The 57671-nt window shown below is 58.8% G+C and carries 47 protein-coding genes and 1 other RNA gene (1 of these 48 running past the window's edge); 25 read left to right on the top strand and 23 right to left on the bottom strand.

Annotated features, from left to right (window positions below):
• Together bmt and LC334_RS08535 are read right to left on the bottom strand one after the other, a co-directional pair.
• Positions 1–557 carry the 5' portion of a betaine--homocysteine S-methyltransferase gene (gene bmt / locus LC334_RS08540; RefSeq protein WP_085800183.1) on the bottom strand. Its footprint begins 454 nt before the window's first position, so only the first 557 of its 1011 coding nucleotides appear in the window; it begins with the start codon at positions 555–557; its stop codon lies beyond the left edge, outside the window.
• 198 nt (positions 558–755) lie between these two features.
• A complete protein-coding gene (locus LC334_RS08535) occupies positions 756–1070 on the bottom strand; it encodes a DUF1476 domain-containing protein (protein ID WP_085800184.1) in 315 nt (104 codons plus the stop codon).
• A 156-nt stretch (positions 1071–1226) separates the two neighbouring features.
• Here LC334_RS08535 and purC point away from each other — a divergent pair, with 156 nt between their 5' ends.
• The 5 genes from purC to LC334_RS08510 are packed head-to-tail and all read left to right on the top strand — an operon-like array spanning position 1227 to position 6094.
• Complete coding sequence (gene purC / locus LC334_RS08530) at positions 1227–1988, top strand: phosphoribosylaminoimidazolesuccinocarboxamide synthase (protein WP_085800185.1); 762 nt, start codon at positions 1227–1229, stop codon at positions 1986–1988.
• Between the two features lie 58 nt (positions 1989–2046).
• Entirely contained in the window at positions 2047–2286 is a 240-nt protein-coding gene (purS, locus tag LC334_RS08525) for a phosphoribosylformylglycinamidine synthase subunit PurS (RefSeq protein WP_085800186.1), read from the top strand.
• On the top strand, positions 2286–2954 hold the full coding sequence (gene purQ / locus LC334_RS08520) for a phosphoribosylformylglycinamidine synthase subunit PurQ (protein ID WP_085800187.1): 669 nt from the start codon (positions 2286–2288) through the stop codon (positions 2952–2954). Before purS ends, purQ begins: the two co-directional genes overlap by 1 nt.
• A gap of 39 nt (positions 2955–2993) precedes the next feature.
• The gene (locus LC334_RS08515; protein WP_085800188.1) at positions 2994–4754 is read left to right on the top strand and encodes a sensor histidine kinase; all 1761 of its coding nucleotides are present in this window, start codon (positions 2994–2996) and stop codon (positions 4752–4754) included.
• A 5-nt stretch (positions 4755–4759) separates the two neighbouring features.
• Positions 4760–6094 carry a sigma-54-dependent transcriptional regulator gene (locus LC334_RS08510; protein ID WP_085800189.1) on the top strand — a complete coding sequence of 445 codons (1335 nt, stop codon included), beginning with the start codon at positions 4760–4762 and terminating at the stop codon, positions 6092–6094.
• A 261-nt stretch (positions 6095–6355) separates the two neighbouring features.
• On the opposite strand, the gene LC334_RS08505 is transcribed toward LC334_RS08510, so the two are convergent.
• Positions 6356–6811, bottom strand: coding sequence for a DUF3617 domain-containing protein (locus LC334_RS08505; RefSeq protein WP_085800190.1), 456 nt, complete (start codon positions 6809–6811; stop codon positions 6356–6358).
• A gap of 839 nt (positions 6812–7650) precedes the next feature.
• Between LC334_RS08505 and LC334_RS08500 the strand changes: the two genes are divergently transcribed.
• On the top strand, positions 7651–10371 hold the full coding sequence (locus tag LC334_RS08500) for a ribonuclease E/G (protein WP_085800244.1): 2721 nt from the start codon (positions 7651–7653) through the stop codon (positions 10369–10371).
• A 149-nt stretch (positions 10372–10520) separates the two neighbouring features.
• Positions 10521–10940, top strand: a complete 420-nt coding sequence (locus LC334_RS08495; protein ID WP_176237678.1) for a RidA family protein — start codon at positions 10521–10523, stop codon at positions 10938–10940.
• A 32-nt stretch (positions 10941–10972) separates the two neighbouring features.
• Here the strand turns inward: LC334_RS08495 and LC334_RS08490 are convergent, their stop codons facing one another.
• The gene (locus LC334_RS08490) at positions 10973–11200 is read right to left on the bottom strand and encodes a sulfurtransferase TusA family protein (RefSeq protein WP_085800192.1); all 228 of its coding nucleotides are present in this window, start codon (positions 11198–11200) and stop codon (positions 10973–10975) included.
• A 92-nt stretch (positions 11201–11292) separates the two neighbouring features.
• Between LC334_RS08490 and LC334_RS08485 the strand changes: the two genes are divergently transcribed.
• The 4 genes from LC334_RS08485 (at position 11293) to LC334_RS08470 (ending at position 15071) form a co-directional block, all read left to right on the top strand.
• Positions 11293–12045 carry a cytochrome c biogenesis CcdA family protein gene (locus LC334_RS08485; protein ID WP_085800193.1) on the top strand — a complete coding sequence of 251 codons (753 nt, stop codon included), beginning with the start codon at positions 11293–11295 and terminating at the stop codon, positions 12043–12045.
• Between the two features lie 39 nt (positions 12046–12084).
• The gene (locus LC334_RS08480; protein WP_085800194.1) at positions 12085–13284 is read left to right on the top strand and encodes a hypothetical protein; all 1200 of its coding nucleotides are present in this window, start codon (positions 12085–12087) and stop codon (positions 13282–13284) included.
• Positions 13281–14648, top strand: coding sequence for a cytochrome P450 (locus tag LC334_RS08475; RefSeq protein WP_085800195.1), 1368 nt, complete (start codon positions 13281–13283; stop codon positions 14646–14648). Before LC334_RS08480 ends, LC334_RS08475 begins: the two co-directional genes overlap by 4 nt.
• A gap of 105 nt (positions 14649–14753) precedes the next feature.
• Positions 14754–15071, top strand: coding sequence for a hypothetical protein (locus tag LC334_RS08470; protein ID WP_085800196.1), 318 nt, complete (start codon positions 14754–14756; stop codon positions 15069–15071).
• A gap of 71 nt (positions 15072–15142) precedes the next feature.
• Here LC334_RS08470 and LC334_RS08465 read toward each other — a convergent pair whose 3' ends face one another.
• The 6 genes from LC334_RS08465 to LC334_RS08440 all read right to left on the bottom strand — a co-directional run bounded on the left by LC334_RS08465 (position 15143) and on the right by LC334_RS08440 (position 19660).
• On the bottom strand, positions 15143–15361 hold the full coding sequence (locus LC334_RS08465; protein ID WP_085800197.1) for a ribbon-helix-helix domain-containing protein: 219 nt from the start codon (positions 15359–15361) through the stop codon (positions 15143–15145).
• Entirely contained in the window at positions 15358–15534 is a 177-nt protein-coding gene (locus LC334_RS08460) for a DUF4169 family protein (protein WP_085800198.1), read from the bottom strand. The genes LC334_RS08465 and LC334_RS08460 overlap by 4 nt, the downstream gene beginning before the upstream one ends.
• Positions 15534–16925 (bottom strand): class II fumarate hydratase, encoded by a 1392-nt coding sequence (gene fumC / locus LC334_RS08455; RefSeq protein WP_085800199.1) that lies wholly within the window; start codon positions 16923–16925, stop codon positions 15534–15536. Before fumC ends, LC334_RS08460 begins: the two co-directional genes overlap by 1 nt.
• A 124-nt stretch (positions 16926–17049) precedes the next feature.
• The gene (locus LC334_RS08450; RefSeq protein WP_085800245.1) at positions 17050–17517 is read right to left on the bottom strand and encodes an SspB family protein; all 468 of its coding nucleotides are present in this window, start codon (positions 17515–17517) and stop codon (positions 17050–17052) included.
• 71 nt (positions 17518–17588) lie between these two features.
• On the bottom strand, positions 17589–18842 hold the full coding sequence (gene chrA, locus LC334_RS08445; protein WP_085800200.1) for a chromate efflux transporter: 1254 nt from the start codon (positions 18840–18842) through the stop codon (positions 17589–17591).
• A 5-nt stretch (positions 18843–18847) separates the two neighbouring features.
• Positions 18848–19660 carry a chromate resistance protein ChrB domain-containing protein gene (locus LC334_RS08440; protein ID WP_085800201.1) on the bottom strand — a complete coding sequence of 271 codons (813 nt, stop codon included), beginning with the start codon at positions 19658–19660 and terminating at the stop codon, positions 18848–18850.
• A gap of 293 nt (positions 19661–19953) precedes the next feature.
• Here LC334_RS08440 and LC334_RS08435 point away from each other — a divergent pair, with 293 nt between their 5' ends.
• Positions 19954–22002: a hypothetical protein gene (locus tag LC334_RS08435; protein WP_085800202.1), complete on the top strand. Its 2049-nt coding sequence runs from the start codon at positions 19954–19956 to the stop codon at positions 22000–22002.
• A gap of 99 nt (positions 22003–22101) precedes the next feature.
• Here the strand turns inward: LC334_RS08435 and ssrA are convergent.
• Positions 22102–22451, bottom strand: a transfer-messenger RNA (tmRNA) gene (ssrA, locus tag LC334_RS08430).
• A 172-nt stretch (positions 22452–22623) separates the two neighbouring features.
• Here ssrA and LC334_RS08425 point away from each other — a divergent pair.
• Together LC334_RS08425 and LC334_RS08420 are read left to right on the top strand one after the other, a co-directional pair.
• The gene (locus LC334_RS08425; RefSeq protein WP_085800203.1) at positions 22624–22872 is read left to right on the top strand and encodes a type II toxin-antitoxin system Phd/YefM family antitoxin; all 249 of its coding nucleotides are present in this window, start codon (positions 22624–22626) and stop codon (positions 22870–22872) included.
• A gap of 171 nt (positions 22873–23043) precedes the next feature.
• Complete coding sequence (locus tag LC334_RS08420; protein WP_223412920.1) at positions 23044–24639, top strand: hypothetical protein; 1596 nt, start codon at positions 23044–23046, stop codon at positions 24637–24639.
• Between the two features lie 385 nt (positions 24640–25024).
• Here LC334_RS08420 and LC334_RS08415 read toward each other — a convergent pair whose 3' ends face one another.
• The 3 genes from LC334_RS08415 to LC334_RS08405 all read right to left on the bottom strand — a co-directional run bounded on the left by LC334_RS08415 (position 25025) and on the right by LC334_RS08405 (position 27780).
• A complete protein-coding gene (locus LC334_RS08415) occupies positions 25025–25402 on the bottom strand; it encodes a response regulator (protein WP_176237679.1) in 378 nt (125 codons plus the stop codon).
• On the bottom strand, positions 25395–27302 hold the full coding sequence (locus tag LC334_RS08410) for a CHASE domain-containing protein (protein ID WP_085800206.1): 1908 nt from the start codon (positions 27300–27302) through the stop codon (positions 25395–25397). Before LC334_RS08410 ends, LC334_RS08415 begins: the two co-directional genes overlap by 8 nt.
• An 88-nt stretch (positions 27303–27390) precedes the next feature.
• Positions 27391–27780: a response regulator gene (locus tag LC334_RS08405; protein WP_085800207.1), complete on the bottom strand. Its 390-nt coding sequence runs from the start codon at positions 27778–27780 to the stop codon at positions 27391–27393.
• A gap of 262 nt (positions 27781–28042) precedes the next feature.
• Between LC334_RS08405 and LC334_RS08400 the strand changes: the two genes are divergently transcribed.
• Complete coding sequence (locus LC334_RS08400) at positions 28043–28441, top strand: response regulator (protein WP_085800208.1); 399 nt, start codon at positions 28043–28045, stop codon at positions 28439–28441.
• Positions 28442–28656: 215 nt separating this feature from the next.
• Positions 28657–30804: a hypothetical protein gene (locus LC334_RS08395; RefSeq protein WP_085800209.1), complete on the top strand. Its 2148-nt coding sequence runs from the start codon at positions 28657–28659 to the stop codon at positions 30802–30804.
• A 181-nt stretch (positions 30805–30985) separates the two neighbouring features.
• On the opposite strand, the gene LC334_RS08390 is transcribed toward LC334_RS08395, so the two are convergent.
• The 4 genes from LC334_RS08390 to LC334_RS08375 form a co-directional block, all read right to left on the bottom strand.
• Entirely contained in the window at positions 30986–32953 is a 1968-nt protein-coding gene (locus LC334_RS08390; protein ID WP_139836363.1) for a DNA/RNA non-specific endonuclease, read from the bottom strand.
• 34 nt (positions 32954–32987) lie between these two features.
• Positions 32988–36026 (bottom strand): ATP-binding protein, encoded by a 3039-nt coding sequence (locus tag LC334_RS08385; RefSeq protein ID WP_085800210.1) that lies wholly within the window; start codon positions 36024–36026, stop codon positions 32988–32990.
• Entirely contained in the window at positions 36023–37810 is a 1788-nt protein-coding gene (locus LC334_RS08380; protein ID WP_139836364.1) for a trypsin-like serine peptidase, read from the bottom strand. The genes LC334_RS08385 and LC334_RS08380 overlap by 4 nt, the downstream gene beginning before the upstream one ends.
• A gap of 227 nt (positions 37811–38037) precedes the next feature.
• Positions 38038–39213: a benzoate/H(+) symporter BenE family transporter gene (locus tag LC334_RS08375; RefSeq protein WP_223412919.1), complete on the bottom strand. Its 1176-nt coding sequence runs from the start codon at positions 39211–39213 to the stop codon at positions 38038–38040.
• Positions 39214–39439: 226 nt separating this feature from the next.
• Between LC334_RS08375 and LC334_RS08370 the strand changes: the two genes are divergently transcribed.
• The 4 genes from LC334_RS08370 to LC334_RS08355 all read left to right on the top strand — a co-directional run bounded on the left by LC334_RS08370 (position 39440) and on the right by LC334_RS08355 (position 45770).
• A complete protein-coding gene (locus LC334_RS08370) occupies positions 39440–40423 on the top strand; it encodes a carbon-nitrogen hydrolase family protein (RefSeq protein ID WP_085800247.1) in 984 nt (327 codons plus the stop codon).
• A 102-nt stretch (positions 40424–40525) separates the two neighbouring features.
• Positions 40526–43258 (top strand): aminotransferase class I/II-fold pyridoxal phosphate-dependent enzyme, encoded by a 2733-nt coding sequence (locus LC334_RS08365; protein WP_085800213.1) that lies wholly within the window; start codon positions 40526–40528, stop codon positions 43256–43258.
• A gap of 27 nt (positions 43259–43285) precedes the next feature.
• Complete coding sequence (locus tag LC334_RS08360) at positions 43286–44770, top strand: biotin carboxylase (RefSeq protein WP_085800214.1); 1485 nt, start codon at positions 43286–43288, stop codon at positions 44768–44770.
• A gap of 10 nt (positions 44771–44780) precedes the next feature.
• Positions 44781–45770: a C45 family autoproteolytic acyltransferase/hydolase gene (locus tag LC334_RS08355; protein WP_085800215.1), complete on the top strand. Its 990-nt coding sequence runs from the start codon at positions 44781–44783 to the stop codon at positions 45768–45770.
• Positions 45771–45823: 53 nt separating this feature from the next.
• On the opposite strand, the gene LC334_RS08350 is transcribed toward LC334_RS08355, so the two are convergent.
• Together LC334_RS08350 and LC334_RS08345 are read right to left on the bottom strand one after the other, a co-directional pair.
• Positions 45824–46444, bottom strand: coding sequence for a thiamine phosphate synthase (locus LC334_RS08350; protein WP_085800216.1), 621 nt, complete (start codon positions 46442–46444; stop codon positions 45824–45826).
• 70 nt (positions 46445–46514) lie between these two features.
• Complete coding sequence (locus LC334_RS08345; RefSeq protein WP_085800217.1) at positions 46515–46844, bottom strand: TfoX/Sxy family protein; 330 nt, start codon at positions 46842–46844, stop codon at positions 46515–46517.
• 132 nt (positions 46845–46976) lie between these two features.
• Here LC334_RS08345 and LC334_RS08340 point away from each other — a divergent pair, with 132 nt between their 5' ends.
• The 4 genes from LC334_RS08340 to LC334_RS08325 all read left to right on the top strand — a co-directional run bounded on the left by LC334_RS08340 (position 46977) and on the right by LC334_RS08325 (position 51331).
• Positions 46977–47717, top strand: coding sequence for an RNA methyltransferase (locus LC334_RS08340; protein ID WP_085800218.1), 741 nt, complete (start codon positions 46977–46979; stop codon positions 47715–47717).
• A 67-nt stretch (positions 47718–47784) separates the two neighbouring features.
• Positions 47785–48924: a heme A synthase gene (gene ctaA, locus LC334_RS08335; protein ID WP_085800219.1), complete on the top strand. Its 1140-nt coding sequence runs from the start codon at positions 47785–47787 to the stop codon at positions 48922–48924.
• A 1-nt stretch (position 48925) separates the two neighbouring features.
• Positions 48926–50395, top strand: coding sequence for a carboxypeptidase M32 (locus LC334_RS08330; RefSeq protein ID WP_085800220.1), 1470 nt, complete (start codon positions 48926–48928; stop codon positions 50393–50395).
• Between the two features lie 267 nt (positions 50396–50662).
• Complete coding sequence (locus LC334_RS08325; RefSeq protein WP_085800221.1) at positions 50663–51331, top strand: hypothetical protein; 669 nt, start codon at positions 50663–50665, stop codon at positions 51329–51331.
• Between the two features lie 15 nt (positions 51332–51346).
• On the opposite strand, the gene LC334_RS08320 is transcribed toward LC334_RS08325, so the two are convergent.
• The 3 genes from LC334_RS08320 to gyrA form a co-directional block, all read right to left on the bottom strand.
• Positions 51347–53140 carry a nucleoside-diphosphate sugar epimerase/dehydratase gene (locus LC334_RS08320; protein WP_085800222.1) on the bottom strand — a complete coding sequence of 598 codons (1794 nt, stop codon included), beginning with the start codon at positions 53138–53140 and terminating at the stop codon, positions 51347–51349.
• A 318-nt stretch (positions 53141–53458) separates the two neighbouring features.
• Positions 53459–54313: an NAD-dependent epimerase/dehydratase family protein gene (locus LC334_RS08315; RefSeq protein ID WP_176237680.1), complete on the bottom strand. Its 855-nt coding sequence runs from the start codon at positions 54311–54313 to the stop codon at positions 53459–53461.
• 45 nt (positions 54314–54358) lie between these two features.
• On the bottom strand, positions 54359–57088 hold the full coding sequence (gene gyrA / locus LC334_RS08310) for a DNA gyrase subunit A (RefSeq protein ID WP_176237682.1): 2730 nt from the start codon (positions 57086–57088) through the stop codon (positions 54359–54361).
• A 224-nt stretch (positions 57089–57312) separates the two neighbouring features.
• On the opposite strand from gyrA, the gene LC334_RS08305 reads away from it, so the two are divergent.
• Entirely contained in the window at positions 57313–57582 is a 270-nt protein-coding gene (locus LC334_RS08305; protein ID WP_085800225.1) for an usg protein, read from the top strand.
• Positions 57583–57671 lie beyond the last annotated feature (89 nt).

Here is a 57671-nt window from a genome sequence, read left to right as displayed (position 1 = left end):
ATCGTGCGCCCTGCGGTATCAAAGCTCATGGTGCCGCACCAGGGCATGTCTGCCAGTTTGAATGCCTCGGCGGCGGCGATGTATTCCTCGGGCGCGCTGATGGTTTCCAGCCAAAGCACGTCGGCACCGCCATCCTTCAGGCCCTCGGCCTGTTCGTGGAAAATCTCGACCGCCAGCGTGTGCGTCAGCGCGCCCATCGGGGCCATGATTTCGCCCGTGGGCCCGACTGACCCGGCGACGACCACAGTGCGGTCGACCTTATCGGCCACCTCGCGGCCGATCTCGGCGGAAATGCGTGATAGTTCATTGGCGCGCCTCTCGGTGCCGTGCAGTTTCAGCCGAGCCGCGTTACCGCCGAACGAGTTGGTCAGAAACAGATCGCTGCCCGCATCCACGGTGGATTTATAGAGCGAATGGATACGGTCGGGGTGCTGATCATTCCACATTTCGGGTGCTTCACCCGCTTCCAACCCCATGTTGAACAGGTTGGTCCCGGTCGCACCATCTGCCAATATCCAGGCGCGCGTGTCCATCAGCCGGCTCAGGGCATTTGTCATTTGTCAGCATTCCCACATGTGTTCTGCGATTTCGTGTGTCATGCTTGGGTCCGGCAGGCAAACTCATAATCTTCATCATCTATGTGAGGTGAGTTTGTATCCGGTGGCAGCTGCGCTTTGTCCACTCAGGACAAATTGACAAACAAACTGTAGAACGCGCCCCGAAAGGCGCGCCCTGTTACTAATCCGATCGCTGGATCAGGCTTCGTTCATGATCTGGCTCTTGGCAACGATCAGCAACTCACCCATTTTATTACGGATTGTGTCGGCATCGGCCAGATCGCCCAGATCGCCTGCGACCTTGCGCACGACATCTTCGATCCCGGCTTCCTCGAAATCCGATTTCACGACCTCTTTGGCATAATTATCCGCATCTTCACCGGTTTTACCAAGCAGTTCCGCTGCCCAGAGGCCCAGAAGCTTGTTGCGGCGCACCTCAGCTTTGAAATTCATCTGCTCGTCATGGGCATACTTGTTTTCAAAGGCGTTTTCGCGGTCGTCGAAGGTGGTCATGGTCAATTCCCTGCTAATGACTTGCTGTTCCCCTATGATATGCAACCCACAGCCTCCGTTCGCAAGGGCTCAACGTGATCTTGCGGCAATCGTGCCCATGGACTATGAGGACGCAACGACCAAGGGGATCATCCCCGGTCAAGCGACGAGGTGTGCATGGCACGGCGCAAGAAGATTTACGAAGGCAAGGCAAAAACCCTGTATGAGGGTCCCGAGCCGGGCACGATTGTCCAGTATTTCAAGGATGATGCAACCGCGTTCAACGCCGAGAAGAAGGCGGTGATTGAGGGCAAGGGTGTGCTCAACAACCTGCTCAGTGAATATTTCATGACCGGGCTGAATAATATCGGCGTGCCGACGCATTTCATGAAACGGCTGAACATGCGCGAACAACTGGTGCGATCCTGCGAAATCGTGCCACTGGAAGTCATCGTGCGCAACTATGCCGCCGGGACGATGGCCAAACGTCTGGGCATGGACGAGGGCACGCAATTGCCGCGCCCGATCGTCGAATATTGCCTGAAGGACGACGCACTTGGTGATCCGCTGGTGACCGAGGAACATATCGCCGCCTTCGGCTGGGCCAGCCAGCAGGACATGGACGATATCCTTTCCCTCGCTTTGCGGGTGAATGACTTCCTTGCGGGCGTCATGTATGGCGTCGGCATTCGTCTGGTGGATTTCAAGATCGAGATCGGGCGTGTCTTTGAAGGGGATTTCCAGCGTCTGATCGTGGCCGACGAGATAAGCCCCGATAGTTGCCGCCTGTGGGATATCGAAACCGGACAGAAGCTCGACAAGGACGTGTTCCGCCGCGATCTGGGCAACCTGACCGATGCCTATACCGAGGTTGCCACCCGCCTGGGCGTCATGCCCAAAGGCGCGACACCGATGATCCGGCCCACCCTGATCAACTGATCGGGGCAGGGTCACCAACCCGGCGCATCCTGCGCCAACGGAAAATGGGGTAAATCCGATGAAAGCACGCGTGCATGTCATGCTGAAAAACGGGGTTCTGGATCCGCAGGGCGAGGCGGTGCGCCATGCGCTTGGCTCGCTGGGGTTCGACGGGGTCGAAAAAGTGCGTCAGGGCAAGGTGATCGAACTCGAGCTGGCGGAAACCGATGAGGCGCAGGCCCGCGATACTGTCACTGCCATGTGTGAAAAGCTGCTGGCGAACACGGTGATCGAAAGCTACTCGGTGGAGCTGGTCTGATGCATGCAGCGGTCATTGTTTTCCCCGGATCGAACTGCGACCGTGACCTTGCCGTGGCGCTGGAGCGGGCAGGGGCCAGGGTCAGTATGGTCTGGCACAAGGACACCGAGATGCCGGCGGGCGTGGATTTCATCGGCGTTCCAGGCGGGTTTTCCTTTGGCGATTACCTGCGCTGCGGGGCGATTGCTGCCAATTCGCCGATCTGCCGCTCGGTCATCAGCCACGCCAACAAGGGCGGTTATGTCTTTGGCGTCTGCAACGGCTTTCAGATCCTGACCGAAACCGGATTGCTGCCGGGGGCGCTGTTGCGCAACGCCGCGCTGAAATACATCTGCAAACCGGTGGGGTTGAAGGTCGAAACCGCCGACAGCATCTATACCGGCGGTTACGACAAAGGGCAGGTGATCACTGTGCCGATTGCCCATCATGATGGCAATTACAATGTCGATGCGGATAATCTGGCTCGTCTTAAGGGCGAAGATCGCGTCGCGTTCACCTATACCGACAATCCCAACGGGTCGGTCGCCGACATCGCCGGGGTGCTGTCGGAAAATCGCCGCGTATTGGGGATGATGCCCCATCCCGAGCGTATGGCCGAGGCGCTGCACGGCAATGCCGAGGGGGCCGCGCTGTTTTCACATGTAGTTGAGCAACTCGTGCACGCCTAAGAGCTTGAGGCGCCGCCCCGTGCGTCGTATTCTTATGCCATGACAACGTCAACGCCCACCGAGACGGTCAATCGTCCAAGCACGTTCAGCTGGCGCGCACGGGGGGCTTTGCTGGTCTTGATGGCCGCGGCCATTGCCATCGTTTTCGTCACCAACCGTCTGCTGACCGACCGTTTTACCGAAACCACCCGTAACCGGGCGGAACTTCGGTTGGTGCTTTATAGCGGCAACCTGTTGTCGGAGCTTCGTCAGAACGCGATTGTTCCTCAGCTTCTGGCTCGCGACCCGGCGCTGATCATCGCGCTGAATTCGGGCGATTACACCCAGTCAACGGCGCGGCTGATCTCGTTCATCGATGAGATCGGCGCCAAGCACTTGACGCTTCTGGACAAAGACGGGCGCACGGTGGCCTCGAGTGATCGCAATTCACTGGGCGAAAGCCACCCGCAGGCGCCGTATTTCATTGATGCCCTGCGCTCGACCGATACGGTTTTCAAGGTGCTTGAAGGCGAGGCTGGCGATTACCGTTTTTTCTATTCCCGCCGTATCGAAAGCCAGAACCAGCTTATTGGTGTGATCGTGGTCGAGGTTGATCTGGCGAAATACGAACGCGCCTGGTCAGGGATTTCAGACGCGGTGCTGGTCAGCGATAGCGAAGGCAAGATCATCCTGTCGACAGAACCGCGCTGGCGCGGGTTGAGCGAGGAGGCAGCACTGACCCGTCAGCCGGTAACCAGTGCTATCGAACGCGCGATTCAGGCCACCCAGGATTGGACCACGCTGCCCGCAGACGCCTATCTGCAGGGCGAAGCGGTGATGAGGGTCGAGGGGCGCGTCGCGTTTCGCGGATGGCGGATTGCCAGTTTTACAACCTATAATAGCGTGCGGGAAAAGGTGAACGGCTTCCTGGCGCTCGAAATCATGGTGTTTGCGATTCTTCTGGCGCTGGCCTTCTATTTCCTGAACCGCAAAACAGCGTTGCGCATGGTGTTGTTCCAGCGCGAGTCGGCAGAGCTTCGCGCATTGAACGCCCGACTACAGCGGGAAATTGCCGAACGTGAACGGGTGCAGGAGAACCTTGCGGTGGCCGAACAGACGCTCGCGCAAAGCTCGAAACTGGCCGCCTTGGGCGAGATGTCGGCGGCAGTCAGTCACGAGCTCAACCAGCCGCTGGCCGCGATGAAAACCTACCTTGCGGGGGCGCGATTGCTGCTGCAACGCAACCGTCCTGAGGAATCACTTTCCTCGTTCCAGCGGATCGACGATCTGATCGAACGGATGGGCGCCATCACCAAGCAACTGAAATCATACGCGCGCCACAATGCGGATGCGATGGAGCCTGTAAATATGGGCGATGCGCTGTCATCAGCCTTGTCGCTGATGGAACCGCAACTGCGCCAGCGCCATGTGGTGATCAACCGTGCCTTGCCGGATCAGCCGGTGCTGGTGATGGGCGACCGGGTTCGGATTGAGCAGGTGATGATCAATCTTTTGCGCAACGCACTGGACGCAACCGAAAGTGTCGATGATCCCACGCTCGACATCATCCTGGCGGCGGGCGAGACCGCCAGCCTCACCGTGCGCGATAACGGCCCCGGCATCACCGACCACGACAACCTGTTCGAACCGTTCTATACTACCAAGCAGCCCGGCGATGGTGTCGGCTTGGGTCTTGCCATTTCGTCGGGTATCGTAAACGACCTTGGGGGACGTCTGACCGCCCATAACGGATCAGACGGGGGGGCTGTATTTGAAATGCAGTTGCCTATCTTACCCGAAGAGACCCGTGCAGCGGAGTAAACGATATGCCTAGCGCCATGAAAATCGCAATCGTCGATGATGAAAAGGACATGCGCCAATCCATCAGCCAATGGCTTGCGCTGTCCGGTTACGACACCGAGGCCTTTGCCAGCGCCGAAGACGCGCTGAAGAAGCTCGGGCCTGAATATCCCGGCATTGTCGTGACCGACATCAAGATGCCCGGCATGGACGGGATGCAGTTTCTGAAAAAGCTGATGGGCGCTGACAGCTCATTGCCAGTGATCATGATCACTGGCCACGGCGATGTACCGATGGCGGTCGAGGCAATGCGCATCGGCGCTTATGATTTCCTTGAAAAGCCGTTCAATCCAGACCGGATGAACGAGTTGGCCAAGAAGGCCGCCAATGCCCGTCGCCTGACGCTGGATAACCGCGCCCTGCGCCGTGAACTTTCCGATGGTGGGCAACTGATGAAGAAGCTCATCGGCGCCAGCCCGATCATGGAACGCCTCAAGGAAGATATCCTTGATCTGGGGCAAGCCGACGGTCATGTGCTGATCGAAGGCGAAACCGGCACTGGCAAGACGCTTGTGGCCCATGCGCTGCATGCGGTGGGTGCGCGCGCCGGCAAGAAATTCGTCCTCGTGCCGTGTTCGGCCTTCGAGGAAGACGCGCTGATGAAACGCCTTTTTGGCCCGATGAACCCCGAAGATACTCAGCTTCCGGCGGTGGAAGAGGCGCGTGGCGGTACACTTGTGCTGGAAGATATCGAGGCGCTTTCCGAGGCGGTGCAGGCCCGGCTGCTGACCTTCATGAACGAAGAGGGCACGCCGCCCGAAACCCGTATCGTTGCCATCTGCAACATGCAGGAACAGGACCGAACCTGCGAAGATGCCCTGCGCGCCGACCTGTTCTACCGTCTGGCCAGCCTGCGCATCACTGTGCCGCCGCTGCGTCAACGTGGTGAGGATATCCTGACGCTCTTCACCCGCTTCGGCGATCAGTTCGCCGATGATTATGGTTGCGAGCCGCCAAAAGTATCGGCCCAGGAGGCCGCGCAACTTTTGCAGGCGCCTTGGCCCGGCAATGTGCGGCAGCTATTCAACGTGGCCGAACGCGCCGTGCTGCAATCGCGCCGCGGATCGGGCACTATTGCATCGCTCCTGATGTCGGATCATCAAGAAATGCAACCGGTGATGACGACCGAGGGCAAACCGCTCAAGGAATATGTCGAGGCATTCGAACGTATGCTGATCGACAACACCATGCGCCGCCACAAGGGCTCGATCGCCGCGGTGATGGACGAGCTGTGCCTGCCGCGCCGGACGCTGAACGAAAAGATGGCCAAATACGGGTTGCAGCGCTCCGATTATCTCTGACGGCGCATCGATTGGGTTAGGTGATATGGCAACTGCCCGCACCACGCAGTTGCCTTCCCCTATTTCCGGAATGATAGTTGCCGCTGATAACGCGGGTCTTTGATCTGCTTGTGGTTGACGTTTCTCCTCGCGCCGACGACCTATCAGTCAAAACGGGTGACGGACGGCTACTTGTTTCCTGTGTGAAAGGCCAATTCCTTCCCAATCACGAATATTGCTATCGCCGAAATGCCAATGCGCGCGAAAGTGTTGGTCTGGATGTCAGTTCTTGCACCTGCCAATGTGACGGGCCATGCCAGTGGCCTGTACCGGTAATTCCACCCCGTTCAGGGAGATCGTACCATCAGCCGTGCCGGTAATTTCCTCGCGGCCATACCTGAACGCTAGGTGCCCGGTTGATTGCAGCGAAGCGCTCGCGACATCTCGCGTGCAGACCAGATCAAAATTGACGGTACTCAAAGACGATTTCAGGTTCGTAACTGTACATCCAGCATCTTTCGACAGCTTGCCAAGCAGGTCGGACAAATTGCGTTCGGATTCTTCCGCGTTGATACATTCGGTCTTGGGTTTTTCAAGAGGACTCACAAGACCCGGTATTTCAAGACTATGGGTATATTCCCACAGCCCTGGTTTGACCGAAATGGTCCGTTCGGCAATAGCAGGACTCACACACGCCACGGAGAAAGCCAGCATGACGCCGTAGATTAAGCGGCTCATCGTTGAATATTCCCTCTAAATTGCTCCTCAGACGTCAATTCGTAGCTAAGAAATCTGGTATATTTTAGGCGCATATCCAACGGTATTTGGGGTCGCTTGATGTACAGGATCAACGGTCGGGAGGAGGACTCGGGCGATCCTCAGACGACGCTGCGCACCTTGATCCCGTGTGGTTCTAAGATTCCTGCACCGGTCGAACCTGACACGAAGCAGACCTGCAATCTCAGTCAAGCCAGCGCCGATCGGGATGGGTTGCCGCATGCGCTATGATCAGGGTGGTGAACGTCTAAAATGCATGCATCATGTCCAATGGTCGACAGGATCAACAGCAACTTCACATATCCGGATCATGCAACAGCGATAGTTTTGTGGCGAATGCGCCGGGAAAAGAAGACAATCAGGCAACCGATCGTACGACCCTGCGCAATATTGCCCAAGACTCCGCGCATTTTCACCATTGTAATTTCACCACCGCACGCTTTAGTGTGATTTGACGGCAGATGTTCAACCGAACTGCGCCGCATGAGATTCGCTGTATCAGATACGTGCTGGAACACATCCGCGCCCCTGAACAGACCGATTGGGCCCTTGAAAACAGGGCCAAATAAATGCCCGCATCCTCTAAAGAGGAAAAAGCAGGCCGTAAATTGGTGCCACTAAAGGCGCCGGAGAAGAAACGCGATGAAGCGCGCGAGGCACAATATCGTCAGAGCAGGGGCCGACACAGGCGCCCTCTCTAGTCGTCCGGCACGTGCGCCCGCTATCGCCCTTATCAGACATTGCCCGCACCTCGCCGCCCCACCAGGGCAGGCGCGATTGCCGCGATGCAATTGGACAACATGGCTAAGAAAATGCTTATCGACGCCACCCACGCAGAGGAAACTCGCGTTGTGGTGGTGGATGGAAACAAGGTTGAGGAATTTGACTTTGAGTCCGAGAATAAACGCCAGCTAGCTGGCAATATCTACCTCGCAAAAGTTACCCGGGTCGAACCGTCGCTTCAGGCGGCCTTCGTGGACTATGGCGGAAATCGCCACGGTTTCCTGGCCTTTTCGGAAATTCATCCTGACTACTACCAGATCCCTGTCGCCGATCGCGAGGCGCTGATGGAAGAAGAGCGCGCCTATGCCGAGGCAATGAAAGCGCGTGACGAGGAAGAGGAAAAACCGAAAAAACGCCGCTCGCGGTCACGGTCGAAATCCAAGGCTGAAAAGACCAAATCAGATGATGCCGTTGTGACCTCTGAGGTCACGGACGGCCAGATCTCGGGCATGGAAACCATCGATCTGGGCGATGATGCGCTTGACCCAGACGAAGCCACATCGCCGATGGAATTGGTCAAGGAGACGCCGGTCGAGGAACCTGCAGAGCAGGACGAGAGCAGCGAAACAGCATCCGAGGATGGCGAAACTGTCAAGGATGTGCCGGCAGATGCCGAGAGTGTAGACGAGGATACACCGACGGCTGACGATGCGGATGATGCGGACGCTGGCAATGATGACGACAGCGGTGATGATGATGGCGACGATGCGCGCACATCCGATGCCACGGCCAAGGATGAAACCATCGAATCCGTCGCCGACGAGGATGACAGCGAAGACATTCGCCCGGTGCGTAAACCGCGGCCACGCCGTTACAAGATCCAGGAAGTCATCAAGGTTCGCCAGATCCTTCTGGTGCAGGTCGTCAAGGAAGAGCGCGGCAACAAGGGCGCGGCGCTGACCACCTACCTGTCCCTCGCGGGGCGTTACTGCGTCCTGATGCCCAACACCGCCCGTGGCGGCGGTATCAGCCGCAAGATCACCAACGCAGTCGACCGCAAGAAGCTTAAAGAAATCGCCAATGAGATTGACGTGCCCCCCGGCGCGGGCCTCATCGTGCGAACCGCCGGGGCGAAACGAACCAAATCCGAGATCAAGCGCGATTACGAATACCTTCAACGCATGTGGGAGCAGATTCGCGACCTGACGCTGAAATCGACCGCGCCCGCCAAGATCTATGAAGAGGGCGACCTGATCAAACGCTCGATCCGTGACCTTTACAATCGCGAGATTGACGAGGTGCTGGTCGAAGGCGAGCGCGGTTATCGAATTGCCAAGGACTTCATGAAGATGATCATGCCGTCCCATGCGAAGAACGTGAAACACTATGCCGACGCGATGCCGCTTTTCGCGCGCCATCAGGTTGAAAGCTACCTCAGCGCCATGTTCAACCCGACGGTACAGCTGAAGTCCGGCGGCTATATCGTGATCGGCGTGACCGAGGCGCTTGTCGCGATCGACGTCAACTCGGGCCGTGCCACCAAGGAAGGTTCGATCGAGGAAACCGCGCTCAAGACCAATCTTGAAGCTGCCGAGGAAGTTGCCCGCCAACTGCGTCTACGTGACCTTGCCGGGCTGATCGTGATCGACTTCATCGACATGGACGAACGCCGCAACAACTCGGCCGTCGAAAAGCGGATGAAGGACAAGCTCAAGACCGACCGCGCCCGCATTCAGGTGGGTCGGATCAGCGGTTTTGGCCTGATGGAAATGTCCCGGCAACGTCTGCGTCCCGGCATGATCGAGGCGACAACCCAGCCCTGTCAGGCCTGTCACGGCACGGGGTTGATCCGGTCGGACGACAATCTGGCGCTGTCGATCCTGCGCCAGATCGAAGAGGAAGGCACCCGCCGCCGCTCACGCGAGGTTCTGGTCAAATGTCCGGTTGGCATTGCCAATTTCATCATGAACCAGAAACGCGAACACGTGGCCCAGATCGAATCGCGTTACGGGCTTTCCGTGCGGATCGAGGGTGATCCGATGCTGATCAGCCCCGATTTCTCACTCGAGAAGTTCAAGACCGCCACGCGTCGAGTGCCCGAGGCGACGGCACCGGTTGTATCGGTGAACAGTTCGCTGATGGACGACATCGACGAAGAGGCGCAGGACGAAGAGATCGAAGAAGCGGCAGAAACCGTTGCAGGTGATGAAGAGGCGAAGCCCAAGAAACGCCGCCGCCGTCGTCGTCGCCGCAAGTCCAAGTCCGAGAACGGGGCCGAGGATCAATCTGCTGATGCGCAAGCTGACGAGGGCGATCCGCCCCCCGTTGATTCTGGAAGCGAAGCCAGCGACGAGAGATCGAAGGAAGAAGCACCCGTAGAAGAAACTCCAGCTGAGGCTGCCGACCCTAAAGCGGACGCTGCGGAGGAAGAATCCAAACCAAAGCCTAAACGTACCCGTAAACCACGCAAAAAGGCCGAGGCCGCAACGGCGGAAGCAGACCCTGACACCGAGCTAAAAGCGGCGCCTGAGGTCGTGGAGACTGCCGTGGATGAAGCGAAACCGGTTGCTGAAGCCGAGGAAAAGCCCAAGAAGCGCCGGTCGCGTGCGAAGAAGAAAGAGCCTGAAGCCGAGACTGCGCCAGCCCTCGAACCCGCGATGGCCGAAGCGACCGCAGAGCCAGCAGCAGAGGTTGTCACGGCTGAGGAGTCTCCGAAGCCCACGCCGGAACCGGTCGCGGAAGAAGCACCGGATCCTGATAAGCCAAAGCGCAGGGGCTGGTGGTCTCTGGGGCGCTAGAATGCGTTAAATGCAGAGAATTGCGGCGCTCTTGGTGGCGCCGTTTTTTCTTTTCGGCGTAATCTCATATTCGGAAGATGATGGTACCTTGCTGGCACTATCGTCACCACGATCGAAAACTCTGTCCTTCAGCACCAGGAAACATGGCAATGCCAAAGGGATTTGAAGCCCAGAACGTCTGGAAAGCCAAGGGGCGCGGGTTCCAGATGGGAGCCATTCAGCCTGACGGGATTGTGGTTCACCTGACTGGGCAGGTCGCGTGGGATGCTGAAGAGCAAGTTGTTGGCATTGGCGACGTCGAAACGCAGACGCGAAAGTGCTTTGAAAACATCGAAACGCTACTGTCGGAAGTTGGCGGCAAGCTGTCCGATATCGTCGCGATTACCACCTATTTGACCAACCGCGACCAGTTGCCGGGCATTCAGAAAATCCGCCTGGAGTTCCTGCCAGCGGGTCACGAGCCGGTGTCGACCTCGGTCGTGGTAGCCGGATTGGGACACGAGCACTTCCTGGTGGAACTTACGCCCGTTGCCGTCATTCCGCGGGAACGATTCCGTCCGCCAGAATAAAGGGCGTTCAATCGAACCTTAGACGAAAACCGTTACCCGGTTTTGCGCACAAGATAAATCTGACAACCATCGCCCTCAGTGACCGACAGCAGCTCATGGCGCGATTCCGTACAGTAATGCGGCACATCAACAACCGCCGCCGGATCATCTGCCAACAGGCGCACCTGATCACCTGTCGCCAGCGCCTTTATCCGCTTGGCCAGTTTGAGCACGGGCAGGGGGCACAAAAGTCCTCTGGCGTCGATTTCGATCTCGTTCATGGGCGCGACATATGCGCCAACTCACGCGCTGTCCACAAGGTTGTGACCGATGGCCCCGTGACGCGGCCCACAGAATTGATTATGTGGGAGAAATGTTTGGCATCGAGATCATAGACGCGACCCTTCTGCCCGCCATGTTCGTGGCGTTATTGGCTGGGGTAATCTCGTTCCTCAGCCCCTGCGTTCTGCCCATCGTGCCACCCTATCTGGCGTATATGAGCGGTGTGACGATAAATGATCTGGCCACCAATGGCGGGCAACGCGCCCGTGCCACTGTGCCCGCGCTTTTTTTCGTGCTCGGGCTGTCGACGGTCTTCCTGTTCCTGGGGTTTGCGGCCTCGGCGATCGGGTCGACCTTTCTGCAATACCAGAGCTATTTCAATACGGTAGCGGGTCTTCTGGTGATGACATTCGGAGCGCATTTCATCGGCATCTATCGCATCGGCTTTCTGGATCGCGAGGCGCGGCTGGACGCGGGCGACCGTGGCGGCTCGGCCTTTGGCGCCTATATCCTGGGGCTTGCCTTTGCCTTTGGCTGGACACCCTGCATCGGGCCTCAGCTGGGTGCGATCCTGTCGCTTGCAGCGTCAGAAGGTTCGGTGCCGCGCGGAACGTTGCTGTTGGCGATCTATGCTATTGGACTTGGTGTGCCGTTCCTGCTGGTTGCCGCCTTCCTGCCGCGTCTCACCGGTTTCATGGGCTGGATGAAGCGTCATATGGAGCAGATTGAGCGCTGCATGGGCCTGCTCTTGTGGACGATCGGCCTGCTGATGCTGACAGGCGGTTTCTCGGCCTTCTCTTTCTGGCTGCTTGAGGTTTTTCCGGCACTTGCCAATATCGGATAATCCTACCGCATTCCAAAATCCTGCGCTAACGTCGGCCTTATGAGCAGCCAAACTGTGCGACGCAGGCACGTCTTCTATATTCCGGGCTACGACCCAATCCATCCCCGTCGCTACCGCGAGCTTTACCGCAAGGAAAGCGCGGTGCAGGCGGCGGTGTCGGGCTATGAGATTATGCTGAGCCCCGGACAAAGCGCCGGGCGCTATGGCTGGCATGTCGAGGCCACTATCGACGGCATCGACACCATCAGCGATTTCGAAACACTAATCTGGTCCGATATCGTGCGCGACAGCATGGATCGGGGTATCTTTGCGACTTACCTGCAACTCGTCCGTACCGCGTGGACCTATATCCGTACCGGCGCACTCCGCCGACTGATGCGCCTGCGTAAGGGACCTGTCATTGCCGCGCTCTACCCGGTGGCCTTCTTGCTGGTGCAGCTCCTGCTGGCGCTTTTTCTGGCATGGGGCGTGGGGTCGATTCTGGCGCTGCTTCACCCGTCGATGATCTATGGGGGCGTGGTGGTGATTCCTTTCGTGCTGGAATGGTTCCGCAAGAAGGACAACAAGTTCTTCGCCTATTACCTGATGCATGACTATGCCTATTCGGCACAGGCGGGCGGCGCCAACCCGCCCGCGCTTGAGGCGCGGATGGCCGAATTTACCAGCGCCATTGCCGAGGTCCTTGGAGGTGATGCCGATGAGGTGCTGGTAATAGGCCATTCCTCGGGCGCACATCTGGCCGTGTCGATCCTTGCTGATGTGATCCGACAGGGCAGGGGGCCAGACAACGGCCCAGCTTTGGCATTCCTCTCGCTTGGCCAGGTCGTGCCGATGGTCTCGTTCCTGCCGGAGGCTCACCGGTTGCGCGCCGATCTGCAGTATCTTTCGACCAGTGATGCGCTCACCTGGGTTGACGTCACCGCGCCCGGGGATGGTTGCGCCTTTGCGCTTTGTGATCCGGTCAACGTCAGCGGCGTGGCGACCGAGGGTAAACGCTGGCCGCTTGTTCTGTCGGCGGCGTTCACTCAGACGCTCAGCCCCGCGCGCTGGCGCGAACTGCGCTGGCGCTTCTTCCGCCTGCATTTTCAGTATCTCTGTGCCTTTGATCAGCCCGGCGACTATGATTATTTCCAGATCACGGCTGGGCCGCAAACCCTTCGCGACCGGTTCAAGGGACGCACCCCCTCCAAATCGCGGATCGAGACGCCCACCTCTCCTTATACAAGTATCACCCCATGACCCTGCCGCCGAAACCCAACCACCGCGACGGCAAGGTCTCGCTCTGGCGCTATCTGCAGCTTTTTCGACAGGATATCCTATCGGCGCAGCCCGCAAGGCTCTATCGCGCCTGGATGGCGGAATTCAAAACGCCGTTCTTCCGGTCCTACCTTTGCAATCAGCCCGAGCTAATAGACCTTGTGCTCAAGCAGCGCCCGGATGATTTCCCGAAATCTGACCGCATCCGCGAGGGCCTCAGGCCGCTTCTGGGCAACTCGGTCTTTGTCACCAATGGCGAGGTCTGGAAGCGTCAACGCCGTATCATTGACCCTGCCTTTGAGGGGGGGCGCTTGCGCGATGCCTTTCCTGCCATGCTGGCCGCCGGACAGGGGGCGGTGGATCGTCTGAAACCCTATGCGACGGGGGGGTCGCTGGAAATCGAGGCGCAGACCAGTCACGCTGCCGCCGACGTGATCTTTCGCACGCTGTTCTCAATCCCGATCGAACACGAGGTTGCGGCGCAGGTCTTTGACAGTTTTCGCGCCCATCAGCGGGCGCAACCGGTGGTCAATCTTGGGGCGCTGTTGCCCTTGCCGCGCTGGTTTCCGCGGTTTCACAAAGCCCAGACCAAGGCGACCGCGAAACACATCCGCACCCTGATCACGGCGCTCACCCAGACGCGGATGGAGCAGATCCGTTCAGGGGATGCGCCCGACGATCTGGCCACGAAGATCATGACCACAACAGATCCAGAGACGGGTGATGCTTTTTCGACCGACGAGATGGTTGATCAGGTTGCCATCTTTTTCCTCGCAGGGCACGAAACCAGCGCCTCGGCGCTGGCCTGGGCGCTATATTTGCTGGCGATGTATCCCGAGTGGCAAGAGCGGATGGCGCAGGAGGCAGAGGCCGCATTTGCGGGCGATTTCGGGTTTTCCGGCCTGTCGAAATTGCGCGTGTCGCGGGATGTTTTTCGGGAAACACTTCGGCTTTATCCACCGGTTCCGATGATGGTACGCGAGGCGACATGCCCTGAAGAGTTTCGCGATCGCAAAGTGCCCAAAGGCGCGCAGATCGTGCTGAGCCCCTGGCACCTGCACCGGCATCAAAGGCTGTGGGATAATCCCGACGGGTTCGATCCGGCCCGCTATTCCTCAGAGAATGGCAAAACCTGCCTGCGCACCGCCTACATCCCTTTCTCAACCGGCCAACGCGTCTGCCCCGGCGCGGGGTTCGCGATGATCGAAGGTCCGCTGCTTCTATCGATGCTGGTACGCGACTACCGTTTCGATCTGGTGCCGGACAGACCCGCGATGCCGGTGGCGCACCTCACGGTCAGAGGCAAACAAGGTATCTGGCTGCGCGTGACACGCCATAAGTGGTGAAAAGCGGACGAAGCGGACTTTTGGACTATTCGACCAATCGAGCCTTAAAATGGACAGATTGCAAACCAACAAATAAGGAACACTAATCAAACCACGCGAGAAGACATGGCGGAAGCTCTAGAACTAATTTTCAGCTTCGTGGCCATCGGCATCTACGGCTCAGAGGAAAGACCAAGGCACCCCGTCTGGCGGAATTCTATTCGCATCGTTGCATTCGCGGGGGCCGCAATTGTTTATGCAATCTTGCTGGCAGAATGGGACCTCCCAGATATTGCCAGTTTTCTCATACTTCCTTGGTTAGCTTGTTCATGTGTCGTTCTCTTGGGGGAATATTACTTGGGGTCCAAGAAGCTTGGTGTGGTTGCAATTATCATTATGTTACTGCTCCTTGTAGTTTCCATTGTTCAAATGGAATTCCTTTGAATTCTCCGTAAGGGACGTCGATGGCAAAGCGAATGACTTTGTTCCGCATTGTGCTCAAAGCAGTCATACGGTCACGTATCGCGAAAATGCTTTAACACATAAAGGCGAATGGCAGATGCAAGGCCGATATCTGGTCCGCGATCTGCATCAATTTTGGCGGCTAAGACGTTGATTGGTTTATCTTGTTCCGTGGCGATCTCGCGAAAGGCGTGCCAAAACTCTTCCTCCAGCGAAACGCTGGTGCGATGCCCGCGCAACGTCAGGGAATGTTTGACAGGCCGACCGCTCATTCGTCCAGCTTGTGTCGTTCGATCTCTGCGCAGGCCTTGTCTGTTCGCGCCTTTTCCAGATCCTTTTCAGCTTTGGTGCGACCGAATTTCACGGCGTTCTCAGAGGCCTGAGCCTTGCGATCCGCTCGCGCTTTCGCCTTGCGGAACCGGTTCAGATTGACCGGCTCCGCCATTACTTGGGACCAACCATGTTTTCCGGACGTACCACCCGATCAAATGTTTCTTCGTCCACGAAGCCCAGCGAAATGGCTTCTTCTTTCAAAGTGGTGCCGTTCATGTGTGCAGTCTTGGCGACCTTGGTGGCGTTATCATACCCGATCTCAGGGGCAAGTGCCGTAACCAGCATCAGTGACTCGCGCATCAGCTTGTCGATTCGAACCTCATCGGCTCTGAGCCCGTCTACCAGATTATCGGTGAAAGCAGACGACGCATCCCCCAAGAGCTGCATGGATTGCAAGACGTTATAGGCCATCATCGGCTTGTAGACATTCAATTCGAAATGCCCCTGAGACCCGGCAAAACCCACCGCTGCGTCGTTGCCCATGACATGGGCGCAGACCTGAGTCAGCGCCTCGCACTGGGTTGGATTGACCTTGCCCGGCATAATCGAAGAACCAGGTTCGTTTTCGGGCAGCACCAGCTCGCCCAATCCGCAGCGCGGGCCTGATCCCAACAACCGGATATCATTGGCGATTTTAAATAGTGAGACCGCAACGGTCTTTAGCGCGCCGGACATTTCCACCATCGCGTCATGGGCGGCCAGAGCCTCGAATTTGTTGGGTGCGGTCACGAAGGGAAGGCTGGTAATTTCGGCCATGTTGGCAGCGACCATCGTGTCCCACCCTTTGGTGGTATTCAGCCCGGTGCCAACCGCGGTGCCGCCCTGCGCCAGTTCATAAATCCTTCCCAGGGCAGATTTCACCCGTGCGATCCCCATGGCGACCTGATGGGTATAGCCCGAGAATTCCTGGCTTAGCGTCAGCGGTGTCGCATCCTGTGTATGGGTGCGACCGATCTTGATGATACCGTCGAATTGCCGGACTTTTTGTTCAAGCGCCGCGTGCAACTTCGCCAGACCGGGCAGCAGCACATCATGCGCCGTCATCGCGGTCGAGATATGCATGGCGGTAGGGAACGTATCGTTCGAGGATTGCCCCATATTGCAGTGATCATTCGGATGAACAGGGTCTTTGGACCCGATCTGACCGCCCAGAATTTCAATCGCGCGATTGGCGATCACCTCATTGGCGTTCATATTGGATTGGGTGCCGGATCCGGTTTGCCAGACCACCAGAGGGAAATTGTCATCGAGCTTGCCGTCGACAACTTCGCCTGCGGCCTGAACGATGGCCTCGCCGCGTTCCTTGTCCAGTTTGCCCAATTCGATGTTCGCCTGCGCGCAGGCTTTCTTGATCACCCCGAGGGCGCGGACAACGGCCACAGGTTGCTTTTCCCAACCGATCGGGAAGTTCATGATCGAGCGTTGCGTTTGAGCGCCCCAATATTTATCCGCAGGAACTTCGAGCGGGCCAAAACTGTCGGTTTCGGTGCGGGTTTGGAACATGTCTGGGCTCTCCTTCAAGTGTTGCAAACGTCATACCCGAGAAACAGGAAAGTTCAATGCAACAAGGTGTCTACGCCAGTGTATTCGTTGAAAATTCAGGAAAATCAGGTTGGAGTGGCGAAAATCACTTGCGAAAACTGTCCAGGCTTACGACATCCGCCTCTGGTTTTTCGTCTTCGGCGTGATCTTCGCTGGCAATTTCGTCAGCGTCGGCCTCCGATCCGTCATCCTCGTCATCTTCCTGTGTCTCGAACCGCAATCCGAATTCCACCGAGGGATCGACGAAGGTTTCGATCGCGTCATAGGGCACGTAGAGATTTTCCGGTGCATCGCCGAAATTCAGCGTCACCGAAAAGCCCGCATCGGTCACTTCCAGATCATCGAACCAATGCTGCATGACAACGGTCATTTCGCTTGGATAACGCTCTCTCAGCCAGTCGGCGAGGCGCGCGTCGGGATGGGTCGTGTCGAAGGTGATGAAGAAATGATGCGCCCCCGGCAATCCGTTGTCGCGCACGTCATTCAGCACATCCTGTATCAGGCCACGCATGGCCCGGTGCATCAGGTTTCCATAATCGATAGAACGAGACATGTGCTTCCCCGGCTGGCTGTTCTTCAGCATAGGGGATTCTTATCAAAACAAAAGACCCACCGTACGTGCCCTCAGGCGAAAAAATGCAACAATCCCGCGGTGCCAGCCGTAAGCGCGAGCACGGTCAGCATCGGCAGGCGCAGTACCAGGAAAAGCAGGCAGGCAAGCGCGACAAAACCGGCGCTGAGCACCGAGAAACTGCCGGGATCAGGCATCGGTCCGAAGCGGCCACGCGAGACCGAGGAAAAGAGAACATGCAGGGCAAACCAGACCGACAGGTTGAGGATGACGCCGACCACTACGGCTGAAATCGCGGCAAACGCGCCTTTTAGCCGGGGCCGGGCAAGGATATTTTCAACATAAGGCGCTCCGGCGAATATCCACAAGAAGCAGGGTGTGAATGTCATCCAGAGGGTCAGCGCACCAGCGATTAGCGCTAATGCGATTCCGCCTTGCTGAAACCCGGCCAGAAAGCCCACGAACTCGGTCACCAGAATAAGCGGGCCGGGTGTGGTTTCGGCCAGTCCTAAGGCATCAATCATCTGCGCCGTGGTCAGCCAGCCATGAGTGTCGACGACGGACTGTGTCATGTAGGCCAGCACCGCGTAAGCCCCGCCGAAGGTGACCACCGCCAGTTTGCTGAAGAACAGTCCCAACTGGGTCAGGAATGTCGCCCCGGTCAGATAGAGCAGGGCAAGCGGCGCAATCCAGAGCGCGCCCCAGATCATTACTGTGACCAGTGTTGCCGATAACGCCGCTTTGGGCGGGCTGACGGGATGAAGCTCGGGCGTAGGGGTGGACGTTTTGGCAAATCCCCAGAGCGCGGCAATCGCGATGATGGCAGGAAACGGCACCGAGAAGACAAAGATCGCGGCAAACCCCAGAAAGGCGAGCATCCAGCTGTCCCAGCCGGCAAGCGCTTTGCGCGAGAGGTTCATCAGCGCCTTGATGACGATCGCCACGACGGCGGCCTGAATGCCGACAAATACCGCCTGTACCAGGGGCAGGTCACCGTAGAACGAGTAGCCGATGGCGAGGCAAAGGATGACAAACGCGCCGGGCAGTACAAAAAGAAGCCCTGCAAGCAGCCCGCCGCGAATGCCGTGCAAACGCCAGCCGGAATAGGTCGCCAGTTGCATAGCCTCGGGGCCGGGCAGCAACATGCAGAAGGATAGTGCACCCAAAAACTGTTGCTCGTTCAACCATTTGTGGCGATCGACCAACTCGGTGTGCATCAAAGAGATTTGCGCGGCAGGCCCACCAAAGGACATCAAGCCAATGCGGCCAAAGACGCGAAACAACTCAGACAATGTAGGGTTTTGCATGGGCGTCAGCTTTTTGCCGTGGGCCAGTTGTGACCCTCGTCATAGCCATCGCGCGCCCAGCGGTACAGGGCGTCGTATAATGCCAATCCCGCCTCAAGCTGTTCCGTGTCATCCCGGTACTGACGGGACAAGCCGACGGACAGGGCCAGCAGCCCCGCCGATTGCGGTGTCAGGTCGTGGCGGTTGGTGTCGGCGCCCCGAACCACGGTCGCCAAACGCGAAAGCGCTTCGGTCTGAAGGGCAAATTCTTCGAGCATGGTATCGAAGGTGCATCGTTCCCCCCGATGTGACCAGAATACGCCTTCGATATCAAACGGGATCGCCGCGTAACGCTCTGCGACCCCTTCGACCTCGGCGGGTGAGACAAACAAGAAACGGGCAGCGGGATCGACAAAACGCCGGATCAGCCAAGGGCAGGCGATCCGGTCGATCTTGGGCCGGTGACGCGTCACCCAAAGCGTGCTGTCACCAACAGGGGCGGGCAGAGCAGATGCTGGAAGACGCGGCGCAGCGGGTGTGTCGCGCCAACCGTAATTCCCACCTGAGAGATATTCAGCTTTTAGCCCTTCACTGCGAAGCAGCGCAGCCATACCCTGGCTCAACTTGATGCCTTTCTGGCAGACAACAACGCAATTCCTGCCGTTTAAGCGCTTGATCAGGGCGGATGTTTCGGTGTGGGGGTGGCGGAACGCGCCGGGAATGAGATAGGGATCAGCCTCGAAATCCGGGTCGATGCTGATGTCGACAATGACTGGACAGTCGGGCGTTCCAATCAGTCGCAGCAATTGTTGCGGGGTAATTTCATTAAGAGCAGGCATGGCACATCCTCTGGCAAAACAGTGGATGCGACTTTGGGCTGGCGCCTCACGGGGCAGTCGCATATCGGCCCCATGGCCAGAATTTCGGTAATAATTGGAGCGTTGTCAATGTTTCGGTGATTTTGTGCGATCACGGTGCTGTTCGTTTGGGCGGCCTGAGATCAGGGCAGGTAAGGTATTCCACACTCCGGCCTCTGGGTTTTTCGTGTTAAAGTTGAATTGTTCGGCGAAAATTGTTCCGCCGATATCAGGCCCGACCAATTTCCGGGCGCCCCAATTTGTGGAGAAATAGAATGATTTTACCCGATTTTTCGGGTCGATTGGTCTTTGTCGCCTCGGCAATGGCCTCGGCCCTTCTGCTATCTGCGGTGCAGTCCGCCCAGGCGCAGAATATCAACCTGGCCAAATGTGAGGGGCTCTGGTTTTCGACGTCTGAAGACTTCTTGTCGCAAGGTCCGCAATTGCCGGGCGGTCCGGTGGTATCGGACGGTGACCTGCTGACATTCGAAACCGGCGTCGGCACCTCGATCTGCGCGCGCAATGAAGAGCTTCTGTTCGTGTTTGATACCAACGAGTTCGATCACGGGCTTGATGCGTTGGAGAAAATCGAGATCGACCGCTCAACCGTGTTCGCGGCGTTCTCGACCGAGATAGATTCCGTCAACGGGTCCGGGCAATTTACAGCAGGTGATTTGCTGTTCAGCAATGGGTCGGTTGTGCCCAACAATGCTTTGCTGGTGCAGTTCAATCTGCCACGGAGCCTTAATCTGGGTCTTGATGCCGTTCATATCGAAGGCGCGCCGGGCGAAAAACGTGAATTGCTGGCAAAGCTGGACGGCACGGATGTTGACCAACTGCGGGACAATCCCGACATCCTGATCCAGATTCTGGAAGGCACGAACACGGACATCCTGTTTTCGACCGAGGGAACACCACCCAGCGTTCAGAAACCGCAGTTTCTGGATGGTGATCTGCTGTCGGCCAAGACCGGGACCATCGTGCGATCAAATAATGATCTGCTGCCGCTATTGCCGTCCGGCCTTCCGGACAAGGGTGTGGATTACGGCTTGGACGCCTACACGCCTGCAATGGATCCGATTGAAAATGTTCCGATCGAGTTGCTGTCGACTGAAATCCAGGCGCGAGACAAGACGTTTTCTGACGGTGACGCCCTCGTGGTCGGGCCAGGTATTTTCCTGCGAAATAAGGATCTTATCGGTTCGCTCGAACCGTTGGATTCCGATATGGGTCTGGACGCGTTGGCCGCAAACGGAGGACCTGTGGTAGACCGCTGCGACTTTTTCATCACCCGTATCAGCGAGGTGCAGATATCCCGCATCCGTCAGACAAACCCGGCGGCTGATCCCTTTGCCGGCATGTTCGATGTCGGCGTGCTGGATGGCGCGGGCAATGCCGATGGTGATCGCCCGTTTGGCGGTGATCTGAGGGTTGAAGGGTCTGTGCCGAATTGGGCATGCTCGGAATACACGACGCATGAGTTCAGGGTTGAGGTGCTGGAGGAAGGCGGGGTGACACCCGTACCGGTCAGACATCCGCTGTCGGATGGCTGGCTGCGCGACACTGCGCCCTGCGGGTCGCCCTCCGACCCCTATGCTTCCACCGATTATTCACCAACGGATACCGGCTGGTATCGCCTGACCGATTACTGGCGCCCGGCAGTGCATGGCTGTGCTAATGACCCGTCGCTTGCGTTCTGGAAATCCGGGTCACTTGACAGCACAACGGCGCGCATTCGTATTGTGCTGCGGGAGATCGGCACACCCGGGACCGAGACATCATCAGCTTGGGTTCGAGTGCGGCTCGACAACAAGGCACCGAATGATCCGGTAATCGCCCTGCACGATCTGGGCGCGGGCGTACCGTTCGGCAATCAGTGCGAAGTTGTGGGCGGTGGCGCGGATACGGTGATCGACGTGCATGGCGAGGTTTTCGACGCACATTTCGATCATCTCAGCCTGACATGGACCGGTGGCGAGGTCGGGCTTGAGACCACGGTGCCGGTGACGACGCGGCCGACCGTACCGGCACCTTTTGCACCGCTGACACTGACACGCGGCTACCGGACACGTCCGGAGCTGCAGGATCAGGGTACACTGCCTGCGGGATCGAACATCCTGCTGGCGCGCTTCAACCTGTCGGCGGCACACCGCGATGCGACCGGGGGTAACCCGCCGATCGAATGTGGATATACGGTGACGCTACAGGCTACGGACCGGGCACATGTGGGTCGCTTCAACCCGGCGTCAAACGGCTATGGCATCAGCGGCCGTCACAGGTCGCGGCGTGTCAGCCAGTCGTTCTGCTTCAAGCCGTCCGCGTAACGACCAGATCAGCCACAGAAGGGGCCCGTCGTCACGGGCCTCTTTTCGCGCGTAGATGGGACCGGCGAATGAGCGGGTAGGGCTGGCGACAGGGTAAGAAGTGCAGGCTTCTGTTGCCAGGTGCCTGCGAACCCCGCCTTATCTGGCTAGAGACAAGGGCTTAAGTTTCGATGTTCCAACTGCTTACGCAGCGAGAGCCACCGGAGCACGATTGTCATTTGCAATTGTACTGTTCGGACCGATAACGGTGGTACCTCACCGAAACAAAGCTAACCCCTTTAGACGTTCGTCGATCCTGTTTCGGCCCCGAAGCCCTTCAAATGAAAGGGATTTTGGTGGAGCCGCCGGGTACCGCCCCCGGGTCCGATCCGCTTATTACGAGCGCGTTTATGTTCATAGTCCCGAAGGACAGTTCATATATAGGCGGTCCCGGGTGATTTGCAAAGGCGGGAAACGTACGTGACGTACGTTTCGTACGCCCAAAACGTACGCATCACGCAGGGCGAGACGGGCGCCCGTGCGCAGGCGCGTTTTGAATGCGTTCGAGCAGGATGGAACGCAACGAAAGCATCCTTTTAACTCTTCGTCCTGAAACTGACACGACCACGCGAGGAAGGCACCATGCATAACGAAACCAACAGCATTCGTCTGCGCGACAACCTGCGCAGTTATCTGGATCAGGTGCTGGCCAGCGGCGAGCGTGTTCTGATTACCCGTCACGGCAAACCCGTGGCGGCGTTGGTTTCACCCCGCGATCTTGAAGCGTTGGAAAAAGCCGAGAACGGCCGCGAAGCGCTTCTGCGGGCAAGACAGGAGGCGCAGATGCGCGAATTCCAAGCGTTGAAGGCCGGGCTGGACGGGGACTGCTGAGCCGCTCCTGCTAAATCATCTGAGAAAGAGGCGCATAGATCGCATTTCAGGTTAATTCAGCCGCGATGAGCAAAAGCTTTGCAGCTTTTCCAAATCTTTAGAATTGGTTAACAATTGTCTTCAGACATTACCTCATTATTCGGAAAAGAGTAAAAATTGATTGTGTACCTGGTGTTAGCATTTACCTTCGCTTCCATTGCATATGGTGCGATCAGTTTCCCCATCTCTCATTTGAACAAGAATGTACGCGAAAACCTATCGTACTGGCTGATCGGGGCATACCAAGACACCTGGGCGAACCAGTTTTGCAAACTTTTTGACAACGCCTTTGGTGAAAACCACCTGAGCTTCAAATGTCTGTTGCGCTCGTCGCTTGCCTCTATCGTGTCGGTCGTCTTTTTGTATTTCGTACTTTCGGAAGGACTTGGCGTTCTTGAGGTGCGCACGAACGGCAACCTGACCGTGTTGAAAACGATCTCGATCGCGCTTTTTGTAAACATCATCGCAGACTATATTTCGCTGCTCGAAACGAGATGGGTTCTGGAGCGGCTGAGAAGGTCAGATAGCCGGCTCAAGAATGCATTATGGCTTAGCACTGACCTGTGTCTGACAGCCCTGATCATCTGGGCATCGATATCCATCTATATTCTTGCCCGGGGAGGCAGCTTAATCGATTTTCCTGAGCTGGTCGGGCTCTTTTCGATCTACTCCATATTCTTCTATTCGACATTCATCACGTCGATCTGGTCCATCGGGTATCTGGTCAGCACGTCTGTGAACAGAATATTCACGCATACATGCATCGGCCGAATTTTGGACGTGGAAGAAAACCCCGGACAGTCTTTGGCCTTTGTTCTGGCCTTCATTACCTTTTGGGCGTTTCTGGCATGTACTCTGCTGGTAATTCCTGACAAATCCGGTCGTACGATATTTGACCGGGCCCTGTGCAAATTGGCGCCGGGGAGTACTTGCCTTCATTCGGCAAGGATATCAGAAAACCCTGATGCGCGGCGTAAGTTTTTCGTCAATGCCTGTTTTTTCGAACGCGAGGGCATGTGCTCAAACGAAACAATGCTAGAAAATTACAAAGCTCTTTGTGAACAGGGGCAAAAAGGGACATGCGGCCGGCTTGGAAAATTGTATCGCGACGGTGATGGCGTCGAACAGAATTATCCAGCGGCGTTGGTTGCGTTCCAAAAGGGCTGTGACTTGGGTGATGGCTGGTCTTGTAGCTGGCTTGGCAAGTTGCATAACGACGGGGAGGGTGTAACGCAGAGTTATCCGGCGGCGGTGACTGCTTTCCAAGAGGGCTGCAGCTTGGATGAGGCCTGGTCTTGCGGTCGCCTTGGCAAGCTTTACCACGCCGGTGATGGCGTGGAACAAGATTATCCAGCGGCGTTGGTTGCGTTCAAAAAGGGCTGTGACTTGGATGACGGCTGGTCTTGCAGTTGGCTCGGAAAATTGCATCACGACGGAGTAGGTGTGAAACAGAACTCTCCGGCGGCGGTGGTTGCTTTCCAAGAGGGTTGCGACCTGGATGATGGCTGGTCTTGTGGTTGGCTTGGAAAATTGTATCGTGCCGGTGATGATGGCGTCGAACAGAACTATCCGGCGGCGGTGGCCGCGTTCAAAAAGGGCTGCAAACTTGGACAAGGCTGGGTTTGTGGCCGCCTTGGAAAACTATATCGCGACGACGATGGTGTGAAACAGGATTATTCGGCCGCTGCATCTGCATTCAAAAAGGGGTGTGAACTGGGCGATGGCTGATCTTGCGGCTGGCTAGGCATTGCATACCGTCTTGGGCAGGGAGTGCACAAAAACCCTGTTGCCGCCATTGCGGCATTTCGAAGGGGGTGCGCACTCAAAAGCGTGTCGGCGTGCCGGTTGATCAAAAGCCGCAACTAAGTTCGGCATCTGACAACGCAGGTTGGGCAAGATCGGACTACGGACGGGCACCCGGCAATGACGAAAAGCTGGTTGAAACCGAAGCTGTGGGAGTGGGTTTATCGGGTTCCCTATCTCGTCGCACAGAACTGAACCCATCTGGCTCTCTATGCTCATGTGCCGTCACAGATGCAGTTTCAACTTTCTTTACGCATGTAGAAATTCAATTGAATGCGACCCGCTAGATTTTGTCGGACACCACCGCCGCCTACGCAGCAAACCTGCCAAGTATTGCCGACAGATCATCAAAATTCAGGGGTTTGGGGAGAACCGAGTTGAACCCGTATTCAAGGCAGCGTCTGGCGCTGTGCCAGTGAATATCTGCGGTGGTCGCGACGATGGGGATGTTTTTCGGCGGATCCGATGGGGTGCTCCGGATGGCCTTGGTGGCGGTCAGTCCCGAAACCTCGGGCATGTGAAGGTCCATGAGGACGACGCCAATCGTGTCGGCATTTGCCGTGGCAATGTCGATTGCCTCTCGGCCTCCATCGGCGGTCAGGCAGCGAAACCCCAATTCGCGACACATCTCGACGATCACGAATTGCGATAGTTCGTCATCTTCAACAACGAGCACATCCTTAGGCACGGTCACCGCCTTTCTTCGTCACACCGCGTATTGGCAGGCGCAGCTCAAAACACGTGCCTTTGCCCAACTGACTGGACACGCTAAGGTCACCTTCCATCAGCTCGATCAGCTCATAACTGATCGCCAGCCCAAGCCCGGCACCGCCGCGGGTCCGCGTCAGAGAACCATCAACCTGCCTGAAACGTTCGAAGATAACGGCCAGGTCATCCTCTGCGATCCCCGCGCCGGTATCAGCAAGCGAGATCACGATCGAGGTCATCTGCCCCGGCGCACGGCCTTCGGCCGAGGTGCTGATCGTGATCGTCCCGGTTTCAGTGAAGCGTATGGCGTTGTCCATCAGGTTGTTGAGCACCTGTGACAGCCGGATATCGTCAATGATGATCGTCGCCGGGGTATCGATCGAAATATCCGTCACAACGACGATGTCTTTCTGGAGCTTCTCGATCATGCCTTCCGCGAGCGTGCGCCATTCTTCGACCAGGGGCTTCACGGCGACTTCGCGTTCCCACAATTCCAGGGCATCCGCCTCGAGCCGCGAGGAATCCAATACGTCGGTTAGCAGCTTCATCAACTTGTCCGAGGCCATTTTCCCGGCCTGGACCAGCTTATTTTGCTGTTGCGGCAGGCCCGCGCGTTCCAGGAGCACCAGAATGCCGCTGATGGCGGTCAGGGGCGTGCGGACCTCGTGACTCATGGTTGACAGAAAGACGGACTTCATTTCGCTGGCGCTCTCGGCCTCGGCATGTGCGATTTCGAGTTTCCTGTTTGTATCCTGAAGCGCACGCGATTCAGCGTTGAGGGCTTCTGTCGCCATGTCGGCAAAGCGCAGACCGCGCCGGTTTGCCCGCGACAGCAGGAAGAACAGGCTCAGAAGTGCCAGATCAATGATGATGCCAGCTATAAGTAGTGCCGTGGATTCAAAGCCCGCATTATTCGCCCGGAAGTCCAGCCCGGCGCGAATGTCGAGCGTCCATTCGCGCCCGTATAGCTGCATGGTAATGCGCTTTTTCCCGAGTGAATCGTCATCATAATCCGCATCTTCCGCGTGGATTTCGTCATAGATGATCTCGTCGCCGTCGGTGATGCGGATCATGGTCAATCGCCGGTCTTTGTCCAGAACGCCGCTCATGAGCTTTTTGACGACAAACGGCGCATAGACCGCACCGGCAAAGCTGGCCCGGCGGCTCTGCAAGGTCTCATGATCTTCACTGTCGTAGAACGGCGCAAAAAACAGAAAGCCCGGGGTCCGGCCCTTGTCCTGAACCAGAATGATGGGGCCTGTGATCTGTGCCGTATCGGTATCCCTGGCCTGGTTCAGGCTGGTATGGCGATTGGTTTCGTGCACCATATCAAGGCCGACGGCCTCCAGGTTGATGTCCACGGGCTCGATATAGGTGATGGGCTGAAAGATGTCGCCGTCGTGTGGAGGGTGTATGCGATAGTCGGGGCGGTCACGGCGCTCGCGTTCGAGATACGCCTGCAGATCTTCCGGAGCGACCTGATGGATTACGCCGATCCCATTGATGCCGGGGTATCTGTGTTCGATCTCCAGGTCGTTTGAAAACGTTCGCCACCGCGCCAGATCGACATCGTTGTCGTGGGTTTTCAGCGCGGAAACGCCGGCCCATAACGCAAGCTCGTATTTTTTCAGGCGTTCCCTGATGAGGCCTTCGGTCTGATTGGCCGCGTGGTCGAACCTTGCTTCGGTCCTGAGCGCAACCTGCACACGCGAATAATGCCAGATTGAAATTGTCAAAACGAGGGACAGAACAACGGCCAGCCAATGCACAAAGCGAAGTCGGCTGTGCTTTTCCAGCGCCTGTTTTTCGCGTTGGACAATGTCGGGCGGGATTCCCATGGCCCGTTCGATATGCAGCGGTGCCGTTGCTTCCTTGTTCATTGTAACCGGCCCCCCATCAACCCGATCAGATCAGCACGAACCCAGACTGCTTCTGCGTTGCCCGTTTGGCTGCACACTGAAACCCACCCTACGTCACCCCGATCTGGCAGCGTTGCGATCTGCGTCGGCCTGCGTAATCGACAAAAGCCTTAAGATCGCCAACCGGAAGGGGTTTGCGCAATATCCAGCTTATGCCGGGATACTCCGCCAATACCTCGCCCTTGGTAAAGCTTCCCGTACCCGTGATCAGGATGATTTCCGCATCCGGCGCGGCGTACCCGGCAAATTGGGCAAAGCCCAAACTGTTGGATTTGCCGATCAAAAGATCAATCACGAAAAGGTCGATCCGCTTGGTCCGAAGAACTGTTATCGCGCGTTCAATCGTGCCACATTCGATTACTTCATGGCCGGCGCTTGCGATGCATTCCCGATAGACCGCCCGAGTGGGTTCATCATCCTCTAATAGCAAAATGCGCATAAGGCCGGTCCTGGTCACATCACGCGTTAACGATCAAGAAGCCACGTTAACGATTAATAAACAATGGTTAGTAAGATACTAATGTTTATTTTGCAATACCCGTATCGGTGGAGTGCCCTTTTCACATCTGCGTTAAAAAACAGCTACTTTGACGCTATTGACCAGAAGGTCGGTGATGATTTCCAGCCCCACTGATCATCTCTGGGTTGTTAGTTCTCAAGCCTGTGTCTACAGTTGAACACAGGGGCGTGGAGGGGTGCTGATGAGGGGACGCAGAAAGAAGATTCTGATCGTCGAAGATAATACATTCGCCCGGTTCATGATGAAAAAGATCATCGAAACGCTTGAGGTCGGGCTGGATGTGGATCTGGCTCATGACGGTGTTTCCGGTTGCAAGAAAATCGAAGATGATCCGGGGTCATATGGGCTGGTTCTCATGGATATCCATATGCCGGTTTTGTCGGGGATCGACGCCACAAAAAGAATTCGGGCACATGTCGATGACCCGCCGCGAAACATTCCGATCGTCGCTGTTACTGCCGATCCGAAATACCACCACCCGCTGGCGGTTCAATCACTTGGAATGGACGGGTATATGGCCAAACCCATCTCTCCCGGTGAGCTAATCGGTTTGATCGACAAATATTGCGGCGCGGTGTGACGCTTGCTCTGACAGCCCGGAGCGGAACGGTGTCCGGGTAGATACCCCGCCTGTTAGGTCCATATGCGGCGTGTCAAGCGGCGCTCCGCCGGTGTTTGATCGCCGCCACCGGTGTCACCGGTAAGTGACTGGTTTTCAGTAATGAATTTCGCACTATTGACGCATCGGACCGGCCAAGGTTAGCGTTCTGCCCGTAGTTCTAATGGATTTTCTGAATGCAGCAATTGCGTGCCCTTTGGGCGGCTTCTAAGACCCGGGCCCCTGAAATTTTGCGGGAAGAGCAGAATGGCATCGTACTGCTGACTCTGATGCCCTTCATGATCAGCGGCATCATCTTCGCCCCGTGGAATGCCGAGATGACGGCCGAGCTGGCCTTGTCGCCGCAGGTCTATCTGCCTTGGGTGGCGGTCGTCCTGGTGGGCGTCGCGGTGGCAGCGGCACTGGTGACACGTGCCCTGGCGCCCGCAGTCGCATCCGTATCGGCGCTGATCCTGCTGGCCATCGCGCTGAAAGACCAGCGCCCGCTGGAGGCCTTCGGGTTGGGCGCACTGATCACCCCGCCTGAGCCACCGCAGGAAGGTCAGGTCTTGCCGGAACCCTACCGGTTCTTCCAGGGCATCGAGATGACCACGTTTTTTACGCTTTATACGTTAACGGGCCTGCTGAGCCTCCTGGCCGCCACCCTGCAGCCAACCCTGTCGCGCATGTTGTTCCGGACAGTTCTGATCGTTCTCATTCTGGACCTGATCCTGTTCAGCTTTTTCGGCGGGCGAACCCTGGCCGGCGCGTTGTTCAGGGGGTATTTCCCGTCGCAGATCAGTGTGCTGATCAGCCTGACGGTGCTGATGGTTCTGCGCATGCTGGTAAAGTTCAAGCAGGAGAACCGGGGCACCCATCAGGCCACCAAGAAGACCGACCCACGGCTGTTGCGGAGTGTTCGCAAGACAACGCTGAAGCTTTGGTGGCCGATGCCCCTGATCTTCCTGTTTTTCCTGATCCTCTATATCATCCTGAACGACCGCTGGGTGCACCAGCCGATGATCCGGACCCTGAATAGTCTCGAGGCAAGTGGGGATGTGACGGTCTATGAGGGCGGGGCGGCCCTGCCGTCACCCGACTTCGCCGGGGCGCCGCCCGATACGGTCGAGAGTGCGGCAGAACATGCAGTCGAGCGGCTGGTCAACGCCCAGACCGCAGCAATTACGGCCCGGATTCGCGCCGAACAGCAGAAATTCGATGGCAACACCGATGCGGTGCTGAATGCGACGCGGGAGGTGATGCCCGGCAGGTTCCCTGGCACGCGCACAAGGCGTTGCGGCTTTCTGGATTTCGGGTGCTACATTCAGAACGGCATCAAGAGCATGATCAACAGCGCCTATGTTTCGGCGCGCGAGAACATGCTAGAGGATTTCCGGCGCGATCTGGAACGCGCCGATGGCGGCGTCGCCAATAACTCGGCCGCCGCGATTGCCGAGGTCGAACGCCGCGCCGGTGTGATGAAGGCGCAGACCAGGCGGCGTATCAATGACACAGCGACCGGTCTGCGGTATTTCGGATTGGCCTCGCTGCTGTTTTCGATCCTGATCCTTATCAAGTCGCAGATGATCGTCTTTGCGCGGGTGTTCTATGCCCGCGTGCCGTTCAGGGCGGCCACGGCGGAGGAAGAGGACGAGGCCACCGCCGGCAAGATCGGCAAGACGACGGCCCGTGGATCACAGCTGGAGCTTAGATCCACTGACGGGCATGCGCGCTATTACCTCGCGTTCCGGGCCTGCGGTAACAACGTGGTGGACCGCCGCCGCATTCCGCAACCGCTGCAACTGGTGATCAAACGGCTTTTTTCACGCAATCTGGCCATGTGCCTGGTGGATTTCGAGGCCGACAAGCAGATCAAGTCCTGCGATCTGATCGTTGATCCGCCAGCCGAGATCCTGGAGTGGAACCTGCTGGAAGGCGATGAGGTCTTTGTCGATATCTCGACCCTGATCGGGTTTTCGGAGGGCTGCAGGCTGGGGCGGACGATTTCGCTGTCGCTGGGTGCGCTGATTTTTGGCCGGGCGATCTATCACTCGGTCAAAGGGCCGGGGCGGCTGTTTCTGCGGACTGAATCCAAACCGCTTGTGGGGGCGGGGAAGGCGACGCGCAGCATCATGCAATCGTCCAGCCTGATCGCCTGGCGGCGCGATGCGCAGTTCAACATCGTCAGTTCGCTGACCGTCAGCGACACGTTCCTGTCGAGCTTTTCGGTGCGCAAAGCCGACCGGCGGCAACATGTGGTGGTCTATGACACAAGCCAGTGCCGCCGCGTTGGCATGGGCGGAGGCATTCTCCGGATGGTGCGGGCCTTCCTGCTGCCGTTCTAGAATTGGTCAGACGTATGCTAAAAATTTGGCCCTGAGCTGCCATCGAGAGATTACACCTCGCGCGTCGTATATGCGCGCCTTTGTGTTTATGGCTGCTTCAGGCCAAAACAAACCGCATTGAATCCGTTGACCGTGACTCTTTCCACACTGGTCGGCCCGGAGGTCCGGGCGCGGCCGCATGTCAGAGCACGATTTGTCGGAGCGCATCGAGTTCGATCACCGGTTTGGCGGTTATGGCCGTTTCCGTCTGCGCAAGCGTGTTCAGCGGGTCATGCTCGCGTAGTGCGCCGAAATCGTAGCCGGTCATGGCCTCAAGATCAGCGATGCGGATCTGGAAGGTCTTGAACTCGCCGAATTCAAAGCCTTCGGTGCTTTCGGTCAGCCCGTCCTCCTGCAGCATCTGCTGGATCAACTGGCCCTGGCTGAGCACGTAGGCGGTGGCGTGAAGCTGCATCTCGCCGCAGTCGTTCTTTGTCAACATGGTCACGACCTTCCAGAAATGCAGCGGCAGCGGTGCGCCGGACGTGCCCAGCTCGGGGTCGTCGGGCGTATAGACCGGCCCGGTAAAGACATTGGCGCGGAACCCATGGGTGCGGGTGCTGGACAGGATGTAATCTTCAAGCCCCAGCCATTTCGCGCGCGACCGGTTGAGCGAGGCGTGTTGCGGGCTGGCATTGGTATAGTGGTAGCTGTCGAGATTGGCGCGTTTTGCCTCGTCCTCGGTGCCCCAGTTGGTGGCGAAGCGGCGCACCATGTGACCCCGGTCGATCCTGGCGTGGCCATACGCTTCGCGGTCAAGCTGGATGTCGCGGGGGATGCGCAGGTCGTGAAACCAGGTGCTGTTGTGGCGTTTAATGGCGTGGAAACGGCTGCCATCGATGTTGAACGCGGTGACTGCCGGGCCCTTGTTGCGGGCGGAATAGAGCACGCCGAAATGCTGGTAGCGCAGCTCGTGCGGACGTTCGGGCGTGGCGTCTTCTGGCGCGGCCAGTTCCAGACTGACGGGCAGGTCGGGCAGGGGGACCGTGACCTCCTGCAGGAAATCGGGATCATAGCCATCGCGACCGGCAAAGAAATCCGTGGCATGTGCCCGATCGGCGGCCTCGGTGGCCTGTCCGGTCAGGGCGGCGATGACATGCATTTGGCTTTGGCCGGCTAGAATACCCTTGAGGGTGCTGGCGCGCACAGCGCTGTTGGCGACGCCATAGCGCCCGGCAAAATGCAGGCCAAGTGCGACACCCCGGTCGAGGCTGATCAGGGGTGAACCGGAATTGCCGCCAAGACTGGTGCAGTCATGGCTGAGAATACCCAGTTCGTCGCCCTTGATCAGATAGCCCGGGGCAAAGCGTTTCACATCGTAGAGGTCTTTGAAATAGGCGTCCATATGCTGGTGTTCATTGCGTGAATCGTAAGCTGGATAGCCCACCAGCCCTACAGTTTCGCCATCCTCGCCATCGGTTTCGGCCAGCGGCAGGGGCGCGATGCGCGGCATACCGGTGTTGCGGGCGATGCGGCCCAGCGCGACATCGGCTGAAATGTCATCGGCGAGATAGGTAAACTCCTCAATCACGAAGACGCGGCCCGGGTCAGGTTGGATGTCGACCTCCTCGACGAAATCGATGCGCGCGCCATAGCGCACATTGCCGGGGCCGTAGGCATAGACGGCCTCGCCACGGAAATTCCGCCGGGCGACGAACTTGGCGACATGGCGGTTGGTGACGACCAGCAGATGGTCGCTGCCATCCTCGTCAATCACCCAGCCCGTGCCGCCCCAGGCGCGGTCATGATTGAAGAATTCGATCCGGCCGACCGAGGGCAGGAATTTTTCCACCCGGGCGATTTTCCCGCCGATATTGTCGGGAAAGAAGTCGTCAAGCGTGGTCTTGCCCTGCACCTTGTCATTCTGGACTACCAGGGGTGGGCGGCCCACCAGTTCGATGATCGCCTCCAACTCACCCGGCACCAGACCAACGGATTCGAGCCCGTCCATCGGCGCATTGAGGGCCTCGCGCAGTCGGTCTTCGGTCAGCTTCATCTCCTCCAGTACGGGATTGCCGGACCTGATACTGCTCAGAACCTTGTCGAAAGTGCCGTCCTGCGACAGCCTGCCAAGGCGGTTGATGCTTTCGCTGGTGTCTCCGTTGGTCATAATCAACTCCTTTTACAAAAATGAAATACTGCTTTCAGGTGGCGGATAATGCGTCTTTCAGAAGGATGTTTTTCGTCGCCAGCACTGCGAGCGGTGCAGCGAGCAGCGGGGGAACGCCCGTGTCGGTCAGGTGGCGGAGCGTGGCCGGCAGCGATGGCAGGCCCTGTGCCCGGTCCGAGCGTCTGGCAAAACGCGCAAGCAGGTGGCGCGTGGCCTCGGCCCTTGGGTGCGTGGGGCTGCCCCAGAGCAACAGCTCACGGGTCGCGCTGTGCACCGGGTCATCCGCCTGTATCAGGCGTTTGGCGCGGTCGAGCGTAACCCGATCTGCATCGCCATCGGTACCGACAAAATACGGCGGGCGCGTCTTGCCCCAGCACCATTCCCCCGCTGCCACCCGCCGCCAGCGATCGGCGGCCCGGGCCAAAGCCGGAAAGTCGGGGATGGTGTTGAAGGCGGCAAAGCCGGTGGCCCATTCTGCCGTGAGGCCAAGCAGATCGAACCCGGCGGCGACATCGGGCGGTGTCAGGAACCGTGTGGGTAAGGCCTGGTCAACGGCCTGAAGAGTGGGCGTATAACGCTGGGCGGCTGTTCGCGGCATGGTCGCCGCCTTTACCAGCCATTCACCGGGGCGGGCGCTGTGGCTGGCTGCAAGATAGGCCCGCAGACGCGGCCCGAAGGGCGACAGACATGCAAGGCCAATCGCCTGCGCCGCGGCACCGGTTGCGCGGGATGTCAGACCGTGGCGGTGGCGGCGTGATTGCACCATTTCGCGGGCGCGTTCGCGGGCCTGCCAGTCCTCCAGCCCGTTATGGGCCAGAATGCCCCGCGCCAGGCCAAGCTGCGGCGGTTTCGCGGTTTCGGCAAGCGCCACGATCAGCGCGAAATCAAGCGCCCCGCCGGCCATGCCGATACGCGCGGATTCGGTGTGGCAGTGCAACGCGGCGTTCAGCAGGACCGGATCGCACAGCATTTCGGCCAGCGTGTCGAAATCATATTCGGCATAAAGCTCCAGCAGGACACGACCCTGCAGCAACGGATCGTGGATAACGGCCTGTTCGAGTGCGGCTTCCGGCAATGCGTTCAGCGCCTTTTGCGCCAGAGACCAGCGACCGGTCAGCCAGTGATGGCACAGCATCAACCGGGCAGCAGGGCTGTCGGGGTCGATTTCCCCGTTGAGGGCATTATCGATCACGAAGCCTGCCTCGCGCAGATCACCCTTTTTCAGCAGCAGGTCGAGATCGGTGACGGCGCGCGCATCAGGGTGGCGCGTGGTGGTGACGTCACCCGCCCGGCCGAAATCCGACCGGCGACCCTGTGCGTGACGTACCGCATCGCGGGCGCTGGCGGGCAGTTCTTCGAGCATGAATTCATCGAAGCGCAGGGCCAGATCCGTGGGGATGGGGTTCGGCGTTTTGTCGCCGATGCGCACCAGTTGCAGTTGATGATAAAGCGTTTCGAACGGATCAAGGGCGCTGAACCAATCGACGGCGCGGCGATTGACCGATGCCGCAATGTTCGGATCGGCGGCATAGATCCGGGGCAGGAAGGCGCGGCGGACGTCGATGCGGTGCTGAACCTCGGTGCCGTCGGGGCCGGACATCACCAGCCAGTCCTGAGCTTTCAGCAATTCGAACGCCTTATCCGCCCCGGCCCGGGTCAGATCGGGGGCGGTGACCGGCGCCACGACATTAAGAAGGATCTCAGGTGTAACATGACGCAACAGTAACGCCTCGGTGGCGACGCGGTTCAGGGGCGCGGGCAGGCGCGACAGGATCGCCCGGTAGAGATAGCCGCCAACGGTTTCGTCGGTGATGTCGCCGGGCAGCTCGGCCTCGTCAAACCCGTCCAGCGCGACGGCCTTGGCGGCCAGCAGCAGAAAGAGCGGATTGCCCCGCGCCAGTGCCATCACGCGCGGCCATAGGGCGTCGGGGACATTGCGGTCGCGCAGGAACGCGCGTGCCGCATGATCCGGCAGGCCGGTCAGCCACAGGGGTTTGCCTGTGATCCGCTTCGGGGCCGGTTCTAGCGCGTTGCCGCGCCCGGCGGCGATGATGCTGATCCGATCGATACCGGCATGGGACAGCAGGTCGAGATTTTCAAAAAGCGCCTCGATCCGGGTTTCACCGGCGCTGCGCAAGACCTCGAGCGTGTCGAGAATAATCAGGAGCGTCCGACCCGAGGCCCGCACCGCCCTGGCGAGCGTCTCAATCAATGTCTGCTGCGGTTCGGTTTGTTTGCTGTCGGTAACCGGCGCATCCTTGCCCGCGATCTTGAGGCGCAGCTCGCGCAGTGTCTTGGATATCTCGGGCAGCCCGTCGCCCACCTGGCGCGAAATCTCGTCGATGAAACTTTCGCGATCGAGCACATTGAGGCCCGAGCGGTCGAAATCGAGGCGGACGAAGATGGGCAGGTGTTTCAGTCGCGCGTTCTGCACCGCCTGTTCCATCAGAAAGGATTTCCCGATCCCGGCCATGCCGGAGATATAGATCGCCTTGAGCGGCGTCGTTGATTGCGGTTTGGCGATCCAGCGGGCAAGGCGCGCCAGTTCGTTCTCGCGCCCGACGAAGCCCTCGCTGAGGATGGCGTCGGTGCGTTTTTCGGCGCGCAAGCGGTTCAACAATCCGCGCAAGGCGACCAGATGCTTATATCCCTTTGCCCGGGGACCAGCGCGATCAAGTGTGCCGGTGATGGCGGCGATACGGGCAATGTCGCGTCCCTGCTCTGCCAGCGCCGCTAGCCGGGCAGGGGCATAATCCCGTTTGCCTGTAAGCGCATCGGTGATCGGCGTGCTGAAATCGACATCCTCGGTGTCGTCCGGCATCTCCGTGGCCAGTATCTTGCGTCGCGCGGCAGGACGCATCGACCAGAGCGGAGGATCGGGATGCTCTGCTGGCAGCGCGCCGCAGTCGGGTCGCAACATAGCGAGGGCGCGGGCAACAGTCTGGGTGTCATCGGGAACGCTGCCGCCATTCGCCCAGGTAATCGCGTCGACCGGACGGAAGCCATCATGCAGGGCGGCATAAAGCCGGGCGCGCTCGGACAGGGTTTCCAGATGATCCGGAAGCGGTTTCATCTTATCCCCTCCATCAGCCGGACATGAGTGCGCAACTTTTCGGCCACTTCCGCCGCGATACCAGAGGGATATGTCCCGGCGACCGAGGGAAAATCAGCCAGCACGAAGGTGATCACATGGTCGATTATGGCGGCGTTCCAGCCCAGGCCAAGATCATCAACCATCGCTGCGACAGTCTGGTGCAGATCGTCGCGGGTAAATTCTCCGATATATTCGATGAACAGCCCCGGAGGTCCGTGATCGCGGGCTTCCATGATGGTTTCGAACTGACGGTCTGCAAGACTGAAGGTCTCGAACCCCGCCAGCACGATGCGCAAGTTGGGGCGGGTCAGAAGCTCGGCCACCAGATGCTCCATCTGTACCTGCGCCGTACGCGAGAGACCCGAGGGCGGGTTGTCGAAATAGTACCAATGGGTCTGGCTATTTTCGGCAGCGCGCTTTTGCAATGCACTGGCCAGGGTTTTGGCGCGGTCCTTGTCGGTGGCGGCGAGGCTGGTTTCCCCGCTTTCCACGCCGGACGAGGCCTGTGGCGTGGCATCGGGGCCTAGCACCTGCAGGCCAACATCGCCCAGCAGATCATCGCTGAGCAGATCGGTCGAGATACGGTGTGTTTCAGCCCGGCTGTCATGGGCCTGCAGAAAGGCGTTGAGGATCTTGTAGCTGAAGGAAAGCCCGGCCTCGCGACTGGTATCCATGCGCCGAACCCAGATGCCGCGCAACGCTTGCGCCGTGTCTTCGGTGATGGCGGTGAGCGCGTCAAAGAACGGCTCGCGCCCGATGATCATGTGGCTATCGATGCTTTCGTCAATCGACCAGAGGTAATCGGGGGCGCGATCGTTATCGAGCACCTGTTTGAACTCGGCGTTTCCGAAATAGCGGTCAAAGGGTACGATCCGGCCATCGCGGCCAAGCGCGCCCTGATGGTGGCCGATATAGGTGAAACCGCCATCAAAGGCTGGCCCACCCGACGAACCGCCGTTGGTTTCTGCATCATGTGGCAGATACATGGTGCGGGCGGTGTCGCGCTTGTAGCGGCCGATGGAGTAGCCGGTGTCCTGACCTTCCGGGAAATGCACCAGCCAGAGCCGGTGGGTGCCCGTCGTTTTCGGCGGTTCTTTCCTCGTGTCAAAATGCCCGAACTTGTGGCGGCGCCCGAGAGGTTTGTAGACCCTGAGCAGCGCGACATCCGTGTGGCTGTCATAGGCATCCTCTGGGGCAGGCATATTCTGCAACTCGTTGTCATGCGGGGGCGAGACGAAGACATACCATGCCGGATAATCCCTGCCATCGGCACCGCGGACCATCAGGCGGGGCGGTTTGTTGCGCAGGCCTGAAGAGGGCGCGAGCGCCTCGCGGATGACATGGGCGGCGGTCAGAACAAGGCGGCGTGAAATCAGCCCGCCACTGCCCATGACCCTGTCCCCCACGACAATCCGGCAGCGCCCGGTACGGGCGGAATTGTTGAATGTTGCCAGCGCGTCTGGGTCGATGGCATCGTTTTCGACATCATCGAAAATAGGCGGAACAAAGCCGTTTTGCGGCAAGAGGTCGATGCCGCGTGCCCGCAGGATCGACAGGAATTGCTGATCGACCTCATCCGCCGTCAGAGTCTGGTGCAGGGTGGTTGCAAGGGTTTCACCACAAATCTGCGCGGTCATAGCCAACGTCTCTAGCCGGTGCTGATAGGGCCAGCCGTTATAGATCGTTTCCAACACCTGATCCACCAGCGTCGGATTGTCGCTAATTAGCGGCGCGAGGCGAGAGAGTGGTAAGGCGCGGGACACCGGCAGGTCCGCCCTTACCGGAACTGCGTATCAGGCTTTCGGGCAGGGCGGACCGCACGGCCTGACATACAAAGGGGGTGGAAGATTCCGGCTGACATAATCCCGCTCCTGAAAATACTGGTCGTAAATACAATGGCGGGATGATAGCGGCAGAGCGCGCGAATCCAAAGCGTTACTATTCAACCATCACGGCAAATAAGCGAAAACGCCTGTGGTCGCCTTGCACGTTATCCGGCGCTGCGGCGTTTGACGATCTGCACGATCCCGCCCCCGATCAGCCCCCAGACCGCGGCACTCAGGCCAAAGACGGAGACCCCCGATGCGGTGATCAGGAAGGTAATCGCGGCGGCTTCGCGATATTCCGCATCATCAAAGGCGGCAAGGGCGCTGCTGGCGAAAACCCCGAGCAGCGCGATACCGGCCAGTGTTCCCAGCAGCAGCGGGGGCGCGGCGGCGGCAAAAGTGGTGATGATTGCGGCGAAGATTCCCAGCAGGCAATAGAACAGTCCGGCCATCGCTGCCGACCAGTAACGCAGCGCCGGGTTCGGGTGGCTGTCCTCGTTCGAGCACATCGCGGCGGTGATCGCGGCCAGGCAGGTGGCCGGTGCCCCCAGCAGGCCCGAGATCATGCTGGCCCCGCCGACAGCGGACAAAAGTGGCCCCGGTGCAGGCGCGTAACCATAGCTGCGCATCACAGCGAGACCGGGAATATTCTGGGTGGCCATGGTGACGATGAAAAGCGGCAGCGCGATACCCAGCGTGGCATCTAGAGTGAAGACCGGGCGGACAACAACCAGCTGCGTGAAGGGCGCGTCGGGCAGGGGCACGGCGAAACCGGTGCTGAAGAGTACCATCAGTGCCGCCATCAGCACGGTGGCAGGCACGGCCACCAGCCGGTTGATCCGGCTTATGGCAAACCAGGTTGCGATAATCGGCAGGGCCATCCACGGATCCTGCGCTGCTGCCTGAAATGGTACGACGCAGATCGATAACAGCACACCCGACAGCATGGCCTGCGCCAACGGCCCCGGGATCAGGGCGATCGCCCGACCGATAGGGCGCACAATTCCGGCCAGCACAGTCATGAAACCGGCGATCAAGAAGGCACCGACGGCGGCTTCGAAACCGAATTGCGGCGTGGCACTGACCGCAAGAAGCGCTGCACCGGGGGTGGACCAGGCAACACTGACCGGTTTTTTCGTCCAGAGACTCAGGAAAATGCCAGCGATGCCCATCGACAACGCGGCTGCCATCAGCCCCGAGGCCGCCTGATCATGATCCGCCCCCATCGCATCCATCCCTTGCAGCAGGATCGGAAAGGAGCTGAAAAAGCCCACGATGGCCACGACAAAGCCGGTCGAAACGGTCTGGGCGGGCGGCATAGGGCCGGGCGTTTCTGTCATACTCGTTATCCTCGAGAATATTGAAAGACCACACTACAACCGCTTGTCAATATTGAGACCGGCAATAGTTATTATCGTGACGCGTCTTGCGGGTATTCGTTATGCAAAGACACGCGTGTGCAAGATTGCCAAAAATTGTTGCCACGTCGCTGTGGACTGTCCCGAACGGGTATGTAACACTCGACCTCCACCCATGAGCCTTACGGGCATCTCGAGGACGACAGACGTGACCCCTTTTGCGATTGCAGGCATCCAGATGCATGTCGCCGCCGCCCATCCGAACGTGGACGCGCTGCGGCATAAGATTGATTTGGCCATGGCCCGGTTTCCCTGGACGCAGATGGTTTTGTTCAGCGAACTGGCGGCCTATGGCCCGCTGACGAAATTCGCGCAGCCGCTGGAAAACGACACGATCCGGCTTTTGCAGGAAGATGCCAAGCGGCACAATATCTGGCTGATACCCGGTTCGATGTTTGAAACCGCAGCGGACGGGCGGATCTACAACACCTCGGTGGTGATCAACCCCGAGGGCGAAATCGTGTCGACCTATCGCAAGATGTTCCCGTTCAGGCCGTACGAGGCTGGCGTTTCAGCAGGCACCGAGTTCTGTATTTTCGATGTGCCATATGTGGGCCGCTTCGGCCTGTCGATCTGCTATGACATCTGGTTCCCAGAAACCACGCGTCACCTGACCGCGCAGGGCGTCGAAGTGCTGTTGCACCCGGTACTGACCGGCACAACTGACCGTGACGCGGAACTGGCGATTGCGCGGGCCACGGCGGCGCAATTCCAGTGCTACGTGTTCGATGTGAACGGATTGGGCTCGGGCGGGGTGGGTAAATCCTGCGTCGTGGACCCATCGGCGCAGGTGTTGCATCAGGCCGCCGGGCAAGAAGATATCTTCCCCATCGAGATCGATCTGGATCAGGTGCGGCGGCAGCGCAATACCGGCATGAAAGGCCTCGGGCAGGTCCTGAAAAGCTTCCGCGACCGCGAGGTGGAATTCCCGGTCTATGACCGCGCCAGCGGGGCCGATGCCTATTTGCAGACGCTGGGACCGCTGGAAATGCCCAAACAGTGGGAAAAAGGTGCCCCGTTGATATTGACGGACCCGCGCATCGAAACGCCGGCGGCGGGGCATAGCCCGGCAAATGACGATGCCGGGCAGGTTCAGAAAATCCCGACTGTGGATAAAACCGCCAGCGGGTAAGGACGCGTGCAACATGCGTCCTTTGCGACAATTGCGGCGATTGGCACCGGGGAGGGTGCCGGTTGATCGCAGTTGCGAAAACGAAAGGGAGGACGATGTTTCATGAAGACGATGAGCAATTATTTCAGTGCCATTCAGCTCAGGTCGGACAGCTGGAGTGCTTTGAATGAAGTAGCAAACGCGCTTGCCCGGTCCCCCGACGAAAAAACCATAAAGAAACTGACGCCACGGGTCGAGGACCTGCTACAGCAACTGGCGCCGATCGAAACCTACTGGGCCTTCCCGGGCATCACCGCTTTCGATCATCTGCGGCGCCATTTCGAACATCGCAATTTCGAAGATCTGGCGTTCAATGTGCGGCGGATCACGCGGGCGCTGATTTCGGGTGCCTATCGCCGCCGCGCCATCCCGCTGGGTCGGGACGAGGCCGATACCGAAGAACTGGAAGATGAAGCGCTGCTGTCGCCCGAAGCCCGCGCGATGACCAAGCCCTATTTCGAGGTGCTGGTGGTTGATGACCTCAACGAGCATCAGGAACGCTGGCTGCGCAGCTCGCTGCAAAGCATGCACCGGAACGAAGATCAGTTTCATTATGAGCCGGTGATCGTGCCCAGTTTCGAGGATGCGCTGATCGGCATCCTGTTTAACCATAATATTCAGGCGGTGGTGATACGCCCCGGTCTGGCGCTGAAGTCGCGCAACGAAATCTCGGTTTTGCAACGCTATCTGACGCTGATGGATGTCGAAGAAGATATCGACGAGATGCGCCCCGAAGATTACGGCCCAAAGCTGACCCGCCTGATTGCCAAGGTGCGCCCTGAGCTTGACAGCTACCTGATCACCGATCGGTCGGTCGAGGCGATTGCCGGGCTTGATCTGGGGCGCTGCCGTCGGGTTTTTTATAATCAGGAAGATTTTCAGGAACTACATCTCAATATCCTGCGTGGCGTGCAGACCCGGTTCAAAACCCCGTTTTTCACGGCACTCAAGGATTATTCCAAACAACCCACTGGTGTTTTCCACGCGATGCCGATCAGTCGCGGTAAGTCGATCAGCCGCAGCCACTGGATTCAGGATATGGGAGCGTTTTACGGGCCCAATATCTTTCTGGCCGAAACCTCGGCCACCAGCGGCGGGCTGGACAGCCTGCTGGAGCCGGTAGGGCCGATCAAGAAGGCACAGGAAAATGCGTCGCGGGCGTTCGGGTCGAAACAGACGTTTTTTGCCACCAACGGCACGTCGACCTGCAACAAGATTGTGGTGCAGGCGCTGGTCAGGCCCGGCGATATCGTGCTGGTGGATCGCGACTGCCACAAGTCGCACCATTACGGCATGGTGCTGTCAGGGGCGAATGTCGTTTATCTCGACAGCTATCCGCTGAATGAATATTCAATGTATGGCGCCGTGCCGGTGCGGGAGATCAAGAAACAACTGCTGGAGTTGAAGGCCGCGGGCAAGCTGGACCGCGTGCGGATGCTCTTGCTGACCAACTGCACCTTCGACGGGGTGGTTTATGATGTGCGCCGCGTCATGGAGGAATGCCTGGCGATCAAAAAGGACCTTGTGTTCCTGTGGGATGAGGCCTGGTTCGCCTTCGCGCGTTTCAACCCGATCTATCGCCAACGCACCGCCATGGCCACGGCCGAGTTCCTGCGCGAGAATCTGCGCACCACCAAATCCGCCTCGGCCTATGAGGCGCAGCAGGAGGCGTTGAAAGACGCGGATATGGAGGCGTTGCTGAATACCCGCCTGCTGCCGCCGCCGGATGCACGGGTACGTGCCTATGCCACGCATTCGACGCATAAAACCCTGACTTCACTGAGACAGGGATCAATGATCCATGTGCATGATCAGGATTTCAAAGGTGAGGTCGAACAGAGCTTTCACGAAGCCTATATGACCCATACCTCCACCTCGCCGAACTACCAGATCATCGCCTCGCTTGATGTGGGCCGCAGACAGGTGGAGCTGGAAGGGTACGAGTTTGTCCAGCGCCAGATCGAAGCGGCATTGTCGATGCGCAAAGCGATTGCCACGCATCCGCTTTTGCAGAAGTATTTCAAGATATTAACCGCGTCCGATATGGTCCCCGAGGAGCATCGCGAAAGCGGGATCAAGTCCTATTACGAACCCGATCAGGGCTGGGACGATATCTGGGACAGTTGGGCCAGGGACGAATTCGTGCTCGATGCCAGCCGGGTCACACTGGCCGTGGGCGGTACGGGTTGGGACGGCGATACGTTCAAGACCAAGATTCTGATGGAAAAATTCGGCATCCAGATCAACAAGACCTCGCGCAACACCGTCCTCTTCATGACCAATATCGGCACCACGCGGTCGTCGGTTGCCTATCTGATCGAGGTGCTGGTGCAGATCGCGCAGGAGCTTGACGACCTTCAGGACGATGCCTCGCAAATGGAACAGCGGGCCTTCGACAAGCGGGTGAAAAGCCTGATGGAAGACCTGCCGCCGCTGCCGGATTTCAGCCGGTTCCACGACGCGTTTCGCAGCGAAGGGACCACGCCCGAAGGTGACATCCGGACCGCGTTTTTCATGAGTTATGACGAAAGCAATTGCGATTACGTCGATTTGAACAACGCCAAAACCCAGGAGGGGGTCGACATGGTGTCGGCCACGTTCATCATCCCCTATCCGCCGGGCTTTCCGATCCTCGTGCCGGGGCAGGTAATCTCGGATGAAATTCTTGATTTCATGCGGGCATTGGATGTGAACGAAATCCACGGCTACCGGCCCGATCTGGGCCTGCGCATCTTCTCGTCCGAAGCGTTAGCGCGCCAGGCGGGACAGGGTGCCGCCAGCCGGGCTGCAGAATAAACAACAATCAGGGAGGGACCAGATAACATGGCCAAGAGAACCTCAACTAAAGGCAAGCCGAAGCCACGCAAGGTGTTAAAGAACATCTCGGAGATCCGGCGTTATTTTCATCGCAGCGAGGACCCGATCTATTTCGTGTCGGCCACGAACTTCAACCTTCTGGGCATTGATGAATGGGCCAAGAATTTCAAGTATATCAGCTATATAGATTGTTATGACGGGCAGCATCCGAACACCTTCGTACCCTCCGAGGCGCCCCATGCCGAGTTCCAGTCGATCGAGGATATCAACAACTATCTGTTGCAGCACAAGGAAGTGATCGACCTGATCAAGCGGCGCGGTGGCAAGCCCAATTTCGTCTTCCTGATGTTCGACGAGGAAACCGAGCGGCTGGTCAAGGAACTGGGCGGCAGGGTCTGGTTCCCCAAGGCCAAGCTGCGCACCAAGATGGACAACAAGATCGAAACCGTCCGGATCGGCAACAAGGCCGGGGTGCCGTCGGTCCCCAATACGCTGAGCGAGGTCAAGGATTACGCGCATCTGCGCAAGATTTGCGAAAAGGCCGGGATCGGTCATGATCTGGTGTTGCAATCGGCCTTTGGCGACAGCGGCCACACCACGTTCTTCATCAAGTCCGAGGCCGATTTCCGTCGACATGAACACGAGATCGTCGGCGAGGGCGAGATCAAGATCATGATGCGGATCGATTGCCGCGGCTCGGCGATCGAGGCCTGCGCTACCTCGGAAGGCACGATCGTGGGCCCGCTGATGACCGAACTGGTCGGGTTCAAGGATCTGACACCCTATCGCGGCGGCTGGTGCGGTAACGAAATCTTCTCGACCGCATTTGCACCCAAGGTCCGCCAGCAGGCGCGCGATCTGACCTTCAAGTTCGGCGAACAGCTGCGCAAGGAAGGCTATCGCGGCTATTTCGAGTTGGATTTCCTGATCGACAAGAAGACCGGAGATATCTGGCTGGGCGAGCTGAATCCACGCATCACCGGTGCGTCATCGATGACCAACCATGCGGCCTTTGCCCATGCGGATGCGCCGCTCTTCCTGTTCCACCTGCTGGAATTCTGCTCGAAGAAATTCAAGCTGGATGTGGACGAATTGAACGCCCGCTGGGCCGATCCGGACATGATCGACAACTGGTCGCAGATGGTGATCAAGCACACTGATGACAGCGTCGACGTGATCACTCAGGCGCCACCCACCGGCATCTACCGGATGGACGAGGACGGTCGGGTCGAGTTCAACCGTTTCGACTATCACCGTCGGGCGGTCGAGAATGAGAACGAAGCCTTCTTCCTGCGCATCCAGAAGCCCGGCGATTTCCGCTATGAAGGGGCTGATCTGGGCATACTGGTAACGCGTGGGCGATCGATGACGCCCGGTTTCAAGCTAAATGAGCGTGCCAAACGGTGGATTCACGGTATCAAGTCACAATTCGCGGCGCGGCCCCTGCCAACGGCGCAAGAACTGACCGACAGCCACCACAAGATCATGTAAGCGCCGTGATATGGACGTTCTCTGGCGCGCCATATCCGAAGATCAACCCGGCCCCAAATGGGCCGGGATTTTTGCGGAGTACTGGCCCGACTATCAGCGCTGGTGGTCGCGCGAAGGGGATAATGCCCGTCCCAAATACCTCGAATGCCGCCGGGCGCTGGAAACGCATATGCCCGAGCTGGTGCCGCTTTACGACAAGCTTTGCGAGTTGGCAGGTGGGGGCGATCAGCAGGCGCGATTTCTGAGTTTTTATTGTCCGCCGCCGTATCTTTCGGGTTGTTCCCAGGCGATCTGGCCCGGCGCACAGCCGGTGATGGTGCGCAACTACGATTACAGCCCGCAAGCTTTTGACAGCCTGATCGTGCGCACCAATTGGCTGGACCGGGCGGTGATGGGTACCTCTGACGGGCTATGGGGTCTGGTCGATGGCTGCAACGACTCGGGCCTGGCCATATCGCTGACCTTTGGCGGGCGCCGCGTGGTGGGCGAGGGGTTCGGCGTGCCGATTATCCTGCGCTATGTGCTGCAAACCTGCAAGACCGCGGAAGAGGCGGGCGAGGTGCTGGCCCGCGTGCCCACCCATATGAGCTATAACGTGACTGTGGTGGATGCGAAGCGGCGTTACATGACGGTGATGATGGCACCGGACCGGCCTGCAGTAATCACCCATGCGGCCGTGGCGACGAACCATCAGGAAAATGTCGAATGGGTCAGCCATGCGCGGTTCACCGCGACGGTCGAACGTGAGCGCTACCTGTTGCAGCGCCTGACCCTGCATCGCGAGACGCAGGAAAAATTCATCAACGCATTTCTCAAGCCGCCGCTTTACTCGACCGCGTTTTCAGCCGGTTTCGGGACGCTTTACACCGCCGTCTATCGCCCGCGCAAACGCGAGATGACAATACACTGGCCGGGCGCGAAGTGGAATTTCAGCCTGAAGGCATTTGTCGAGGGCAGCCGCGTGATCGCGGTGCCAGAGAACAACCCCATTGGTGCGTGAACATTATCTTTTAAAGCATTGATAATAAATGTTATAGTGGAGTTAGAATCTCATCATTCCATCGCACTCAACAGCACCTTAAGAGCAGAGCCGGGGTCGTCGGCCGACCAGATTTCCGCGCCGATACCGAAGAAATCGGTGACAGGCGCGAGGTTGCGTATCAGGTCAGCGTCCAGATGCCCCTCGGCCACTACGGGCAGTTCGATCATCTGCGACCACCAGTCGAAAAGCGCGCTGTCGGCGGTGGCACCGTCGCCAAGCGCCGAGACCCCGACCGGGCCGAAGCTGATATAATCGGCCCCGGATTCACCGGCATTCATCCCTTCGTGTTTCGAGGTGCCACAGAAGCTGCCGACGATGGCATCGGGGCCAAGTTCCTTGCGGGCAGCGCGCAGCGATCGCGCACCGTCGGTCAGGTGCACACCGTCAAGACCCAGCCGTTCGACCAGCATCAGGTGGCTGTCAATCACCAGCGCCACGTCACGGGCATGGGTCACCTCGCGGCAGGCATCGGCGGCGCGCGCAATGCGGTCTTCATCCTGGCTGGCAAGGCTCAGGCGCACACAGGCGATGTCATGGGCATCAAGCACGGCGGCAAGCTGATCGGGAAACCGGCTGAGTTCAATCTCGGGCGGGGTGATGAGATAAAGTTGCGGCTGCTCTGGTTCGGCCATTGTCGGCGCTCCTGCATGGGTTTGCGCCGCTATAGCGTGGAAATTGTGGCTGGTCCACGTATCTGAGCGGCTATTTCGGCGGCAGGGTCGCGACAAACCCAAGGGCAAGGCTGACCAGTTCGTGCCGGATCCGGTCATCGGCCATCGCGCCGTCATCGGCGTCGACCATGCCACCCATCTTGCGACCGGTGAATGTCATCGGGCCAACCCCGTTCAGGTCAAGCGCCGCCGCCTCGTTTTCCTTGCCGACGCGGAACATCGCGCCGCCCGCATGCACGCCGCAGATCATGTTGCCATGCTGCAGAAAACACAGCCCGCCGAACATCTTTTTCTCGGTCAGGCCCGGCAGTTCGGCCAGATCGCCGCGCATCAGTTCGGCCAGTCCTTCGTCATAAGCCATGTTTGCCTCCGTTGCTGGGTGAGGCCAATGTAGGTTTTTTGAGTATTTTCGCCAGGAAGAAGCGGGGGGCGGGGCTTTTCCCGGGCAAGGCTTTGGCCTATGAGGCGCAGAAGAGTAACGGAGCCGCGCAACATGCCGACAGATCGCCCACAGCCCGCCTTTGTGCTGGTGCGCCCGCAGATGGGCGAGAATATCGGCGCGGCGGCGCGGGCGATGTGGAATTTCGGGCTGGACCGGATGCGGATCGTGGCGCCGCGTGACGGCTGGCCCAACCCGAACGCCGTGGCGATGGCCAGCGGTGCCGGGCGGCTGCTGGACGAGGCGGTTTTGTGCGCCGATGTGCCCGCAGCGCTGGAAGAATACCATTATGTCCTTGCCACCACGGCGCGGGCGCGTGGGCTGACCAAGCCAATTGTCAGCCCGGAACGCGCCATGCAGATCGCGGCCGAAAAGATCGCGGGTGGTGAAAAGGTGGCGGTGTTGTTCGGGCCCGAACGCGCCGGGCTGGAAAACGACGACATCTCCCGCGCCAACGCGATCATCAACGTGCCGGTGAACCCGGAATTTGCTTCGCTCAACCTGGCGCAATGTGTGTTGTTGACGGCCTATGAATGGCAACGCGCGCAGGGCGAGGTGACGCCCGAGCGGGTTGACATGGCCAAGACCGACTGGGCCGAGCAGATCGAGATCGAGAAGCTTTCAGTGCATTACGAGGATCGGCTGGGCGAGGCCGGGTTTTTCTTTCCCGAGGCCAAGGCGGAGGGCATGAAGATCAACCTGCGTAACATGTGGAGCCGGATGCCGCTGACCCGCGCCGATGTGCAGATGCTGCACGGGGTGATGCGGCAGATGGTCCGCTGGAAAAATCGCTGAACGGGGATGCTTGAAGGGGGGGCATTGCCGCACTAGGCTCTGGCCCGGAAGGTAAAGGACAGGCGGGATGAGCGGCAAGCGCAGTATTTTCGAAGAGGTCGACAAGGCACCGGTGCGCGAGGCACCCAAGGGTGGCATGATCGATCAGGGGCGCAAGGGCGCGCGGGGCGCGATCCGGGCCTGGCTTTTGGTGCTGTTCACGCTGGTCGTGGTGATGATCGCCGTGGGCGGGCTGACGCGCCTGACCGATAGCGGGCTTTCGATCACCGAATGGAAACCGGTCACCGGCGCGCTTCCCCCGATGAGCGCCGCCGACTGGGACGCGGAATTCGCCAAATACAAGGAAATTCCCGAGTTTCAGGTCCAGAACAGCTGGATGGAACTCAATGATTTCAAGCGAATCTACTGGTGGGAATGGGGCCACAGGCAGCTGGGCCGGGTGATCGGCCTTGTCTGGGCGATTGGGTTCCTTTTCTTTCTGACAACCAGGAAAATCCCCACAGGCTGGACACAACGTTTGCTGCTCCTGGGCGTTCTGGGCGGCATACAGGGCGCCGTGGGGTGGTGGATGGTCGCCTCGGGGCTTGGGGCTGGCATGACCGATGTGGCCAGCTACCGACTGGCGACGCATCTGGGGCTGGCCTTTGTAATCCTGGGTTTCATCGCGTGGTATGTGTTCCTGCTGGGTCGAGACGAGCGTGAGTTGATGCAGGCGCGGCGCGGCAAGGAGGTAAAGCTTTTCGGGCTATCCACCGGCTGGCTGCATTTCGCCTTTCTGCAAATCCTCATCGGTGCGCTTGTCGCGGGCATCGACGCCGGGCGCAGCTATACCGATTGGCCGCTGATGGGCGGGCAGATATTACCCCCGACGATCTGGATGGCCGAGCTGGGCTGGCGGAACCTCTTTGAAAACCCGGGGCTGGTGCAGTTCATTCACCGCATCGTGGGCTACCTGCTACTGGTATTCTCGGTGGTCGTCTTCCTGCGTGGGCGGCGCAGCGCCAATGGCGCGACGCGCGTGGCGTTCAAGGCGGCGTTCATCGCCCTTCTGGGGCAGATCGCCCTTGGCATCATGACAGTCGTTTACGGCGCGCCGTGGCAGGTCGCGATCGTGCACCAACTTCTTGCCGTGGCGCTCTGGGTGCTGATCCTGCGCGCTCGCTTCCTGAGCCTTTATCCGCAGGCACAATCCATCCGGGGGAACTAAGTTGACCGCATTTGACGAACTGATGGTATATCAGCGAGAAACTGAAGCGTTGAGCCAGATTGCAGGCCGGCTTGGTTGGGATCAGGAAACCATGATGCCGCGCGGTGCTGCCCCGCAACGGGCCGAGGAAAGCGGCGCGCTTGAGGCGGTGATCCACGCCCGCCGCACCGCTCCCCAGGTCGGGGATCTGCTGGCGGCGGCAGAGGCCCCGGATCAGGCGGGCGCGGCGCAACTGAGGCTGATCAAGCGCAGTTTCGAGCGGACGCAGCGTGTGCCTGCCGATCTGGCGACGACACTGGCGCGGTTGACCAGCCGGGCGCAGGGCAATTGGGCTGAGGCGCGCGAAAACAACGATTTCGCCGCGTTCGCCCCGGTTCTGCAAGAGGTCGTGCGGCTCAAGCGCGAAGAAGGCGCAGCACTGGCAGATGGCGGCGATACCTATGACGCGCTGATGGATGATTACGAACCGGGCGCCACCGGGGCACAACTTCAGGCCATGTTCGATGAAATGCGCCCAGGCCTCGTGGCCTTGCGCGAGCGGGCGCTGAACCATCCCGAGCGCGCGGCTGTCAGCGGCAGCTATGATCCGCAGCAGCAGATGAAACTGGCGCGGGAACTGGCGAAACTCTTTGGCTATGACATGGCGCGCGGGCGGCTTGACAAAGCGGTGCATCCGTTCAGTTCGGGGTCGGGCGATGATGTGCGCATCACCACCCGGACCAGTAAAACCGATCCCTTCAACTGCATCTATTCGACGATCCACGAGGTCGGGCATGCCTGTTACGAGCAGCGGATCGACCGCGACTATGTGCTGACGCCAGTGGGGCAGGGTGTGTCGATGGGTGTGCATGAAAGCCAAAGCCGGATTTACGAGAACCAGCTGGGCCGCAGCCGGGCGTTCTGTGGCTGGCTTTTTGAACAGATGCGCGACCGGTTCGGCGATATGGGTGTGGCGGACGCGGATGAGTTTTATGCCACCGTCAACCGGTTGCATCGCGGTTTCATCCGGACCGAGGCGGATGAGGTGCAATATAATCTTCACATCATGTTGCGCTTCGATCTGGAACGCGCGCTGATCTCGGGCGATCTGGCGGTGGCCGATCTCGAGGCCGCGTGGAATGACCGGTTCGCTGCTGATTTCGGCTACGCAGTCACCCGCGCCTCGGACGGGTGTCTGCAGGATGTGCATTGGTCTGTGGGCCTTTTCGGGTATTTTCCGACCTATTCCCTGGGCAATGTCTATGCCGGCTGCCTGCACGAAGCCCTGCGCCAGGCGGTGCCCGATCTGGATGCGCAGCTTGCGACCGGTGACCTGGCCGAGGCAACCGCCTGGCTGGGAGAGAACGTGCAGCAGCACGGCGGACTTTATGAGCCGCGAGAGCTGATTACCCGCGCCTGTGGCGCGGAGCCGACAGCAGGACCGTTGATGGCATATATCGAGGAAAAATTCGGCGCGCTCTATCCGGCATGATATCCCCGGGCGAACTCACCGCTAGCTGAGTTTTGAATGCGGGGTGCAGCCCGCCGCGTACTGACGATGCCGCCCTGCGCGTTGGCGATTTGATGAGATATTGCATCAAGGAGTGCGTAGGCTAACAACCCCCGAATCTGGGCGTGTCCCACTGAACCTGACCTGCGCTGGCGGATACTGATTGCGTCAATCCGCGCGTCCGGTGAAATCTGGTTGGGAGGTTAGGGTATTTTTGCTACGCTGGACTTTTTAAGAGAGAATTTTGCGATGACTGAAAAAGATGCCGAACTGGCAGAGTTGGAAGTTGAACACAAACGCCTTGAACTTGAAAAACTGCGGGCCGAGATTTCAGAGGCCTCGCTGGCATGGTGGAAGCGTCCCGGCTATCTGGGTGGGTTGACGCCGATCATACTGGCACTGGTCGGTGTCGGAACCGCATGGATTACCGGGTTTTTTGACACTCAACGTCAGGAACTCGCGTCGGAAATTCTGTCCCTTGAGCAAGAAAAGACAGTGCTTGCGCAAGAGATTGAACAGGCGCAACTCGCCATCGACCTGGGCTATCTTCAGGCCCGTCTGGCGGCGGAGGATACCGATTACGCGCTTGGGCATTTTGATGCTTTTTCAGAAGATTTCACCGGCGCGGTCAATACGTTTCTGGATCATCAGGATGATCTGCCCGCCGAGCTATACGGTGCGCTAAACGAGTTACTGGATGCCTCTGCCGGGCGATTCAACATCATCAAGATCACCGAAGCGTCGATTGACGAGTTGCTTGAGCGTCTGGATAAGATCGCGGCATCGCCCTGGGCCAAGGAACTCACGACGGACCCGTTTCTGGCATCCTTGGGGCTTCTGACCTCGCCAGACGGTAAGATTTTCGACGTGACAAAAGCACGGTTTCTGACCGATGAAGAAGCAGCCGAAGTCCGCTAACCGGCTCCGCGGGGGTTATTCATTGACGATGACCGGTTTAGCCTTGTCAGCCCGTTCGATCCATTTTGACAGCGTTTCGTTCATCAGTTTCGGATCGCGTGTCTCGATCGCCTGTTTCAGCGCGTTGAGCGCGTTGGCCATTTCAATCTCGGAAAGGTGATCTTCCTGCGCGCGCAGGATGCGCTTATGGGGTGTGGTCAGCATATCCGAACCGATCAGCAGTTCTTCGTGCATCTTTTCGCCCGGGCGCAGACCTGTGATCTTGATCTCGATATCGCCCTTTGGATTGGTCGCGTCACGCACGCTGAGTCCCGCGCTTTCGATCAATTTACGGGCGACGTCGCGGATCGGGACCGGCTTGCCCATATCAAGCACAAACACGTCGCCTCCGCGTGAGAACGTGCCTGCCAACAGCACCAGTTGCACTGCCTCGGGGATGGTCATGAAGTAGCGGGTGATGTCATTATGGGTCAACGTCACGGGGCCGCCACGGGCGATCTGCTCGCGGAACAGCGGAATGACCGAGCCGGACGAGCCCAGCACATTGCCGAACCGCACCATCGCAAAGCGCGTCTTGGTCGAGCGGGTCGCCATATCCTGAATCAGCAGCTCGGCAAAACGTTTCGAGGCCCCCATGATCGACGAGGGCCGCACCGCCTTGTCGGTAGAGACCAGAATGAAGCGCTCGACCCCCGCGTCACGCGCGGCGTCAGCCACGACCTTGGTGCCCAGCACGTTGTTTCGCATGCCTTCCAGCGCGTTATATTCGACCATCGGTACATGTTTATAGGCGGCGGCGTGCAGGACGGTATCGACCTTGTATTTCGCCATCACACCCGTCACCAGATCACGTTCACAAACCGATCCCAAGACCGGTTGGATATCGACATCACTGCCCATATGACGCAGCTCGCGGTCGATCTCGAACAGCATGAGTTCGGAATGATCCATCAGCACCAGCCGTTCAGGATCGCAAGCCATAAGCTGGCGGCAGATTTCCGACCCGATCGACCCGCCTGCGCCGGTCACGAGGATCGAACGGGAGTGGTAGGTGTCGGAAACGCCGGGCAGATCCTCTTCAAGCCGGTCGCGGCCCATCAGGGTATGCAGGTCAACGGGTTTGGCAGGGGTACCCTGGACGTCTGCCGGTTCAGTATAGGCGGACAGGGTGTGGATTTCACAGTCGAGCCGCGAGAGGTTGCGGATGATGCGGGACTGAACAGCAGCAGAGGCGCGTGGCATCGCCAGAACGATACGGCTGACATGGTGTTGAGCCACAAGGTCAGCGACTTTATCGGGCGCGTAGACATCAAGCCCACCGATCCTGCTCTCCTGTAGTTGGGTGTCGTCATCCACGAAGGCAACCGGGCGCAGACCGTCCCGTGCGGTCAGTGTTGCGAGAAAATTCTGCCCGGTGCGACCAGCACCGTAGATCAGCACCTTGATGCAATCCCTTTCGCGCTGGCGCAGGACGAGCCTGTGCGCGGCACTGAGGATCAGGAATATCAGCCCGGTGACGACGAAAACATGCGGCGGCGTGGCGATAACCGTGACCACAGGCGCGAAAACCGCACCGCCCACTGTGAACGCAAGAGCGGTCAGCGCGGCGGTTGTGACCGTCTGTGTCGGGGAACCGGTAACGGGTCTGCTGCGGCGGCGCAGAACAATTGTCGCGATCGCGCCGATTCCCAAGAGGATTATCAGGTCTCCCAAGGCGGCGGGCGGCAGAAGCGTCCAGCTTTCAGTGGCCGATAAAAGCCAAGAGGCGCCGATATAGGCCAGTGCTATCAGCAGCAGTTCCGTCACCATGAACCACCTTGCTCGTTGACCGTGCGCAAGCGGTGTGTCGACGCTGTCTTTCGTGCCGGATGCCTTCAACGGATTTATTGCCCCGATTACTGGTTACCAGTTCCGTGAACCGGCAGTTTCTGATCTTGCGGCGTAGCTTACCCTGTGCGGTATCAATCGAACAAGTCACGTTAACGCCACTGAGTTTTACAACGAAACAAAGATATATAATGCCGATAGGTCGTTTGCAGGCCACAGGTCGGAGAATTTCACCCAAGCCGGACACATCGCGTCACGTTTACGTAATCCAGCGGCAGCGTTTGCACCTTTGGCGTGTGGTCAGTCTGTTGAAAGGTGTTGCTGCCAACGCTCAATCAAAACCGCTGCATCGGATGTGGGGTTCAGTGCTGGCAATAATTGGGCAAGACGTGTGGTGTCCATGGTAACGCGTTGAAGAGCCATCGGCGGGGCGTCGCGCCAGGTAATGTCTCGCCCGGCCGCTGTGGTCAGAGCCTGCATGGCAACCGGTTCGGGCGCAGCGACATTCAGCGTGGCAGGCAGATCGCCCGGCGGCACCCGGGCCAGCGCAATCAGGATGTCTGCCAGATCTTCCGGCCCGATATAGCTGCGCAGCGGGCCCTCGCCGTCGGCGAAGCGGTCAAGGATCACCGGGGTGCCCCGCCTTAGTGCCGGGGCAAGGCTATCTGCGCCCACGACATTGGCGAGGCGCAGGCAGACATGACGCAATCCAGGATCATCAAATCCGGCCACGCGCATTTCCAGCGCCAGTTTGGCGCGGCCATAGTCGTTGACCGGTGCGGCGGGTGTGGTCTCGGTGGCATCTACGGCGCCGCCATAAATCGCGGCACTCGACAGATGCAAAAGTCGGGTGGCGCCACAGGCCAGTGCTACAGCACGGCTTTGTCCGGCAAGGCTTGCGTTAAGGGCCAGCGCCTCGGCGTCGCCCTCGGTTTGTCCCCAAAGCGCGATGACCGTATCGCAGACCGGCAGGGTATCCGCAGGTTGGCCCGGCGACCATTGGTGGCTTTGGGGATGGGCATGTGCCCGGCGCGATTGGAAATGCAGATCGACCCCGGCGGGGGGATGCCGCGCCCAGATGCGGCGCAGAAGGCGGCCCAACCGACCGCCCGAGCCAAGAACAAGCACCGGGATATTCTGCGTTATCTCTGACACCTCATTTCCGGGATTTGTGGGACAGCACACTCGCGCGCCAGCTTGCTATTCCTCTGGCGTTACCGGTGCCTCAAGTGTTTCATCTTCATCGGCCTGTTCCGCGATCCAGGCGACACTGACGACTTCTTCGCCCTTACCGGTGTTGAACACCCGCACGCCACCGGCGCTGCGCGACCGGAACGAGATACCGTTGACCGGCACGCGGATCGACTGCCCTTTGGACGTCGCCAACATGATCTGATCATCCAGCGAGACCGGGAAAGACGCGACCAAGGGTCCGCCGCGCATTGCCTTGTCCATGGCCGCCACGCCCATGCCACCGCGACCGCGCACCGGGTAACCGTGGGACGAGCTGAGCTTGCCCGCGCCGCCCGAGGTGATGGTAAGGATGAGGTTTTCAGCCGCCTTCATCTCATCAAAGCGTTCCTGGCTGATGCTGGCGTTTTCGTCGCCGTCTTCATCACCGCTCGCGTCGTCCTCGGTTGCGTTTTCCTGGGCGCGGCGCATCTTGAGATAGGCCGCGCGTTCATCCGCCGTCGCGTTGAAATGCCGGATGATCGACATCGAGACGACCTCGTCGTTACCGGAAAGCTTTACACCGCGTACTCCGACAGACGAGCGTGAGTTGAACACCCGTAATTCGGTTGTCGGAAAGCGGATGGCGCGACCTGATTTGGTAACCAGCATGACGTCATCATCATCCGAACAGATGCGGGCATTGATCAGCTTGGTCTCGGCGTGATCATCCTCGAACTTCATCGCGATCTTGCCGTTGGATTTCACGTTGGTGAAGTCCGAAAGCCGGTTACGGCGCACGGTCCCTGCCGAGGTGGCAAAGACGATTTGCAGATCGGTCCATTGATCCTCGGGCACGTCCACCGGCATGATCGCCGCGATGGAGACGCCCGTGGGGATGGGCAGGATGTTGACGATGGCCTTGCCCTTTGAGGTCCGCCCGCCCAGCGGCAGCCGCCAGGTCTTGAGCTTGTAGACCATGCCATCGGTCGTAAAGAACAGAAGCTGCGTATGGGTGTTGGCCACGAAGAGCGTGGTCACCACATCCTCTTCCTTGGTTTGCATGCCGCTCAGACCTTTGCCACCACGCTTCTGGGCGCGGAAATCGGCCAATGCCGTACGCTTGATATAGCCGCCGCTGGTCACGGTCACGACCATATCTTCACGCTCGATCAGGTCTTCGTCTTCCATATCGCCCGACCAGTCGACAATCTCGGTCCGGCGTGGCACGGCGAATTGGTCGCGCACCTCGCGCAGCTCGTCGGCAATGATGCCCATGATCCGGTCGCGCGAGGCGAGAATGGCAAGGTATTCCTTGATCTTGCCAGCCAGTTCTTGCAGCTCGTCAGTCACTTCCTTGACACCAATCTGGGTCAGGCGTTGCAGGCGCAGTTCCAGAATGGCACGGGCCTGCGCTTCAGACAGGTTGTAAGTGCCGTCATCATTGGCCGTGTGCGTCGGATCGTCGATCAGTGCGATATATTCCAGAATATCACCGGCGGGCCAGCGGCGCGTCATCAGTTTCTCGCGCGCTTCGGCCGCATCGGCAGAGGAACGGATGGTGGCAACGATTTCATCGACATTGCTGACCGCCACAGCCAGGCCACAGAGGATATGAGAGCGTTCGCGGGCTTTGCGCAGCTCGAACGCTGTACGGCGTGCAACAACTTCCTCGCGGAAGGTGATGAACGATGTCAGGAAGGCGCGCAAAGTTAATTGCTCGGGTCGACCGCCGTTCAGCGCCAGCATGTTGCAGCCGAAATAGGTCTGCATCGGCGTGAAACGGAAAAGCTGGTTGAGCACCACCTCGGCAGTGGCATCGCGCTTGAGTTCCACGACAACACGCACACCGTTGCGGTCGGATTCGTCCTGCACGTGGCTGACGCCTTCGATCTTCTTCTCGCGCACCTGTTCGGCGATCTTTTCGATCATTGCCGCCTTGTTCACCTGGTAGGGGATCTCGTCGATGACGATGGCGTAGCGATCCTTACGGATCTCCTCGACCCGGGTTTTCGAGCGGATGATGACACTGCCACGCCCTTCGATATAGGCTTTGCGCGCCCCGGACCGGCCCAGCATGATGCCGCCAGTGGGAAAATCGGGACCGGGGACATAGTCGATCAGCTGTTCGCTGGTCAGGTCCGGGTCGTCGATCAGTGCCAGGGTGGCATCGATGACCTCGCCCAAATTATGCGGCGGAATGTTCGTCGCCATGCCCACGGCAATGCCGCCCGCGCCATTGACCAGCATGTTGGGGAAACGTGCGGGCAGGACCGTTGGTTCGCGATCCTTGCCGTCATAATTGTCTTGAAAATCGACGGTATCTTTCTCGATATCCGCCAGCAGCGAGGCGGCGGGCTTGTCCATCCGCACCTCGGTATAGCGCATCGCCGCCGGGTTATCGCCATCCATCGAGCCAAAATTGCCCTGTCCGTCCAGCAGCGGCAGCGACATCGAGAAATCCTGCGCCATCCGCACCAGCGCGTCATAGATCGCGCTGTCCCCGTGGGGGTGGTACTTACCCATGACATCGCCCACCGGGCGGGCAGACTTGCGATAGGGCTTGTCATGCCCGTTATTCGTTTCGTGCATCGCGTAAAGAATGCGCCGGTGCACTGGTTTCAACCCGTCGCGCAGATCGGGAATGGCCCGGCTGACGATGACGGACATGGCATAATCAAGATAGGACGTTTTCATCTCGTCCGTGATCGAGATTTTCGGGCCGTCATACACTGGGCGTTCCGGTGTGTTTTCATCCATATCTTCAGGGGGTTGCGGCGTGTCGTTCACGTGAATGCCTGTCCTGTTCATTGGTCTATATTTAGTTGTCTGACTTATATCAGAGGCAGGATGTAGGGCGCAATGGCTGTTGTATCATCGCATCGATTGCTGCCACCGCGCGGTGTCAACATATTGTTTTCATTGAAAAGTAATTTTTTTGCCCCACAATTAAGATATCAGACGAGTTTGTAAGGAGTAGTAAGATGAGTATGTCTGAAACAGAGATGATGCTGAAGGGCTACGGGCTGACAACGGCTGAATTGTTCTATCACATGCCGGATTACACCCATGTCCTCAACAGCTTTGTCTGGCAAGAATATGACACCGCGCCGGATCATCCGCGCCTGTTCGAGTTCATCGAATTCTGGCAGCGCGAGATTGAGGGGCCGCTGCATTCCGTGTCCTTCAGTCACCGCAAGATGATTTCCCCCGGTGAGTGGCGCAATGTAACGGGTGAATTCACCCTGCATTGAAGCGATTGACGAACCGCACTTTGGCACCGTGACCGTTGAGCGGGCGGTAAACATGTTCTTTTTGACGCTATGGATTGGCTGCTTAGAGC

Origin of the sequence: Roseovarius aestuarii (assembly GCF_019966515.1) — a bacterium.
GTDB classification, from domain to species: Bacteria; Pseudomonadota; Alphaproteobacteria; order Rhodobacterales; family Rhodobacteraceae; genus Roseovarius; species Roseovarius aestuarii.
The sequence above is the reverse complement of the archived record's forward strand: the minus strand, read 5'-3'. Positions and strand labels throughout refer to the sequence as shown.

Excerpts from the sequence above, each read along its gene's own strand:
- LC334_RS08490 (WP_085800192.1), bottom strand. The coding sequence starts at position 11,200 with ATGAACGAGATCGAAATCGACGCCAGAGGACTTTTGTGCCCCCTGCCC.
- LC334_RS08460 (WP_085800198.1), bottom strand. The coding sequence starts at position 15,534 with ATGGCGGAGCCGGTCAATCTGAACCGGTTCCGCAAGGCGAAAGCGCGA.
- LC334_RS08535 (WP_085800184.1), bottom strand. The coding sequence starts at position 1,070 with ATGACCACCTTCGACGACCGCGAAAACGCCTTTGAAAACAAGTATGCC.
- LC334_RS08365 (WP_085800213.1), top strand. The coding sequence starts at position 40,526 with ATGAAGACGATGAGCAATTATTTCAGTGCCATTCAGCTCAGGTCGGAC.
- LC334_RS08395 (WP_085800209.1), top strand. The coding sequence starts at position 28,657 with ATGCAGCAATTGCGTGCCCTTTGGGCGGCTTCTAAGACCCGGGCCCCT.
- LC334_RS08495 (WP_176237678.1), top strand. The coding sequence starts at position 10,521 with ATGCCAAAGGGATTTGAAGCCCAGAACGTCTGGAAAGCCAAGGGGCGC.
- LC334_RS08505 (WP_085800190.1), bottom strand. The coding sequence starts at position 6,811 with ATGAGCCGCTTAATCTACGGCGTCATGCTGGCTTTCTCCGTGGCGTGT.
- LC334_RS08475 (WP_085800195.1), top strand. The coding sequence starts at position 13,281 with ATGACCCTGCCGCCGAAACCCAACCACCGCGACGGCAAGGTCTCGCTC.
- LC334_RS08450 (WP_085800245.1), bottom strand. The coding sequence starts at position 17,517 with ATGTCTCGTTCTATCGATTATGGAAACCTGATGCACCGGGCCATGCGT.
- purC (WP_085800185.1), top strand. The coding sequence starts at position 1,227 with ATGGCACGGCGCAAGAAGATTTACGAAGGCAAGGCAAAAACCCTGTAT.
- LC334_RS08465 (WP_085800197.1), bottom strand. The coding sequence starts at position 15,361 with ATGAGCGGTCGGCCTGTCAAACATTCCCTGACGTTGCGCGGGCATCGC.
- LC334_RS08515 (WP_085800188.1), top strand. The coding sequence starts at position 2,994 with ATGACAACGTCAACGCCCACCGAGACGGTCAATCGTCCAAGCACGTTC.
- LC334_RS08375 (WP_223412919.1), bottom strand. The coding sequence starts at position 39,213 with ATGACAGAAACGCCCGGCCCTATGCCGCCCGCCCAGACCGTTTCGACC.
- LC334_RS08305 (WP_085800225.1), top strand. The coding sequence starts at position 57,313 with ATGAGTATGTCTGAAACAGAGATGATGCTGAAGGGCTACGGGCTGACA.
- LC334_RS08350 (WP_085800216.1), bottom strand. The coding sequence starts at position 46,444 with ATGGCCGAACCAGAGCAGCCGCAACTTTATCTCATCACCCCGCCCGAG.
- LC334_RS08320 (WP_085800222.1), bottom strand. The coding sequence starts at position 53,140 with ATGGTGACGGAACTGCTGCTGATAGCACTGGCCTATATCGGCGCCTCT.
- LC334_RS08360 (WP_085800214.1), top strand. The coding sequence starts at position 43,286 with ATGGCCAAGAGAACCTCAACTAAAGGCAAGCCGAAGCCACGCAAGGTG.
- LC334_RS08405 (WP_085800207.1), bottom strand. The coding sequence starts at position 27,780 with ATGCGCATTTTGCTATTAGAGGATGATGAACCCACTCGGGCGGTCTAT.
- LC334_RS08325 (WP_085800221.1), top strand. The coding sequence starts at position 50,663 with ATGACTGAAAAAGATGCCGAACTGGCAGAGTTGGAAGTTGAACACAAA.
- LC334_RS08485 (WP_085800193.1), top strand. The coding sequence starts at position 11,293 with ATGTTTGGCATCGAGATCATAGACGCGACCCTTCTGCCCGCCATGTTC.
- LC334_RS08400 (WP_085800208.1), top strand. The coding sequence starts at position 28,043 with ATGAGGGGACGCAGAAAGAAGATTCTGATCGTCGAAGATAATACATTC.
- LC334_RS08510 (WP_085800189.1), top strand. The coding sequence starts at position 4,760 with ATGCCTAGCGCCATGAAAATCGCAATCGTCGATGATGAAAAGGACATG.
- LC334_RS08425 (WP_085800203.1), top strand. The coding sequence starts at position 22,624 with ATGCATAACGAAACCAACAGCATTCGTCTGCGCGACAACCTGCGCAGT.
- LC334_RS08385 (WP_085800210.1), bottom strand. The coding sequence starts at position 36,026 with ATGAAACCGCTTCCGGATCATCTGGAAACCCTGTCCGAGCGCGCCCGG.
- LC334_RS08435 (WP_085800202.1), top strand. The coding sequence starts at position 19,954 with ATGATTTTACCCGATTTTTCGGGTCGATTGGTCTTTGTCGCCTCGGCA.
- LC334_RS08345 (WP_085800217.1), bottom strand. The coding sequence starts at position 46,844 with ATGGCTTATGACGAAGGACTGGCCGAACTGATGCGCGGCGATCTGGCC.
- purS (WP_085800186.1), top strand. The coding sequence starts at position 2,047 with ATGAAAGCACGCGTGCATGTCATGCTGAAAAACGGGGTTCTGGATCCG.
- fumC (WP_085800199.1), bottom strand. The coding sequence starts at position 16,925 with ATGTTCCAAACCCGCACCGAAACCGACAGTTTTGGCCCGCTCGAAGTT.
- gyrA (WP_176237682.1), bottom strand. The coding sequence starts at position 57,088 with ATGGATGAAAACACACCGGAACGCCCAGTGTATGACGGCCCGAAAATC.
- LC334_RS08500 (WP_085800244.1), top strand. The coding sequence starts at position 7,651 with ATGGCTAAGAAAATGCTTATCGACGCCACCCACGCAGAGGAAACTCGC.
- purQ (WP_085800187.1), top strand. The coding sequence starts at position 2,286 with ATGCATGCAGCGGTCATTGTTTTCCCCGGATCGAACTGCGACCGTGAC.
- LC334_RS08390 (WP_139836363.1), bottom strand. The coding sequence starts at position 32,953 with ATGACCAACGGAGACACCAGCGAAAGCATCAACCGCCTTGGCAGGCTG.
- LC334_RS08410 (WP_085800206.1), bottom strand. The coding sequence starts at position 27,302 with ATGAACAAGGAAGCAACGGCACCGCTGCATATCGAACGGGCCATGGGA.
- LC334_RS08340 (WP_085800218.1), top strand. The coding sequence starts at position 46,977 with ATGCCGACAGATCGCCCACAGCCCGCCTTTGTGCTGGTGCGCCCGCAG.
- chrA (WP_085800200.1), bottom strand. The coding sequence starts at position 18,842 with ATGCAAAACCCTACATTGTCTGAGTTGTTTCGCGTCTTTGGCCGCATT.
- LC334_RS08440 (WP_085800201.1), bottom strand. The coding sequence starts at position 19,660 with ATGCCTGCTCTTAATGAAATTACCCCGCAACAATTGCTGCGACTGATT.
- ctaA (WP_085800219.1), top strand. The coding sequence starts at position 47,785 with ATGAGCGGCAAGCGCAGTATTTTCGAAGAGGTCGACAAGGCACCGGTG.
- LC334_RS08355 (WP_085800215.1), top strand. The coding sequence starts at position 44,781 with ATGGACGTTCTCTGGCGCGCCATATCCGAAGATCAACCCGGCCCCAAA.
- LC334_RS08480 (WP_085800194.1), top strand. The coding sequence starts at position 12,085 with ATGAGCAGCCAAACTGTGCGACGCAGGCACGTCTTCTATATTCCGGGC.
- LC334_RS08470 (WP_085800196.1), top strand. The coding sequence starts at position 14,754 with ATGGCGGAAGCTCTAGAACTAATTTTCAGCTTCGTGGCCATCGGCATC.